Below are 57,424 nucleotides of genomic sequence, written 5' to 3'. Positions count from 1 at the left end.
GCGCGGTAAAAAACGTGCTGGCCATTGCCACCGGCCTGTGCGATGGGCTGAACCTGGGGTTGAACGCCCGGGCGGCCCTCATCACGCGGGGCCTGGCCGAGATGACACGCCTGGGGGTGGCGCTGGGCGCGCGGCCGGACACCTTCATGGGGCTGTCGGGCATGGGCGATCTGGTGCTGACGGCCACCGGCGACCTGTCGCGCAACCGCCGCGTGGGCTTGCTGCTGGCGCAAGGCCAGAGCCTGCAACAGGCGGTCGATTCTTTGGGCCATGTGGCCGAAGGCGTCTACTGTGCCCGCACCGTGGCCCAGCGTGCGGCGGGGCTGGGTGTGGACATGCCGATCACCGAGGCGGTGGTGGCACTGCTCGATGGCCGTCTGGCCCCGGCCGATGCCGTGGGGCGGTTGATGGGGCGCGACCCCGGCTCCGAGCTTCGCTAGCCCGGCGGGCAGGGCGCTTCGGCGCGGAGCCCCTGTGCGGGGTCAGAAAACCCCGAACAGAAAGAGCAGCAGCACCACCGACAACGGAACTCCGAGCAACCACAAGATAACGGGCATGGCAATCTCCTTGAAAAAGTGATGCCTTGACCTTATCGCCGCGTGCCCGCGCTGCCTGTGCGCATGTGCTGCGCGGTGGCGTAGGCCAGTGCCTACCCGAAGGCTGCCCAGCGATGCCCGCGCGGACTGATTTACAGACCCAGTTCCAGCGCCAGCAGTTCTTCCACCGTCTGGCGGCGGCGGATCAGGTGGGCGTGGCCGTCATCGACCAGCACCTCGGCAATCAGGGGCCGGGTGTTGTAGTTGGAGGACATCGAGGCGCCATAGGCGCCCGCGTCGTGGATGACCAGCAGGTCGCCCACCTGCGCATCCGGCAGGTTGCGCGGCAGCACCACACCGCCGTCGCCCTGCGTGAACACGTCGCCCGATTCGCACAGCGGCCCCGCCACCACGCTGGGCCGGTCGGCCGCGGTGCTGCCGTCGCGGCGCAGCACGCTCATGGTGTGGTAACTGCCGTACATGGAGGGGCGCATCAGCTCGTTGAAGCCGGTGTCGAGCAGCATGAAATGGTTGTTGCCCGCATCCTTGGTGGCGCGCACCTCGCCCAGCAGCACGCCCGATTCGGCCACCAGATAGCGGCCGGGCTCGATCTCCAGGCCCAGCGGGTGCCGCACGATGGCCTCGGCCTGCTGGCGCGCGGCATCCCACAGGCCGTGGTAGTGCTGCGTGTCGATGATGGGCTCGCCATCGCGGTAGGGGATGGACAGGCCGCCGCCAGCCGAGATGGCGTGCAGGTCGTGCCCTGCCGCATGCGTGGTGCGCACCAACTCCACCATGGCGCCGCACACCTGCTCGAGGTGGCGGTAGTCCACGCCCGAGCCGATGTGCATGTGCAGCCCCACCAGCTTCAGCCCGCGCTGGCGGATGGCGGCCAGTGCGGCAGGCAGGTCGGTGTGCCAGATGCCGTGCTTGCTGTGCTCGCCGCCGGTGTTGGTCTTGTTGCTGTGGCCATGGCCAAAGCCGGGGTTGATGCGCAGCCACACTGCATGCCCTGGCGATGCCGCGCCCAGCTGGTGCAGCATGTCGATGGAGCCAGCATTCACCGGCACGCCATGCTCGACCACACAGGCCAGCGTGGCGGCGTCGAACAGATCGGCCGTGAACACGATCTCGGAGCGCCCGTCGCCTTGCTGGCCCGCCTGGTAACCGGCAGCCAGCGCGCGCAGGATCTCGCCGCGCGACACTGCATCCACCATCACGCCCTGCGCGCGCATCAGCGCAAGGATGTGGATGTTGGAGCAGGCTTTTTGTGCAAAGCGGATGGTTTCAAAGTTGGACAGCTGCGCAATGCGCTGGCGGATGGTGGCGGCGTCATACACCCACAGCGGGGTGCCAAACTGGTCGGCCAGGGACCACAGTTGCGCGGGCGAGAAGGGGTTGGACATGGGGCGATCCGGGTGCAGGAAAAAAGCGCAATGGTGCGGCGGATCAACCATTTGATCCGAGGCTTTGAAGTTTACCGGGCATTCATTCTGGAGAGCGCGCTGTGCCCCCGCTTGCCCATGGCGCCAGCGCAGCCTGCGCACCACCCTGGCAGGCGCTGGGGTTGATGGATTTGAATGAAATAGGGTTCTAGCCCTTGTGCAATAAGCGCTATCAGCTACAAAAACAATAGCTTTCGATGCCTGGTGCGCCAGCGCCAACGCCCCGATTCGACTGGGTTCAACGCCAAGGCCTGAGCGGCGGCGCTCAGAACTCCCGGTTGTCAATCAGCCGCGTGGCCCCCAGGCGCGCGGCGCCCAGGGCCACCAGCGTTCCGGGCGCATCCAGTGCGGTGGCGGGCTGCAGGTCGGCGCGGCGGCGCACCGTCAGGTAGTCGGGCAGCCAGCCGCGTGCACGCAGCTGGTCCAGTGCCTGCTGCTCCAGGTTGGCTGCCTGCAGCGTTCCAGCGGCGTGGGATGCGGCCCAGCGGTCAGACAGTTGCTGCAGCGCTTGCGACAGCGCCACGGCCTCTGCGCGCTCTTGCAGGCTCAGGTAGCCGTTGCGCGAGCTCAAGGCCAGGCCGTCGGGGGCGCGGCTGGTGTCGCCCGCCACCACGTCGATGGGCAGCGCAAACTGCCGCACCATCTGGCGGATCACCATGAGCTGCTGGTAGTCCTTGCGGCCAAACACCGCTGTGCCACCACCCGTGGCGCCAAACACGCAGCTGAACAGCTTCATCACCACCGTGGCCACCCCGGTGAAGAAGCCGGGGCGGAACTGGCCTTCGAGCAGGTCGGCCAATTGCGGGTCGGGGTGCACCTTGAAGGTCTGTGGCTCGGGGTAGAGGTCGTTTTCGCGCGGGGCAAACAGCACGTCGCACCCGGCTGCCTGCAGCTTGGCGCAGTCGGCATCCCAGGTGCGGGGGTAGCTGTCAAAGTCTTCGTGGGGCAGAAACTGCAGGCGGTTCACAAAGATGCTGACCACGGTGGTGTCGCCCAGCGGCCGGGCCTGGTGCACCAGCGACAGGTGCCCCTCGTGCAGGTTGCCCATGGTGGGCACAAAGGCGGGGCGGCGGGCGGCCAGGGCGGCGCGCAGTTCGGGAATGGAGTGGGCGATGAGCATGGTTCTTGGTGGAAAAGGCCTGGCCTTACCAGGCGTGCAATGCGTTGTCGGGGAAGCGGCCCTGCTTGACGGCCTGTACATAGGCCTCCATGGCGCCGCGCACGCTGCCGGCGTCCTGCATGAAGTTGTGCACAAACCTGGCCATCTTGCCCAGGTTCACGCCCAGCATGTCGTGCAACACCAGCACCTGGCCGGCCGTGCCGTTGCCCGCGCCAATACCAATGGTGTGGCAGTGCGGCAGCTCGGCGGTGATTTCGGCGGCCAGCGCGGCGGGCACCATCTCCAGCACCAGCATGGCGGCGCCAGCGTTTTGCAGCTCCAGGGCTTCTTTGCGCAGCGTGCGGGCAGCGTCTTCTGTTTTGCCCTGCACGCGGTAGCCGCCCAGGGCATGCACGGTTTGTGGCGTCAGGCCCAGGTGCGCGCACACGGGTACGCCGCGCTGCACCAAAAACTCCACCGTGGGCGCCGTCCAGCCGCCGCCCTCCAGCTTGACCATGTGCGCGCCCGCCTGCATCAGCGTGCAGGCGCTGCGCAGGGCCTGTTCGCGGCTTTCGGCATAGGTGCCATAGGGCAGGTCGGCCACCAGCCAGGCCGTGCCCTGCACGCGGTGCAGGCCGCGCGCCACGCTGGCCGTGTGGTAGGCCATGGTGTCCAGCGATACCCCCACGGTGCTGGGCAGGCCCTGGCACACCATGCCCAGCGAGTCGCCCACCAAAATGCACTCGACGCCCGCTGCATCGGCCACGGCGGCAAAAGTGGCGTCGTAGGCGGTCAGCATGGTGATTTTTTCACCGGCCTCGCGCATCTGCGCCAGGCGCGGCAGGCTGACGGGCCGGCGCTGGGGCAGGGGCGACGCAGGCGGCAGCGTGCCATAGGGAGTGGTGGGCGTGGCCTGCGTAGGTGTTTGGGGCGATGTCTGGGTCGGCTCGGTCATGGCGTCACTCCTTGCAAAGTCGACAAAAGCGCGCAGTCTAAGTCACAGCGGGGCCGTGGGTGGCGCACTGCAGGTCTGTAACAACATGTGGCCTTGCGCTACATTCTTTGTTCAGCGGGCCTCACAAGGGGAAGGGGGCCGCCAATGCAACACAAGGACTCCCGTGGAACCACAGCCCGTGCAAGTGCAAGCCCAAGCGCCTGATGCCAGCAAGATTTTTGTCTTCGAAGAGGTGTATCCGTTCCGCGCGGCGCAGGAGCAGGCCGAAAAGAAAAAACTCAGCGCCTTCGGCATGATGGCCAAGTTCAACCCCCTGAACCGTCCGCGCGAGGACACGGTGCAACTGTCGCGCCAGGAAATGCGCCTGGAGCCGTTCTGGCACGTTGTGGCGCAGCGCTCGGTGGACTACACCTGCCAGATCACCTACCAGGTGCCGGTGCACAACCTCTATGCCCAGACCCTGCAACTCGACGACAAAGTGTTTGAGGTGACGCGGCAAAAAGACAAGGCGCGCATCGAGTTCGTCGCCATCGAGCACTGCCATCGCAAGATCCATTTCGACCAGATGATCGATGGCATGCAGCGTGACATCAAGCCTGCGGTGCTCAAGGCCTACATCGAAAAATACAAGTTCACCGAGACCGAGCGCGTGGAGCGGCCTGACGAGCTGCTCAAACCCTTGATCTCCATGGCTGCCGCCAAACAGTTGGCCACCGCCAGCCTGACCTCGGAGGCGGTGAATGCCTACGAAATCCAGGCCGACCTCACGCACTTCGAGCGCACGCACCTGTATCTGCGGCCCGTGTTTGCCTTCGAATTCCGCTGGAGCAGCGCGGACAAGGTCGGGGTCATCGAGGTCGATGGGCTGACGGGGGAAGTGGTGGAGAACGGGCGCTGGTTCAAGGACAAGGTCAGCCAGGTGCTCACCCGCGACATGCTGGTCGATGTTGGCGCCGAGATGGCGGGCACCCTGGTGCCCGGTGGCGGTGCCGCCGTCAAGCTGCTCAGCAAGCTGGTGGCACCCGGCGCGCCCGGTCACTGACCACTCGCTCCACCAGCGCAGGCCCTCACCACCGGGGGCAGATGGGCAAGGCGAAGCCGCTATGCTTCACGGCCATGACCTATCCAGAAGACGAAACCCGCCAGTCCCTGCACACCCAGGTGCTGCTGGACGTGGCCCGTGCCCTTGAAGAAGACGTGGGCAGCGGCGACCTCACCGCTGGCCTGATCGACCCCCAGCGCCGCACCCGCGCGCGCATCCTGGCGCGCGAGGCCGCCGTGATCTGTGGCGCCCCCTGGGCCGAGGCCGCCCTGCGTGCACTCGACCCTTCCGTGCAACTGACCTGGCATGTGGCCGAAGGCGCCCGCTGCGCTGCCGACCAGGTGGTGCTGGAGATCGAGGGCAATGCCCGCGCGCTGCTCAGCGCCGAGCGCACGGCGCTCAACTTTCTGCAACTGCTCAGTGCCGTGGCCACCAAAACCCGCACCTACGTGGACGTGGTGGCTGGCACCCGCGCGCACATCGTGGACACCCGCAAGACTCTGCCCGGCCTGCGCCTGGCGCAAAAATACGCCGTGCGCGTGGGTGGCGGCACCAACCACCGCATCGGCCTGCACGACGCCGTGCTCATCAAAGAAAACCACATCGCCGCTGCCGGTGGCGTCACGGCCGTGCTGCGCGCTGCCCAGCAGGTGGCGGCGCAAGCCAAGTTCATCGAGATCGAAGTCGAGACGCTTGAGCAGTTGCAGGAGGCTCTGGACGCTGGCGCCAAGATGGTGCTGCTCGACAACATGCCGCTGCCCACGCTGCGCGAGGCCGTGCGCATCAATGCTGGTCGCGCCATCCTCGAAATCTCGGGCGGCGTGACGCTCGATGGCCTGCGCGCCCTTGCAGAAACCGGTGTGGACCGCATCTCGATTGGCACCCTCACCAAAGACGTCAAGGCCACCGACTTCTCGATGCGCCTGCAGGAGTTAGAGTGACCAACCCCCTGTGGCGCTGCGCGCCTTCCCCCTTCTCTCGCGCGGAGCGCGGGAAGGGGGACGCCACCAGCGCGGCGGGGCGGCCCTTGCGCGGTGGCCGCTGGCCTGGGCCGTGCCTGTTGTACGTGCCGAGACTGGCGCAACGCACACTGAATGACTGATATGAACACTGTGATTACCCTCAAGGAAGTCGATTACGAGCAGCCCGAAGGCGGCGGCGTGTGCGCGACCAAGCACGCCTGGGCGCGTGTGCCTCCCGAGCCGTCGCAGGACGAGCGCGCCGCGCTCAAGGACAAAATCCGCCGTTTGCTGAAGGAAAAGAACGCGGTCATGGTGTCGCACTACTACGTGCACCCCGACCTGCAGGACTTGGCCGAAGAAACCGGCGGCATCGTCAGCGATTCGCTGGAGATGGCGCGCTTTGGCCGCGACCATGCCGCGCAGACGCTGGTGGTGAGCGGAGTGCGCTTCATGGGTGAGACGGCCAAAATCCTCTCGCCCGAGAAGACCATCCTCATGCCCGACTTGGACGCCACCTGTTCGCTCGACCTGGGCTGCCCCATCGACGAATTCAGCGCGTTCTGCGATGCGCACCCCGACCGCACCGTGGTGGTCTACGCCAACACCAGTGCGGCCGTGAAGGCGCGGGCCGACTGGCTGGTCACGTCGAGCTGCGCGCTCGACATCGTGCGTGCACTCAAGGACCAGGGCCACAAAATCCTGTGGGCGCCCGACCGCCACCTGGGCGACTACATCCGCCGCGAGACCGGTGCCGACATGCTGATGTGGAACGGCGCCTGCATCGTGCACGACGAGTTCAAGGCCTTTGAGCTGGAATCGCTGAAAAAAGAGCACCCGAACGCCAAGGTGCTGGTGCACCCCGAAAGCCCGGCCGACGTGATTGCCCTGGCCGACGCAGTAGGCTCCACCTCGGCCATCCTCAAGGCCGCGCAGACGATGGACGCCCAGGAGTTCATCGTCGCCACCGACAACGGCATGATGCACAAGCTGCGCACGCTCAACCCCGGCAAGGTGTTTTACGAAGCCCCCACCGCCGGCAACAGCGCCACCTGCAAAAGCTGCGCCCACTGCCCCTGGATGGCGATGAACGGCCTGGCCGGCGTGGCCCATGTGCTGGAGACCGGCAGCAACGCCATCGACGTGGACCCGCAGATCATCCCGCGCGCGCGCCTGCCGATTGACCGCATGCTGGCCTTCACCGCCGCGCTCAAAAACGGCCTGCCCACCAGCGGCCTCGTGCCGAACATCGGTGCGGCCTGAGGTACCCCACGCCTCTGCGCCACGGCCGGGGCGTGCATCGGTAGGGGCACGCTGTACACGGCGGCGTTTGCTTTGTTTTTAATAGCTGTTAGCGCATATTCCATAAGCGCTGGAGGCCAATTTGACCCTTACTGCGCACATTGACTTTGCCGACCCGCACGACCGCAGCGCGCCGCGCCTGCGCCAAGCCTTTGGCGCCCCGCGCGAGGTGCTGCAAGCCCACCAGCTGCAGGACGTGCGCGCGGTGCTCGACGCCGTGCATGCCGCCGCACAGCGCGGCCACTGGTGCGTCGGCCATGTGCGCTACGAAGCCGCAGCGGCCTTTGACGCCGCCCTGCAAACCCACGCCGCCGACGGCCCGCTGGCGTGGTTTGCCGTGTACGACGCACCGCTGCCCTGGCCTGCCGATGGAGCTGTTGACTCCGATCCCGCCGCGCAGGTCGAGTGGACCGGCGGCCCCGACCGCGCTGGTTTTGACGCAGCCATTGCCCACATCCAGCAGGCCATCAGTGCGGGCGAGCTTTACCAGGTCAACTACACCGCCCCACTCACCGGCAGCTTGCGCCAGGGCAGCGCCGCCGCGCTGTTTGCCGCGCTGCAGCGCGCCCAGCCCGGCGGCTATGCCGCGCACATGGCAGCGGGCTCCGAGCAGGTGCTGTCGGTCTCGCCCGAGCTGTTTTTTGACTGGCACGATGCGCCCGGCGGCGGCCGCATCCTGGCCCGTCCCATGAAAGGCACCGCCGCGCGCGGCGCCACCCCCGCAGACGACGCCGCCCAGGCCGCCCACCTGCGCGCATCGCCCAAAGAGCGCGCCGAAAACGTCATGATCGTGGACCTGCTGCGCAACGACCTCTCGCGCATCGCCCAGCCGCACAGCGTGCGCGTGCCCGCGCTGTTCCACACCGAGGCCCTGCCCACCGTGTGGCAGATGACGTCGGACGTGCAGGCCCGCACGCGCGCTGGCATTCGGCTTTCCGACGTGTTTGCTGCGCTGTTCCCCTGCGGCTCGGTCACCGGCGCGCCCAAGGTGCGCGCCATGCAGATGATTCGTGCGCTCGAATCCGCGCCGCGCGGCGTGTATTGCGGCGCTGTCGGCGTGGTGCGGCCGGCGGGCGTGGCCGGGCCCGATGGCCTGTGCAGCGTGGCCGCCACCTTCAACGTGCCCATCCGCACCGTGGTGCTGCGCGCCGGGGCCGACGGCGCCACCACCGCCACCTGCGGCATCGGCAGCGGCATCACCTCGGGCGCCACAGCCGACGCCGAATGGAGCGAGTGGCGCCACAAACGCGCCTTTGTCGAACGCGCCAGCGCGCCGTTTGACCTGCTCGAAACCCTGGCGCTGGTGGATGGCCAGTTCCGCCACTTGGCCGAGCACCTGGCGCGCCTGCAGGGCGCGGCGGCGCATTTCAATGTGCCGTTCGACGCCGCTGCCGTGCAGGCTTGCCTGCAGGCGCTGGCAGGCAACCACCCCGCCGGTGCCTGGCGCGTGCGCCTGCTGCTGCGCGCCAGCGGCCAGCCCCACGCCGAGGCCTTTGCCCTGCACCCCACGCCCGTGCCCGTGCGCCTGCAATTGGCGGGCCGCCCGCTGCCAGAGGCCCATGGCGAATTCGTGCGCTACAAGACCACGCGCCGCGCGCACTACACCGCGTTGGCGCCCACCACGCCCGGTGTGTTCGACACCGTGCTGTGGAACGAAGCGGGCGAGATCACCGAAACCACGTTTGGCAACATTGCCATGCTGCTGGACGGCCGCTGGGTTACCCCCCCGCTGGCCTGCGGCCTGCTGCCCGGCGTGGGCCGCGCCGTGGCCCTGCGCGAAGGGCGCCTGACCGAGGCCGTGGTGCGCCTGCAAGACCTGCCGCGCGTGCAGGCCTGGGCGTTCATCAACAGCCTGCGCGGCTGGCTGGCCGCCGAACTGGTGCCATGATGTTTGGGTGTTTTTGGCCTCTAGCGCTTATCTGGTAAGCGCTAGTAGCTATCATTGTTATAGTGTGTAAACCGCCCAAAACCTTGTCCTGATAATGGGCGAGTTCCCCGCCCCACCCACTCCCCCTGAAGGACGCCCATGACGCCCGAGGCACTGGCCCGCGAATCCATCGACCGCAAGCTCGCCCAGGCCGGCTGGGTGGTGCAAGACATGAAGGCGCTCAACCTGGGCGCAGCCACCGGAGTGGCCGTGCGCGAACACCCCACCGACACCGGCCCCGCCGACTACGTGCTGTTTATCCACCGGCAGCCCGTGGGCGTGATCGAAGCCAAAAAAGACAGCGCTGGCGAAAAACTCACCGCGACGGAGGCCCAGACCGAGCGCTACGCCAGCGCCAACCTCAAATGGCGCAAAGACAGCACGCCGCTGCGCTTTTTGTTCGAGGCCACCGGCCAGATCATCCGCTTTACCGACGGCGCCGACCCCGCGCCGCGCTCGCGCGAAATCTTTCATTTCTTCAAGCCCGAAACGCTGGCAGCGTGGCTGGCACAACCAGACACCCTGCGCCGCCGCCTGGCCGAGCAAATGCCCGCGCTGCCCGAGCAAAACCTGCGCCACTGCCAAATCAGCGCCGTCACCGGGCTGGAAAAGTCGCTGGCGCTCAATAAACCCCGCGCCCTGGTGCACATGGCCACCGGCGCGGGCAAAACGTTTACCGCCATCACGTCGGTGTACCGCCTGCTCAAGTTTGGCGGTGCCAAGCGCATCCTGTTTCTGGTCGATACCCGCAACCTGGGCAAACAGGCGCACCAGGAGTTCATGGCCTACACGCCGCCCGACGATGGCCGCAAGTTCACCGAGCTCTACAACGTGCAGCGCCTGGCCTCGCCCAACATCGACCCCAACGCGCAGGTGTGCATCAGCACCATCCAGCGCATGTATTCCATTTTGAGTGGCGAGCCCATCGACGAATCGGCCGAAGACCTGTCGCTGAACGAGGTGCAGCAAACCGCCAGCCAGGCAAAGCTTGTGCGCTACAACCCGGCCGTGCCGGTGGAAACGTTTGACTTCATCGTCATCGACGAATGCCACCGCAGCATCTACAACCTGTGGAAGCAGGTGCTCGACTACTTTGACGCCAGCCTGATCGGCCTGACCGCCACGCCCGACAAGCGCACTTTCGGCTTCTTCAACGAAAACATCGTGGCCGAATACACCTACGAGCAGTCCGTGGCCGATGGCGTCAATGTGGGCTACGACGTGTACACCATCGAAACCGAGGTCACGCAAAAAGGCGCCGAGCTCAAGGCCAAAGAATGGGTGGACCACCGCGACCGGCAAACCCGCAAAAAGCGCTGGAGCGAAACCGAAGAAGACACCGCCTACACCGGCAAAGAGCTGGACCGCTCCGTGGTCAACGTGAGCCAGATCCGGCAGGTCATCCAGGCCATGAAAACCGCCGTGGAAACGCAAATCTTCCCCGCCCGCAAAGAAACGCCCAAAACCCTCATCTTTGCCAAGACCGACAGCCACGCCGACGACATCATCCGCATCCTGCGCGAGGTGTATGGCCAAGGCAACGCGTTCTGCAAAAAGGTCACCTACCGCGCCGAAGAAGACGCCGACAGCATCCTCAGCAGCTTTCGCAACGACTACAACCCGCGCATTGCCGTCACCGTGGACATGATCGCCACCGGCACCGACGTCAAGCCGCTGGAAGTGTTGCTCTTCATGCGCGACGTGCGCAGCAAGGGCTATTACGAGCAAATGAAAGGCCGGGGCGTGCGCAGCCTCGATGGCGACAGCTTGAAGCGCGTCAGCAACAGTGCCGACGGCGCCAAAACCCGCTTTGTGCTGATCGACGCCGTGGGCGTGGAAAAGTCGCTCAAAACCGAAAGCCGCCCGCTGGAGAAAAAGCCCGGCGTTCCGCTCAAAGACCTGCTGCAAGGCGTGGCCATGGGCAGCCGCGACGACGACACCGTGCTCAGCCTGGCCAACCGCCTGGTGCGACTGGCCAAGCAACTGGGCGAAAAAGCGCAGGCGCGCATTGAAAAAGCCAGCGGCGGCATCCCCGTGGCCGAGTTGGGCAAGGGCCTGATTACCGCGCTCAACCCCGACGCCATCGTGCAAACCGCGCTGGCCAGCGCGCAGGCCCAGGGCATCACCCGCAGCGAAGACACCCTGTTGCCACAAGAGCTGGAAGCCGCCCGCGCCACCCGCGTGGCCGCCGCCTGCGCCCCGTTCGACCAACCCGCGCTGCGCGACGAAATCGAAAACGCCCGCCGCGAACGCGAGCAGCTCATCGACCACATCAACCTCGATACCGTCACCTTCGCGGGCTTTTCCGAGCAGGCCGAGGCGCAGGCCAAGGCGGTGGTACAGACCTTTGCCGACTACCTGCAACAGCACAAAGACGAAATTGCGGCGCTGGATTTTTTCTACCAGCAGCCCTACCAGCGCCGCGCGCTCACCTTCGACCTCATCGAAGAGCTGCACGAACAGTTGGCCAAACCACCGCTGATGCTGACCACCGAACGCCTGTGGAGCGCCTATGCCCGCGTGCAGGCAACGCAGGTGAAAGGCACGGACAAGAAGCGCCAGTTGACCGATCTGGTGTCACTGGTGCGCTTTGCGCTGGGGCTGGACGGCGAAGGCGCCGAACTCAAGCCCTTTGCCGACGAAGTGGACAAGCGCTTTCAGGCCTGGATTTTTCGGCACAACGCCCAGCGCGGCACCGCCTTTACGCCGGAGCAGACCGAGTGGCTGCGGCTGATGAAAGAGCACATTGCCAGCAGCTGCGCCATCCACCGCGACGATTTTGATTACGCGGAACTGGCGGACAAAGGCGGGCTGCAGAAAGCGTGGGGGCTGTTTGGCAAGGAGCTGGATGGGCTGATGGATGAAATGAATTGGGAGTTGGTGGCGTGAGTGAATTTGTTGAGTTGCCCAACACATGGGCATTCGCGCCGCTTTCAAGTATTGCGGACGTCAATCCTCGCTCGTTCTGCCCACTCCCGAGTGCCGTCAGCCAGCCGGTTCACTTTGTGCCAATGAGTGCTGTGACCGAAGAGTTCGGTGGCATTGACATTTCCGCAAGGCGCCCGCTCGGCGACGTGCAGAAGGGCTACACCTCGTTTCTGACCAATGACGTGCTGCTTGCGAAGATCACGCCATGCATGGAGAACGGCAAGCTGGCTTTGGTACCGCCATTGCAAGATCACCTCGCTTTTGGCTCCACCGAGTTTCATGTCTTACGTGCCAAGGATCAGGTCCAACCAAGCTGGCTGGCTTACTTCCTGTCTCAGTCAGCTTTTAGAAGGCTTGCACGGCAAAACATGACGGGTAGCGCGGGCCAGTTGCGTGTCGCAACTACCTGGTTATCTGACGCCTTAATCCCTGTTGCTCCTGCCACCGAACAAACCCGCATCGTCGCCAAACTCGAAGAACTGCTCTCCGACCTCGATGCCGGGGTGGCCGAGCTCAAGGCCGCGCAGAAGAAGCTGGCGCAATACCGCCAGTCGCTGCTGAAAGCCGCCGTGGAAGGCGCACTCACGGCAGAGTGGCGCACGCAGCACCAGCCCACCGAGACCGGCGCGCAACTGCTGCAACGCATCCTGCAAGAGCGCCGCGCCCGCTGGGAGGCCAGGCAACGCGCCAAGTTTGCGGAGCAAGGCAAAACCCCGCCCAAGGATTGGCAGAAGAAATACCCCGAGCCGGTGCAGCCGGATACCACCGACTTGCCGGAATTGCCGCAGGGGTGGGTGTGGGCGAGTCTGGATCAACTTGCCCTAGATTCTTCGTATGGAACCTCGGTGAAATGCGGCTATGAAAGCCAAGGTGCTTCCGTATTGCGCATACCCAACGTGATTGCTAGAAAGCTAGTACTTGATGATTTGAAGTTTGCTAGTCAGCCGCTAGATTTGCATAAGTCTGAATACCTCGCGCCAGGCGACATTCTTGTTGTTCGCACTAATGGGAGCGTCAGCTTAGTAGGGCGCGCTGCAGAGGTGACTGAGCCCTTGCCAGGCGATTTTTACTTTGCCTCCTACTTGTTGAGAGTGCGGTGCCTTGAGACCAGCGTGGTTCATCGCTGGGTTTCCGCACTGTTGGCTTCAAGGCAGGGACGCTCGTGGATTGAGTCGCGCGCTGCATCTTCTGCCGGGCAACACAACCTCAGTCTCAGCACTTTGCTGACGATTCCTATCCCGCTGCCACCAATCGTTGAGCAGGCAGAAGCCATGAATGCCCTGGAAGCAGTTCTTCTGAGTGTTTCTGAGCAAGAGCAATTTCTTGATAAATCCCTCCAACAATCCACCGCCCAACGCCAAAACATCCTGCGCGCCGCCTTCTCCGGCCAACTGGTGGCGCAAGACCCCCACGACGAACCGGCCAGCGCACTGCTGGAGCGCATCCGCGCCGAGCGGGCCGCGCGCGATGCCGTTAAAAAGCCGCGTGGCCGCAAGGCCCAGGAGGCCGCATGAGCAAACCCAAACCATTGACCACCAAAGCGACTGCCGCAGCAGCAGTGGCTGAAACGCCCGGCCTGCTGGCCGATCTGCGGCAGTTGATCGAGCAGTCCCGCCAGGCAGCGGCGGCGGCAGTGAATGCCAGCCTGACCCTGATGTACTGGCACATTGGCCAGCGTATCGGCACCGAGGTGCTGGCTGGCCAGCGGGCTGGCTACGGCGAAGGCATTGTCGTGACGCTGTCGCGCCAATTGGTGGCCGACTACGGGCGGGGCTTCGATGAGAAAAACCTTCGTCGCATGGTGCAATTTGCCGAGCTGTTCCCTGGGCAGGACATTGTCGTGACGCTGTCACGACAATTGAGCTGGTCCCATTTCCTGGCCTTGTTGCCAGTGAAAGACCCGCTGGCGCGCGACTTCTACGCCCAGATGTGCAGCATCGAGCGCTGGAGCGTACGCACCCTGCGCGAGCGGGTGGATTCGATGCTGTTCGAGCGCACGGCCCTGTCCAAAAAACCCGACGAGCTGATCCGGCTGGAGCTGGATGCCTTGCAGGCCCGAGGCGACGTGACGGCGCCGCTGCTGCTCAAAGATCCCTACGTGCTGGATTTTCTGGCGCTGGACGACCGCTACCTAGAAAAGGGCCTGGAAGACGCCATCCTGCGCGAGCTGGAGCATTTTTTGCTGGAGCTGGGCGCGGGCTTCAGCTTTGTGGCGCGGCAGCGGCGCATCCAGCTCGACAGCGACGATTTCTACATCGACCTGCTGTTCTACAACCGCAAGCTGCGCCGGCTGGTGGCCATCGAGCTGAAACTGGGCGAGTTCAAGGCCGAATACAAGGGCCAGATGGAGCTGTACCTTCGCTGGCTTGCCAGGCATGACCAAGAGCCGGGTGATTTGCCACCGCTGGGCATCATTTTGTGCACGGGCAAAAAGCACGAGCAGATCGAGTTGCTGGAGTTGGACAAGTCGGGCATCCACGTAGCCGAGTACCTGACGGTGCTGCCCCCGCGCGAGGTGTTCGAGCAAAAAATCCACGAGGCGATGGTGCAGGCGCGCCTGCGCGTGGCGCAGAAAGCAGCAGATCAAGAATGACGCTGTCCAAGCGCAGAAAGTGCAACCGCCGGTTGCAGAAATGCTCGGCAATCTCCCCGGACCCCACATGAACACATCCTCCCTCGTCCAGAAAGTCTGGAACTTCTGCCACACCCTCAAAGACGATGGCGTGGGCTATGGCGACTATCTGGAGCAGCTCACTTACCTGCTGTTTTTGAAGCTGGCGCACGAATACGCGCAAGAGCCCTACAACCGCGACACGCACATCCCCAACGGCTATGGCTGGGCCAGCCTGACCAGCAAAGTGGGCGAGCCGCTGGAGGCACATTACCTGGCCACGCTGCACCGGCTGGGGCAGGAGCCGGGCATGCTGGGCGCCATCTTTTTCAAGGCGCAGAACAAAATTCAAGACCCGGCCAAGCTCTCGCGCCTGGTGCAGCTGATTGATGCCGAAAGCTGGATCAGCCTGGATGCCGACACCAAGGGCGACTTGTACGAAGGCCTGCTGCAAAAAAACGCCGAAGACACCAAAAGCGGCGCGGGCCAGTATTTCACGCCGCGCGCGCTGATCGAAGCCATGGTGGCCTGTGTGCGGCCCGAGCCCATGAAGACCATCGCCGACCCGGCCTGCGGCACGGGAGGCTTCTTCCTGGGGGCCTACAGCTGGTTAACGCGCCCCGGCGCCGCGCTGGACAAACGGCAAAAGGCGTTTCTGCGTGACCAGACCTTCTACGGCAACGAGATCGTGCCCAACACGCGTCGCATGTGCCTGATGAACCTGTTCCTGCACAGCATCGGCGAACTCGACGGCGAGCCGTTGGTGGAGCGCTCGGACGCCCTGATTACCGAGCCCAAACGCAAAGTGGACTATGTGCTGGCCAACCCGCCCTTCGGCAAGAAAAGCAGTATGACGTTCACCAACGAAGAAGGTGAAGACGACAAGGATGCATTGATTTACGAGCGGCAAGACTTTTGGACGACCACGTCGAACAAGCAGCTTAACTTTTTGCAGCACATCGTCAGCATGCTGAAGGTGGACGGCAAAGCGGCGGTGGTGCTGCCAGACAACGTGTTGTTTGAAGGCGGGGCGGGCGAGAAGATTCGCAAGAAACTGCTGGAAAACTGCGATGTGCACACCGTGCTGCGCCTGCCCACGGGCATTTTCTATGCGCAGGGCGTGAAGGCGAATGTGGTGTTCTTTGACAACGCCCCAAAAGATGGGCGCGTGCATACCAAGGGCGTGTGGTTTTACGACCTGCGCACCAACAAGCATTTCACGCTGAAGACGCGCACCTTGAAGCTCGATGACTTGCAGGATTTCATCACCTGCTATCACCCGGAAAACCGCCACGAGCGCATCGCCACAGATCGCTTCAAGTTCTTCAGCTACGACGAGCTGATGGCCCGCGACAAGGCCAGCCTGGACATCTTCTGGCTGAAAGACGACAGCCTGGACAACCTGGATGATTTGCCGCCGCCCGAGGTGCTGCAGCAAGAAATCATCGAGCACTTGGAGGCTGCGTTGGCGGCCTTCAGGGACGTGGCGGTAGGGCTGCCAAGGCAGGGCGCTGCAACGCCGTAGCAATGCTCCACCCGCTGTAGTGCGGTGCGGCCCCTGTCGCACCTACCGCCGCACCTACCGCCGCACCTACCGCCGCACCTACCGCCGCACCTGCCAGGCCGCTTGCTGCGCCACAAACCCGTCAAACGCCGCCAGCAGGGGCGCCAGGCTTTCGGCGCCTTCCAGTTGTGCCAGTGCCGCGCAGGTGGCCTCCAGGGTCGAGAGCTGGTGCGGCTGGCGCGCCGTGCGGATGCGGTAGCGCGATGCTGGTAGCTCGCGCAGCGGCAGGCGCGGCAGTTGTTGCAGCAAAGGGTTCTGGTGCAGCATCTTGCGGCTTTTGCGCCAGGTGCCGTCCAGCACCACCAGGCGCAGGCGCTCTGGCGTTTGCAGCCAGGCGGGGTTCAGTGGCGGGGGGGTGGCAATGCCCAGGGTGGTGTCTTGCGGGGCTTCGGGGTAGAGCAGCAGGGTGTGGCGCGGGGCGGTGGCTGCATCTGTTGCGCCAAATGGCGCGGTCAGCAGGGGCTGCAGTGCGCTGGCGTCAAACCGCTCGCCCGTCACCATGCGGCTGTGCGGCAGGCTCAGGTGCAGCAGCCGGGCTGTGCCTTTGGCCTCGTGCACTTCCAGCGGGTGCTGCAGGATCAGCACCTCGGTGCGGTGCGCCACCGGGGTGGCCCAGCGGCAGATGCAGGCGCTGTGCGGGCGCAGGCAGGCAGGGCAGCGCGGGCGGCTGGTGCTGAGTGGAGTCACTATAAAAAAAAGAGCTGCTAGCGCTTGATGGATAAGCGCTACAGCCCTGTTTGGCTAAAAAATGGCGGCGAGGCCGGTGGCTTACAGCCGCTCTTTGACGTAAGAGCCCCGGTCCATATCGACGATTTCCACGCTGAGCTGCACCATCACGCCCGCTGGCTTGGGCGACAGGCGGCGCAGCACCTCGGCCACGCGCTCGGACAGGTCTTTTTTGGCCTCGGGCGTGCGGCCCGACAGCAGGCGCAGCTGGGCGTGCACAAACGCGCGGTTGGCGGGGGCGGTGCCAATTTCAAAGCTGTCCACCAGCACGAAGCGGCTTTTGAGGTCGGCCTCGTCCAGCACTTCGGGGCTGCTGGTGACGGCCTGGTTCAGCTCGGTGAGGGCTTGCGCCTCGGGAAAACCGGCAAGGTTTTGCGAGTATTCGACGATCAGGTGGGGCATGGTCTGCTTTCGGCGGGGGTGGAAAAAGCGGGCGTTACAGCGCCTGGGTAGGCACGTGGTGGCGCAGTTCGGTCTGGCGGTTGTGGCCGTCGACAAACACCAGTTGGGGTTCGTGCGTGGCCACCTTGTCTTCGGGCACCTGGGCAAACGCCGCAATGATGAGCAGGTCGCCCACGGCAGCGCGGCGCGCGGCCGAGCCGTTGACCGAGATCATGCCGCTGCCGCGCTGGCCCTTGATGGCGTAGGTGATGAAGCGCTCGCCGTTGTTGATGTTCCAGATGTGGACCTGTTCGTTCTCGCACAGGTTGGCGGCGTCGAGCAGGTGTTCGTCGATGGCGCACGAGCCTTCGTAGTGCAGCTCGCAGTGCGTGGTGGTGGCGCGGTGGATCTTGGATTTGAGCAGGGTGCGGTACATGGCGGTGCAGGTGTGTTGACGGTGGTGTTCCATGCCGCGCTCAGTGGCGCGCAATGGGCGGAACCAGGATGGTGGGCGCGGCGGGCGCCGCAAGCGCAGGGTAGTCGCGGCTGTAGTGCAGGCCGCGGCTTTCGCGGCGCATTTGCGCGCTCTTGATGATGAGGTCGGCCACCTGCACCAGGTTGCGCAGCTCCAGCAGGTCGCGCGTGATGTGAAAGTGGGCGTAGAACTCCTGGATCTCGGCTTGCAGCAGGGCGATGCGGTGGGCCGCGCGCTCCAGGCGCTTGTTGGTGCGCACGATGCCCACGTAATCCCACATGAAGCGGCGCAGCTCGTCCCAGTTGTGCGAGATGACCACCGACTCGTCGGCGTCCTGCACGCGGCTGTCGTCCCAGCCCGGCAGCTCGGGCACGGGCGTGCACGGCGTGGCCGCAATGGCGTGCGCGGCGGCGCGGGCAAACACCATGCATTCAAGCAGCGAGTTGCTGGCCAGGCGGTTGGCGCCGTGCAGGCCGGTGCAGGCCACCTCGCCCACGGCAAACAGGCCGGGCAGGTCGGTGCGGCCGGCCAGGTCGGTCAGCACGCCGCCGCAGGTGAAGTGCGCCGTGGGCACCACGGGGATGGGCTCTTTGGTGATGTCGATGCCCAGCGACGCGCAGTGCGCCAGGATGTTGGGAAAGTGCTCGTGCAGAAATTCGGGGCTCTGGTGCGAGATGTCCAAGTGCACGCAGTCCAGGCCGTGGCGCTTCATTTCGTAGTCGATGGCGCGGGCCACCACGTCGCGCGGCGCCAGTTCGGCGCGCTCGTCGTGCTGCGGCATGAAGCGCGTGCCACCTGCCGATGCCGGCAGCAGCAGCTTGCCACCCTCGCCGCGCACCGCCTCACTGATGAGGAACGACTTGGCATGCGGGTGGTACAGCCCCGTGGGGTGAAACTGGATGAACTCCATGTTGCCCACGCGGCAACCGGCGCGCCAGGCGGCGGCAATGCCGTCGCCGGTGGCGGTGTCGGGGTTGGTGGTGTAGAGGTACACCTTGCCCGCGCCGCCCGTGGCCAGAATGGTTTGCGGCGCGCGGAAGGTGACCACCTCATCGGTGGCGCCATCCAGCGCATACAGGCCCAGGCATTGCTGCGGGCCCGCCAGGCCCAGCTTGTGGCTGATGATCACGTCCACCAGCGTGTGTTGCTCGAACACCGTGATGCCTGGCGTGGCGCGCACCACGTCGATCAGCGTGCGCTGCACGGCGGCACCGGTGGCGTCGGTCACATGGGCGATGCGGCGTGCGCTGTGGCCGCCTTCGCGCGTGAGGTGCAGCTGGTCGCCCTCCATCGAAAAAGGCACACCCAGCTGGCGCAGCCACGCGATGGCCTCGGGCGCGTTTTCCACCACGAAGCGCGTGGCGGCCAGGTCGCACAGGCCGGCACCGGCCACCAGGGTGTCTTCGATGTGCGCGGCAAAGCTGTCGTCGTCGGCCAGCACGGCGGCAATGCCGCCCTGCGCCCAGGCGCTTGCACCGTCCTGCAGCTGGCGTTTGGTGATGACAGCCACGCGGTGCGTGGGCGCCAGGTGCAGGGCGGCCGAGAGACCGGCGAGGCCGCTGCCTACGATGAGTACGTCAAAGTCGTGGGATTGCATGGTGGTTTCTCGTGGCGTGCGAAACGGGCGCTGCACTACGCCAGTGCCACCTTGGAACTGGCTTTGCCAGGCCACGGGTGACGTCCCCCTCCCGCGCAGCGAGTGAGGGGGAAGCGGCGCGGCCGCTCAGGGGTGTCATTCCTTTTCCAAATCATTCGTGTCTAGGCGCGAAGCCGCAGGCAGTGCTGTAGCACGACAAGGCGAAGCAATAACGACACGGGTGATTTAGAAATGGAATCATGCCGGTACATAGGCCAGCCGGACGTAAATGGGGGCGAAGGCCTCGGCCTGGGTGATCTCGATCAGGGTCTCTTTGGCCAGCTCGAGCAGCGCGATGAAGGTCACCACCAGCACGGTGCTGCCGTTGGCGGGATCGAACAGTTCTTCAAACTCGACAAAGCGGCGCCCCTGCAGCGTTTTGAGCACCATGCTCATGTATTCGCGCACGCTCAGTTCCTCGCGGGTGATCTTGTGGTGCTGCACCAGCCGGGCGCGCTTCAGGATGTCGCGCCAGGCGTCTTGCAGATCGACCACATGCACATCCGGAAACCGCGGCTGCAGGCTTTGCTCGATGTACACCTGCGCCTTTACAAAGTCGCGCCCATATTGCGGCAGTTGCCCGAGGCGCATGGCGGCCATCTTCATCTGCTCGTATTCGAGCAGGCGGCGCACCAGCTCGGCGCGCGGGTCTTCGGCCTCGTCGGCTCCCTCCTGCTTTTTGGGGGGCAGCAACATGCGCGACTTGATCTCGATGAGCATCGCCGCCATCAGCAGGTATTCGGCGGCCAGCTCCAGGTTGCGGCTGCGGATCTCTTCCACGTACACCAGATACTGGCGCGTGAGGCCGGCCATGGGGATGTCGAGGATGTTGAAGTTCTGCTTGCGGATCAGGTACAGCAGCAGATCGAGCGGGCCTTCAAAGGCTTCCAGAAAGACTTCGAGCGCGTCGGGCGGGATGTAAAGGTCTTGCGGCAGCGCAAACAGCGGCTCGCCATACAGGCGGGCCAGCGCCACCTGGTCCACCACGTCGGGCATGGTGCCCGGGGTAGCCGCAGTGGCCTCGGCAGGGCTTGCGCTGCGCATTGTGCTATTGAATTAATAGCTGCTAGCGCTTTGTGGTAAAGCGCCAGAGGCTATTTTGATGTTCAATCAGCGTTGGTCTGATAGGGGTAGGGCTTTTGCGCGACCTGGGCATCGCGGTAGTCGCCCCAGATCTTGCGGTCTACCTGCTTGTCCCACAGCAGGGCGCGGCCTGCGCGCTGCTGTTCATCCAGCTCGGGCCTTTGCGCCTTGAGCTGGTCGATGAACTGGGTGGCATCGGATTTGTAGTCGGGGCGGCGAAAAATGGACATGGACTGATAACCTCTCTGGCTTGATTTTACCGGGAGCCTTCCATGCCCTTTCTTTTTCGTGCCCTGGCGCTTGCCGCGGCGGCTTTCAGCCTGGTCGCCCTGGCCGGATGCGACGCGCAGCGCATCAGCGAACTGCAGCCTGGCATTTCCACCGAGGCCGACGTGCGTGACCGCTTTGGCGTCCCCGAAACCATCTGGGACGAGGCCGATGGCGCGCGCACCCTGGAATACAACCGCCAGCCCGCCGGGCAGATCAATTACATGATCACCGTGGGTGCCGATGGCCGGCTGGTGGCCGTGCGCCAGGTGCTCACGCCCGAGAACTTTGCCCGCATCACACCCGGCACCGACATGGCGCAGGTGCGCCGCAATCTGGGCAAGCCTGCCAAGGTCACGCCCTACCGCCTCAGCGGCGAAACGCACCACGACTGGCGCTTTGCCGAGGCGCCCAACATCCCCAAGGTGTTTACCGTGGTGACCAAAGACGGCGCCACGGTGCTGCGTACGCAGATCGGCCCCGACATGGACGCGCCAGAGAACAAGGGCGGGCGCTGATTTCAGAAATCCGGTGCGCTGCCTTGTGGGCATTCACGGCGCAATCTTGCGCTTGAGTGCCCGCGCCACCCCCGGAGGCAAGCTGGGCAGCGAGCGCAGCAGCCAGGGCAGCAGCTTGCGCTTGAGGCCGCTGAGCGACTGCGGCACCATCGCCTCGATCAGGTGTGGCCCGGGCGTGGCCAGGGCGTACTCCAGTGCCCGCACAAACTCCTCCGCCGTAGTGGTGCGCACGCCGTGCACGCCCATGCCATCGGCGAGCTGGGCGAAGTTCAGCACCGGGCCGTTCAGGTCCAGCTGCGACCGGGCCTTGGCGCCCACTTTTTCGGCGCCAACGCGTTCCAGCTCCACGTTGAGCACCGAGTACGAGGCGTTGTTGAAGATGACCGATACCACGTTGAGCTTCTCGCGCGCCATGGTCCACAGCGCCTGGATGGTGTACATCGCCGTGCCGTCGCCGATGAGCGCCAGCACCGGGCGTGTCGGGCAGGCGATGGCCGCGCCGACGGCATTGGGCAGGCCCTGGCCGATGGCGCCGCCCGTGAGCGTGATGAGGTCGTGGCGCGGAGCCCCAGCGGTGAAGGGCGCGAGCATCAGCCCCGAGGTGATGGCCTCGTCGATGACGATCGCGTTCTCGGGCAGCAGGTGGCCCACGGCCTTGCACACTTTTTCGGCGGTGAGCTTGCCGCGCGGGCGCCCGGGGCGTGCGGGGGCCCGCAGCGCGGGCTGGGCCTGCGCGGCGCCCAGCGCCTGGGCGAGTTTTTCGAGGCTGGCGGCGGCGTTTTGTGCGGGCGTGGAGAGCTGGTGCACGGTGCAGCCGTCGGGCACCAGGTCGCTCTTCTTGCCCGGGTAGGCAAAGAACGATACCGGCGCCTTGGCGTCCACCAGAATCAGGTGTTCGATGCCTGCAAGCTGTACCCCGGCCAGCTCGGCCAGGTAGGCGATGCGCTCCACGGTGGGTAGGCCTGCGCCGCGCTCCAGCCGGGTGGGGAAGACTTCGGCGAACACCTTCACGCCGCTGTGCGCGGCGATGCGCGCGGCGGCCCGCAGGCCGGGCTCGCGCAGCGCCTGTCCGCCCAGGAGCAAGGCGGCCTTGCCGCCCGCCCGTCCTGCCTGTGTCATTGCCTGGGCAATGGTTTGGGCAATGGCCTGTACGGTGGCGTCGTCCGCCGCTTCGGGGCTTGGCGGCGGCGGGGGAGGGCAGGGCACGCCGCCTTCGCCCCACGATACGTCGGCGGGCAATATCAGCGTGGCCACCTGGCCCGGCAGGCCGCGTGCGGCGGTGATGGCGTCTGCTGCGTCCTGGCACAGCGCAGCAGTGCTCTGCGATGTGCGCACAAAACCGGGCGACACATTGCGCGCCACGGTTTCGATGTCGCTTTGCAGTTGCGCGTCGTATTGCGTGTGGTGTGTGGCGTGGTCGCCCACGATGTTGACCACGGGCACTTTGCCCTTGCGCGCGTTGTGCAGGTTGGCCAGGCCGTTGCCCAGGCCGCAGCCCAGGTGCAAGAGCGTGGCGGCGGGTTTGCCGGCCATGCGGGCATAACCATCCGCCGCGCCCGTGGCCACACCCTCGAACAGGGCCAGCACGGCACGCATCTTCGGCTCGCTGTCGAGCGCGGCCACAAAGTGCATTTCGCTCGTGCCGGGGTTGGTGAAGCAGACCTCGATGCCGGCATCGACCAGGGTTTTCATCAGCGCCTGGGCGCCGTTCAGGGAGGCAGTGGACATGGGGTGTTCCTCTTTGAAAGGGTCAAGCGCCGGTTGTGGCAACCGTGGCGGTGGTTGGGGCGGCGGGCAGCAGGCGGCGCATGGCCAGGGCAAACAGCAGGCCCCCGGCGTACATGAGCACGCCATAAAGCGCGCCGGGAATGGCCATGGCGTCGTCTTGGAGCACGGTGCTGGCAATCACCAGCGCCAAGGCGGCGTTCTGCACGGCGGTTTCAATGCCCAGGGTGACCGACTGGCTGCGCGACAGGCGCGCGGCCCACGCCACGCCAAAGCCCACGCACAGCATGCTGATGTTGAGCAGCAGCGCAAACGGCGCCAGGGTGCTGAAGTTGTCGCGCAGGAGCGCCCAGTTTTTCGCCACGGCCAGCACCACGATGAGCACGAACAGCACCGTGGCCACGCGCGTGGCGCGCGGTTCGAAGCGCTGCGCCCAGGCGCTCCAGCGCTGGCGCGCGAACATGCCCAGGCTCACCGGCACGCCCAGCACCAGCGCCACCTGGCCCATCATCAACCCCACGGGCACGTCAACCGCCCGGGCTGCGCCCAGGTAGTGGCCCAGTGCCCAGGTCACCACCAGCGGCAGGGTGAAGATGGTGGCCACACTGGCCACGGCGGTGAAGCTCAGCGCCAGGGCCACGTCGCCGCGTGCCAGGTAGGTGAGCAGGTTCGAGGTGCTGCCTGTGGGGCAGGCCGCCAGCACCATGAAGCCCACGGCAAACACGCCGGTCATGCCCCAGGCACTGAGGAGCAGAAAGCACGCCAGCGGCAGCAGCACGAAGTGGCACACCACCCCCACCAGCAGCGCGCGCGGCTGGGTGAGGATGCGCCGGAAGTCGCCCACCGTCAGCCCCAGGCCGAGCGAAAACATGATGAACGCCAGGATGAGCGGCAGCAGCACGCCCGAAACAATGTCGCCTTGCATGGTGGCTCCTCAGAAGGTGTGAATGAATCCGGAATGGGCGGGCATGGTGGGTTTGTTCATACCTTCTCAGCGTCCGGTGGTGATGTGCCGCGCCGCAGCGCGCGCCGTGAGAATGCAGCCAGGTAAAAAGGTGCCTTCCAGCGAGCGTTTGCCACTGGCGCCGCCGCCGCCAAAGCCCGCCGCCTCGCCCACGCAGTACAGGCCGGGGATGGGCTGGTCGGCGCCGTCGAGCACGCGGCTTGCCAGGTCGGTGCGCAGGCCGCCCAAGCTCTTGCGCGTGATGAGCTGCATCTGGATGGCGATGTACGGCCCGCTGCCTGCCTTTTGCAGCGGCGCGGGCGCGCAGGTGCGCAGCTTGTCGGGCCCCCACTGGCGCGCGTGCAGGATGCGGCGGATCTGGTCGTCGTTGTGCAGCTTGGCGCCGTTCGCAAAATTGGCGTCAAAGGTGTCGGCCGTGGCCTGCAGCACGGCGGGCTGCACGTCGTTGGTGCCAGCCAGCGCGTTCATCTTCGCGGCCAGCCCCGCCAGCGTGTCGTCCACCAAAAAGTGTTTGCTCTCGGCGGCCATCTGCTTCACCAACCGGTGGTTGCCCAGCAACGTCTCTTTGAGGAAAGCGGGGAACTGCATGTCGCGGATGCGCTGGTTGTGCTCGGCGCCGGAAATGGCGAACTCCTTGGCCGCGATGCGCCAGTTCAGCAGGTGCCAGGTCCAGGGCTTCTCTTGCGCGGCCACTTGCTGGCACAGCCAGTGGGTGTCGAAACCGGTGACCAGCGGTTCCGGTCCGATGCGTTCGCCCCGGTGGTTGAGCCACAGCGCCGATTTGCACGGAATGGTGGACAGGCCATGCCCCTCGAAATGCGGAAAAGGGTGCGGAAAACCGGCTGCGTAGTTCCACATCTCGCCTGCGTGGGTGATCTGCGCGCCCCAGCGATCGGCGGCGTGGTGGTGCATCGCTCCGTCGGCAAAGGGGTGTGCGCCATTGAGCAGGGTGGCGGGCAGGGGGCGGTTGGTGGGCCAGTTGGCGCGGGTTTGCGCGTGGCCGCCGTTGATGCCGCCCATGGCCAGCACCACCACAGCAGCCGTCAGCCGCACCTCGGCACCGGTGTCCTCGTTCACCGCCAGCACGCCGGACGTGCGGCCTTGCTGCAAATCCAGCGCACTGGCGCGGTGGCGGTGCAGCACGGTGAGCCGCCCGCCCGTGTCGGCCTGGCGCATCGCGGCGATCATGCGGCGCGTGAGCTCGCGTGCCGTGCCCCAGATGATGTGGTAGCGCGGCACGCTGTTGCCCTCGCCATGCCGCCCGCGCTCGATCCAGTTGACCGCAGGCATGAATTTGACGCCCTCGCCCAGCAGCCAGTCGTACACCTCGGCGCGTGAATGCTCGACGTAGTAGCGCGCCCACTGCTGCGGATAGGTGTCGGCCGGGTCCATCTCGCCAAATCGCACCCAGTCGCGCAGCGCGGCCTCGGGCGAGTCGGGGATCTTCATGCGTGCCTGCAGCGCCGTGCCCACCAGCGCCATGCCGCCAAACGCCCACAGGGCGAGGCCTCCCAGGCGCTCGGGGGCATCGCGGTCCACCAGCGCCACGGACTGGCCCGCGCGCAGGGCTTCGAGCGCGGTGACGATGCCGGCCAGCCCGCCGCCAACGATCACCACATCATGGTGCTGTGCTGCCATGGTTTGTCTCCTGTTTGTGGAACCTGTGCGGTTCTCTGTAAGGTTCTTTGTGCGCCAGACGATAGCGTTTTATGATCGCTCCAGCCTTGACCTTGGAGACCATGCATGTTGACTTTGGAGACCGATCGTGACCTTTCCTCAGGGCGACGACGGGCATGACGGTGTTGAAGCCATGTGTTCCCCATGAACAGGGCGTGAACCATTTACTGGCGCCCAGCGTTGCGATGAGCTGGGTCAATACCGTCGTGGCGGCTGCCGAGCGCCAGGGCCTGGCGCGCGGGCGGCTGCTGGCACGCGCGGGTCTGGCAAGCGGTTGCCTGGACGCACCGCGCTGGCCCATCGACGACATCACACGCCTGTGGCGTGCGGCCGCCGAGCTGACGTGCGACCCGGCTTTCGGCCTGAACGCCGGGCGCACGGTGGGGCCAGGCAGCTTCAATGTGGTCGGTTTCATCTTGCTGTCGTCGTCCACGCTGCGCAATGCCATCGGCCTGCTGCAGCAGTACCAGCGGCTCATCAGCGATGGCGGGCGCTTCCAGATCCTGGCCGGCGAGCACCAGAGCTGGGTGGTGTACCACCCGCAGCAGGGCGAGCTGGCTTTCAGTGCGCACCAGGTTGAGGCCGTGCTGGCGGCCACGGTGAGCTTCAGCCACTGGGTTTCGGGTCACGCCGTGCAGCCGCTGCGAGTGCAGTTCACCCACCGGCAACTGGGGCCGCTGCCCGGCTACGCCGCGGTGTTCGAGACCGAGGTGGAGTTCGAGCAGGCTTTCAACGGCCTGCTGCTGGCCAATGCCGTGCTGGATGCGCCCTTGCCGCAGGCCGATGCGGCGCTCTCCGGCCTGCACCGCGCCCACGCCTCGGCCCAGCTGGCGGCGTTGTCGGTGCCCCAGGGCCTGAGCTCGCGCGTGGAGCAATGGCTGGCGGGTGCCATCGACAGGGGCGTGACCGAGCGTGCGCAGGCTGCGCGCCAGTTCGGCCTGACCGAGCGGGCGTTTGCCCGGCGGCTCACGGCCGAGGGCGTGCACTATTCGGATTTGCTGGACAGTGCGCGCCGGGCGCTGGCGTGCCGGGCCGTGGCAGACGGTGCGCAACCGTTCGTCGTCATCGCGCGCAGGCTGGGGTTTTCGGAGGCCAGCGCATTCAACCGGGCGTTTCGGCGCTGGACAGGGTGTGCGCCCGGGGACTGGCAGGCGCGAGCCATGCAAGGCAGTGGGGACGCTGCGCCCTGTGCCAACGATTGATAGTAAAAAACGGCTGAAACGCTTGCTGCATAAGCGCAAGCAGCTCTCTTTTTAGGAGCTTTTGCGGTGCTGGGCTGCGTTCTGCGCTGCCAGCCGGGCGTTGAAGCCCGAACGCTCCATCAGCGAGCGCGGCTGCTCTTGGGCATCCTGCACGCACAGCACGCCGCCGCGTTGGCCCACGGCTTTCAGAATCTGCTCCAGACCTTCCAGGCCCGTGGTGTCCAGGGCAAACAGGTCGCGCGCGTTCAGTACCACTTCGGGGCCTTCGGGGCCAGCCTCCACGGCCTGCACAATGGGGTCGATCTTGGCGGCAGCCCCAAAAAACAGCGCACCGTGCAGGCGCCAGGCCAAGCGGGGGCGGGGGCCTGCCGCTAGGAGCCTGTCGGACGTGGAAATCGTCGGCTGCAAATCGGCCGCAGCGGTCCATTTTTCACCGTCTTTTTGCCCCATAGCCCCGCTATGGGGCTGCAAATCCGGCGAAAACTGTCCTCGCTGGGTCCGATTTTCGCTTTCGACGCTCCAAGTCCGACAGGCTCCTGGTGCCAATTCCCCCTGGTCAGCGGCCGGGGCCGTGGCCGTGGTGGCGCGGGGCAACTCGGGCTCGGCGCGGAACAGTGCGCTCATGCGCCGCACAAACAGCACGCAGGCCAGCCCCAGCCCCACCTCCACCGCCACCGTGAGGTCAAACACCACGGTCAGGAAGAACGTGCCCAGCATGAGCAGCCGGTAGTGGTTGCTGAAATGCTTGAGGCGCACAAACTCGTGCCACTCGCCCATGTTCCAGGCCACATAAAGCAGGATGCCCGCCAGCACCGCCAGCGGGATGTGCAGGGCCAGCGGCGCGGCCAGCAGCACGATGAGCGCCAGCGTGGCAGCGTGCACGATGCCGGCGATGGGGCTGGTGGCGCCCGCGCGCAGGTTGGTCACGGTGCGCGCAATGGTGCCGGTAGCGGGCATGCCCCCAAAGAACGGCACGATGAAATTGGCAACGCCCTGGGCCATGAGCTCCTGGTTGGGGTCGTGCTTCTTGTGGTGCGGGTTGGTGGCCAGCTGGTCGGCTACGCGCGCGCACAGCAGCGACTCGATGGCGCCCAGTAGCGCAATGGTGACGGTGGGCGTGACCAGCAGGCGCACGGTGTCCCACGAAAAATCGGGCAACGCAAACGCTGGCGCCTGCTGCGGAATGCCGCCAAAGCGCGAGCCAATCGTCTCCACTGGGTAGTCCATCACATAGGCCAGCGCGGTCAGGGTGATCAGGGCCACCACGGGCGCAGGCACGCGTGCAAAAGAGCGCACGGTGTGGCCCTCGGCAATGCGCAGCACCGGCGAGCCGTGCATGAACAGGCGCGGCCACAGGAACAGGCCGCCCAGGCACAGCCCGCCCAGCCCCAGCGCATAGGGGTTCAGCGTGCCGATGTGCTGGCCCAGCACATGAACCTGCGAGAAAAAGTTGCCCGGCATCTTGTCGATGGACAGCCCCAGCCAGTCCTTCACCTGCGACAGCGCGATCAGCACCGCAATGCCGTTGGTGAAGCCGATGACGATGCTCACCGGCACGAAGCGCACCAGGCTGCCCAGCTTGAACATCCCGAGCAGGAACAGCAGCACCCCCGCACAGGCCGTAGAAATCAGCAGGTTGGCCACGCCATAGCGCTCGACGATGCCGTAGACGATGACGATGAACGCCCCGGCCGGCCCGCCAATCTGCACATTGGTGCCGCCCAGCAGCGCAATGAGGAAGCCGCCGATGATGGCCGTCCACAACCCCGCCTCGGGCTTGAGGCCGCTGGCGATGGCAAACGCCATGGCCAGCGGCAGCGCGACGATGCCCACCGTGACACCTGCGCCCACATCGGCGAGCCAGCGGTTGCGGCTGTAGCCGCGCAGGGCATCCAGCAGACGGGGGCGGAAGGCAAACGAGAAACGCATGGATGGAGAGGGAGTGGGTAAAGAACGAAGGCCCAAGCCGGTGCGCCAGTGTAGTGAGCCGGTGACAAAGTGCAACCGTAGCGGCCGCACCCCGATCGCCTGCCGTCGATCCTGTCGCTATTTTTTTAATAGCTTATAGCGCTTGATTGGTAAGCACTGCAGGCCGATATGATCGAAAATCGTGCGGCGGGCTCGGTTGGCGCAGCGGTCAGCCGCCCCGCCGTCTGGCGCGTTGCTTGCTTGCCTCCATCCCATGAATCCACCCATGTCTGACGCCTCCGCCCCGCCATCCTCCCTGCGCCACGGCACGTTTGAAGATGCGCAGGCACTGTTTGCCGGCACCCTGTTTGTGGCCATGGCACTCATGCTGTTCAACCAGGCGGGGTTGCTGGTGGGGGGCACGGCGGGTGTGGCGTTTTTGCTGCACTACGTCACGGGCATCTCGTTTGGCAAACTCTTCTTTGTTGTCAACCTGCCGTTCTACTGGTTTGCATGGACGCGCATGGGCCGCGAGTTCACCATCAAGACTTTTGTCTGCGTGGCCCTGCTGTCACTGCTGACGGAGCTCTTCCCGCACGTCATGCATGTGGACTACCTGAACCCGCTGTTCGCCTCGCTGCTGGGCGGGTTGCTGCTGGGCACGGGCTGCCTGTTTTTGGCGCGCCACCGCTCCAGCCTGGGGGGTGCCACGGTGATATCGCTGTACCTGCAAGCCCGTTACGGCATGCGTGCAGGCAAGGTGCAGATGATGATCGACGGCACTGTGGTGCTGTTGGCACTTTTCATCGTGCCGGTGGAGCGCGTGGCGTATTCGGTGCTGGCGGTGCTGGTGATGAGCGGCTTTTTGTGGATCAGCCACCGGCCGGGGCGCTATACCGGAGAGTGAGCGGGGGGCGGGTTGGACTGGGGCAGTGTGCCCGGCAGAGCGGGCGGTGCGGATTGCTCTGCGGGCGCCGGGCGGATGGACTCCCTGATCTGGATGCCGCTGCTGTCCGCCGCTGTCCCGTCACTGGACAGGGCATCGACGGCCATTCCCACGCCCTTGCCCACCACCTTGGCAGTGCCCACGGCAGCATCCGCCGCCAAGCCCACGGCGGTGGCCGTGACGCTAACGGCCGTGGCGGTCACCGCCACCACCGTGCAGCCGGCCAGCAATTGCGGCAGCAGCAAGGCGCCCGCCAGAGCACAGGCCAGACAGCGCATGGGCCGGGTCGCTTTTAGCGCACCCGCATGCCTGGCGTTGCACCCGGCCAGGGGTTCAGCACAAAAATCCCTGGGTTCGCCTTCTCGTCACCATGGCTCGCCGCCAGTACCATGCCCTCGCTCACGCCAAACTTCATCTTGCGCGGCGCGAGGTTGGCCACCATCACGGTGTGCTTGCCAATCAGGTCTGCGGGTTGGTAGGCGCTGGCGATGCCGCTGAACACGTTGCGGGTTTTGCCCTCGCCCACATCCAGCGTCAGGCGCAGCAGCTTGGTCGAGCCTTCCACGGCTTCGCAGTTCACGATCAGCGCGATGCGCAGGTCGATCTTGGTGAAGTCGTCGATGGTGATGGCGGGGGCCAGTTCTTCGCCGCCGGGTGCTACTGTTTCAGTAGCTGCCTGCGATTGATCTGCCTGTGCTGGAGGCTCAAACAATGCTTCAAGCTGCTTGATGTCCACGCGCTGCATCAGGTGCTTGTATTCGCCGATCACATGGCCCTGGCCCAGCATCACCTGCGCGCTGGCGAAGGTGAAGGGCTCGACCTTCAAAAAGGCCTCGACCTGCGCGGCCAGCGCTGGCAGCACGGGCTTGAGCAGGATGGTGAGCAGGCGGAAGGCCTCGATGCAGGTCGTGCATACGTCCTGCAGGCGGGCTTCCATGCCTTCCTGTTTGGCCAGCTCCCAGGGCTTGTTCTGGTCCACGTAGGCGTTCACGCGGTCGGTCAGCAGCATGGTTTCGCGCAGGGCCTTGCCGTATTCGCGCTCGGCCAGCAGCTCGATGATGGAGGGCGCCACGGTGCGCAGGTGCTCCAGCAGCGCGTCGCCGTCGGCCGAGACTTCGCCGAGCTGGCCGCCAAAGCGCTTGCTGATGAAGCCCGCCGCGCGGCTGGCGATGTTGACGTACTTGCCGATCAGGTCGCTGTTGACGCGCAGCATGAAGTCTTCGGCGTTGAAGTCGATGTCCTCGTTGCGGCTGCTCAGCTTGGTGGCCAGGTAGTAGCGCAGCCACTCGGCATTCATGCCCAGGCCCAGGTACTTGAGCGGGTCCAGGCCGGTGCCCCGGCTCTTGCTCATCTTCTCGCCGTTGTTCACGGTGAGGAAGCCGTGCACGAACACCGAGTCGGGCACCTTGCGGCCGCTGAACTTGAGCGTGGCGGGCCAGAACAGGGTGTGGAAGGTGACGATGTCCTTGCCGATGAAGTGGTACTGCTCCAGCGCCGGGTCGGCCATGTAGGCCTCGTAGTCCTGGCCGCGCTTGGTGAGCAGGTTCTTCAGCGAGGCCAGGTAGCCGATGGGCGCGTCCAGCCAGACATAGAAGTACTTACCCGGCGCGTCGGGGATCTCGATGCCGAAGTAGGGCGCGTCGCGCGAGATGTCCCAGTCGCCCAGGCCTTCGCTGGTGCTGCCGTCGGGGTTGGTGCGCACGGTGAACCATTCGCGCACCTTGTTGGCCACTTCGGTTTGCAGGCGGCCGCTTTGCGTCCAGTCTTCCAAAAATGCCACGCAACGCGGGTCCGACAGCTTGAAGAAGAAATGCTCCGAGCTTTTGAGCAGCGGCTTGGCGCCCGAGAGTGCGGAGTAAGGGTTGATGAGGTCGGTGGGCGCGTAGACGGCGCCGCAGACCTCGCAGTTGTCGCCGTACTGGTCCTTGGCGTGGCACTTGGGGCACTCGCCCTTGATGAAGCGGTCGGGCAGGAACATGTTCTTCTCGGGGTCGAAGAACTGCTCGATGGTGCGGGTTTCGATCAGGCCGTTGGCCTTGAGGCCGCGGTAGATGTCCTGGGCCAGCTCGTGGTTCTCGGGCGCGTCGGTGCTGTGCCAGTTGTCGAACTCGATGTGAAAGCCATCGAGGTACTGCTTGCGCCCGGCGGCGATGTCGGCCACGAACTGCTGCGGCGTCTTGCCGGCCTTCTCGGCCGCGATCATGATGGGCGCGCCGTGGGTGTCGTCGGCGCCGACGAAGTTCACCGCGTTGCCCAGCAGCCGCTGCGTGCGCACCCAGATGTCGGCCTGGATGTATTCCATGATGTGGCCGATGTGGAAGTTGCCGTTGGCGTAGGGCAGGGCGGTGGTGACGAAGAGTTTGCGTGCGGATGACGTCATGAAAGCGGCTTTCTCAGGCGGAACCCGCGATTTTAGGCGTTTAAAGAGCCATGGTTGTGGCGGGTTCTTTTACGCCATGTCAGGCCGGAAGGCGGGTGCGCAACGCGGCGCCGGTGTCTTTCCAGCCAAAGAAGCGGCATACGTCGGCGCGCCGGGCCAGGGTGTCAGCCCGGCCCAGGGCCATCAGTTCCCGCGTGTAACCCTGTTCGAACAGCAGGTAGCTGGCCAGAGCAGCGCCGCGCACGTCGGCCATGTTCGAGGTGACGCCCAGGGCACCCAGCATGGTGCGCACGGGGCCGGGCAGGTCGCCCACATGGCGGGCGGCGATGGCATCGAGCCGCTGCGAGGGGGCGATGACGAGCAGCTCGACAGGCCGCAGCGCGCTGTGGGTGCGCTTTTCTTCAGGAATCAGCGACAGCGTCTGGTTGATGCGCTGCACGCGCTCCACATCGACCGACAGCGCATCCAGAAAGATGTTGGACAGCGCGTGCCCGGCAATCTGCGCCAGCGAGGGGTAACTGGGGGAGGGCGGGGCGGTGCTGTCGCCCCGGGGCTCGTGCATGCGGCCCGCGCCGATCACCAGCACGCGCTCGGCCCCCAGGTGAATGGCCGCCGCGATGGGTGCCGACTGGCGCATGGAGCCGTCGCCAAAGTATTCGGTGTGGCCGTCGATGGTGATGCCCTTGGCCGGAAACACAAAGGGAATGGCCGAAGAGGCCAGCAGGTGCTCGTGCGTGATGCGGTCGCGCGCCGCCTTGCGCTGCGAGCGCACCCAGGGCTGCACAGCCTGGGCCGATTCATAAAAGGTGACATGCTCGCCCGAGCTGTAGCTCGACGCCGTCACCGCCAGGGCCGTGAGATGGCACTTTTGCATCAGCCGGGGCAGGCGCATGAGCGGCACCATTTTGGCCAGCAGTTTTTCGAGCGGCGCGTTGTCCAGCAGCGAGCGCGGGCGCAGGCGGCGCCAGCGGGCCAGCGCCCAGCCCAGCGACACCAGCGTGAGCCAGCGCGCACCGCTGCGCATCACCGAGAGCGAGTCGGCGCCATACACCTGGTGCGCATGGAACTGGCGCCATACGCGGGCGATGCGGCGCACGGTGCGGTCGAAATCATCAGCGCCGCAGGCCAGCGCGGCGGCGTTGATGGCCCCCGCCGACGTGCCCGTGATGATGGGGAACGGGTTGGGCTCGCGACCCGCGCCGCACGCCTGGCGCAGGTCGGCAATGGCCTCCAGCACGCCCATCTGGTAGGCGGCCCGCGCCCCGCCTCCGGTAAGCAGCAGGCCCGTGCGGGGTGATGGGGATTTGGGAGCCTTGGGCGCTGGGGTGCGTGCTGGGGTGGGCGGTGGCATGGCGCGGGGAGGCGGTTTTTGGGGTGGGCGTTGTCGCCGCGTCAGGACTTGGCCAGCAGCAGGGCAGCCAGTGCGTTGTCCTGCACGATGGTGATGCTGTTGTCGCGCGCATACAGCCGGGCGTTGTCACTGAGGCTGCCCTGGGCCAGCACATACAGCCCCGCAGTGGCGCCGCGTTGCTCCATGGCGGCGCGCAGCTCGCGCAGCGGCTCCACGCCATGGGTGGCGGCTTTCCAGCGGCGCGCGCTGGCCAGCGTGGTGCTGCCGCTCTTGGTCAGGCAGAAATCGGCGGCACCGCCGTCGAGTTGCTGCACCTCAAAACCGCCCTGGCGCCACGCGGCGTCCAGGGTGTCGGCAAAGCCGCGCCAGGGCATGGTCTGCGCCGCCTGCAGGGCTTGTGCCACACGCGCCGGGCTGGGCGCGTGCAGCTGCCGCCACGCCGCCATGCAGCCCACCACAAAGATCGGCAGGCCGCCCAGCGCCCCCACCACCGCATATTGCGCGGGCAGCAGGGCAAAGGCCACCAGCGCGATCAGGCCCACCAGCGCAAAGCTGATCCACCAGGGCGAGCGCAGCAGCACGGCAAACAGGGAGTTGGGCGGCATCTTGAATTTCACGGAAGTCCTTTTGTTGTCGGGGTGGTGGGCGGCTGGCGGGCGCAGGCATTGTCCTGCAACGCATGGGGTTGAGTCGCTTGGATAGACTACCCGCCCCACAGGAGTTATTTGAATGGCAGTCACCGAACAAGGCCTTTTGGCCGCGCTCACCAGCGTGCAGGACCCCCACACGGGCCAGGATTTCGTCAGCACCCGCGCCTTGCGCAATGTGCAGATTCATGGCGGCGATGTAGCCTTTGATGTCGAGCTGGGTTACCCGGCCAAGAGCCTGCTGCCCGAGCTGCGCCGCAGCCTGGTGGCCGCCGCCAAGGGAGTGGCGGGCGTGGAGAACGTCTCGGTCAACATCACCACCAAGGTAGTGGCCCACGCCGTGCAGCGCGGCGTGCAACTGCTTCCGCAGGTCAAGAACATCATTGCCGTGGCATCGGGCAAGGGCGGTGTTGGCAAAAGCACCACCGCAGCCAACCTGGCGCTGGCCCTGGCGGCCGAAGGCGCCAGCGTGGGTGTGCTGGACGCCGACATCTATGGCCCCAGCCAGCCCATGATGATGGGCATCAACCGCCGCCCCGAAAGCGATGACGGCAAGACCATGGAGCCGCTCGAGAACTACGGCGTGCAGGTCATGTCCATCGGTTTCCTGGTGGACCAGGACGAAGCGATGATCTGGCGCGGCCCCATGGCCACGCAGGCGCTGGAGCAACTGCTGCGCCAGACCAACTGGAAAGACCTCGATTACCTCATCATCGACATGCCGCCCGGCACGGGTGACATCCAGCTCACGCTGAGCCAGCGCGTGCCCATGACGGGCGCCGTGATCGTCACCACGCCGCAGGACATCGCCCTGCTCGACGCCAAGAAGGGCATCAAGATGTTCGAGAAGGTGGGCGTCCCCATCCTGGGCATCGTCGAGAACATGGCGGCCCACGTGTGCAGCAACTGCGGCCATGTGGAGCACATCTTCGGCGCCGATGGCGGCAAGAAGATGGCGGCCGACTACGGCATGGACTACCTGGGCGCGCTGCCGCTGGACATGAGCATCCGCCTGCAGGCCGACAGCGGCAAACCCACCGTGGTGGCCGACCCGGATGGCGAGGTGGCGCAGATCTACAAGAAGGTGGCGCGCGAGGTGGCGGTGAAGATCGCCCGGCAGGCGAAAGACTTTTCGAGCAAGTTCCCCACCATCTCGATCAGCAAGAACACCTGAGCGCCGGGCGGATCGGGCGGTGGCCGTGGCGGCTCCGTGCGGTGGGGACGCGGCATTGACGCGGCTGCAAGCGGCCGCCACACTGCCTGCGGTTGACGCTTTTCGCTTGATGGCCCCATGAAATCCACCCCCGAAGCCCCCACCGTGGCCGCCGTGTCCGTTGATGACATGCGCGAGCGCATTCGCCGCAAAAGCCACCTCAAGGGCCGCCAGCCCGAAGACGCCGCCATGGCCGAGGTGGCGCAGTTGCTGGGCCCGCGCCCGGCCACAGGCTTGCGGCGCGACCTGCTCATTGAGTATCTGCACCGCCTGAACGACCACTTTGGCGTGCTGCACGACCGGCACCTGGTGGCGCTGGCCCGGCAGATGAATCTGCCCATGGCCGAGGTATACGAGGTGGCCAGCTTCTATCACCACTTCGACATCGTGCGTGGCGACGACGCTGTGGCCCCGCGCCTGGTGCTGCGCGTGTGCGACAGCCTCAGCTGCAGCCTGGCCGGTGCACGCGAACTGTTGGCTGCGTTGCCCGAGCGCCTGCGTGCGATGAACCTGGGTGGAGGGCTGGGCGATGTGCAGGTACAGGCTGTGCCCTGCGTGGGCCGCTGCGAGCAGGCGCCGGTGGCTGTGGTGCACCAGTGCCCGGTGCCGCGCGCCACGGTCGATGCGGTGCTGGACGCCGTCAATTTGAAGCCAAATCGGGCTCTGGCGCTTCATCCACAAGCTCAAGCAGCTATTAATTTTGACGTTGCGACGCTGGCCGGGCAAAGTGTGCCGGTGCAGCCGGACGGGGTCAGCCCCGCCCACACCGACCTCGCCACCTACCGCGCCCACGGCGGTTATCAGACGGCCGCAGCGTTGGTCAATGGCGAGATGGATGCTGAGGCCGTGCTGACCGCCATGGAGAACTCGGGCCTGCGCGGCCTGGGCGGCGCGGGATTTCCGGCAGGGCGCAAGTGGCGCATTGTTCGGGATCAGCCCGCGCCGCGCCTGATGGCGGTGAACATTGACGAAGGCGAGCCCGGCACCTTCAAGGACCGCACCTACCTCGAACGCGACCCACACCGTTTTCTGGAGGGCGTGCTCATCGCGGCCCAGGTGGTGGGCACCGAGTCCGTCTACATCTACCTGCGCGACGAATACCACGGCTGCCGCGCGCAGCTGCAAGCGGCGCTGGATGACCTGCGCACCGAGCCACCATGCCCGCTGCCGCACATCGAACTGCGGCGCGGCGCGGGTGCCTACATCTGCGGCGAAGAGTCGGCCATGATCGAGAGCATTGAAGGTAAGCGTGGCGAACCCCGCATGCGCCCGCCCTACATCGCGCAGGTGGGCCTGTTCGGCCGCCCCACGCTGGAGCACAACTTTGAAACCCTGTACTGGGTGCGCGACATTGTCGAGCGCGGCCCGCAGTGGTTTGCCAGCTTTGGCCGCCACGGCCGCAAAGGGCTGCGCAGTTTCAGCGTGAGCGGGCGCGTGAAGCACCCTGGCGTCAAGCTGGCGCCTGCGGGCATCACCGTGCAGGAACTCATCGACGAATTCTGCGGCGGCATGGCGGACGGCCACCAGCTCTACGCCTACCTGCCGGGCGGTGCCTCGGGCGGCATCCTGCCTGCCAGCCTGGCCAACATCCCGCTCGACTTTGACACCCTGCAGCCCTATGGTTGCTTCATCGGCTCGGCCGCCGTCATCGTGCTCAGCCAGCACGATCGGGCGCGGGATGCGGCGCTGAACGTGATGCGGTTTTTTGAACACGAAAGCTGCGGCCAATGCACGCCCTGCCGCGTGGGCACGGCCAAGGCGGCCACGCTGATGCAGGCACCGCAGTGGGATGCTGACTTGCTGGACGACCTGGCGCAGGTGATGGCCGATGCATCCATTTGCGGGTTGGGGCAGGCGGCGCCCAACCCCATCCGCTGCATCCACAAATACTTTGCGCACGAAGTGGGTGCCGGGCCCTGGCCGGGCGACCTGCCCAAGCCGCGCAACAGCCCGCTGGCCGAGCAACTGCCTGGAGGGGCGAAGCCATGAGCGCGGTGTTGACCTCTTGCGCCACACCCGTCGAGCCCGGCGTGGCTTTTGAGCTGGATGGCCAGCCCGTCACAGCCCACCCCGGCGAAACCATTTTGAAAGCCGCGCAGCGCCACGGCGTGGAGATCCCGCACTTGTGCTACAGCGACGGCCTGCGCCCCGATGGCAACTGCCGCGCCTGCGTGGTCGAGATCGCGGGCGAGCGCACGCTGGCACCCAGCTGCTGCCGTGCCCCGACGCCGGGCATGAAGGTGCAGGCGGCCAGCCCGCGCGCCCGCAAGAGCCAGCAAATGGTGGTGGAGATGCTGCTGTCGGACATGCCCGATATGGGTTACCGGTGGAACGACGAACAGAAAAATACTCCTGAATTAATAGCTGTTAGCGTTTATCCAGAAAGCGCTAGAGGCCAATTTGACTCTAAAACTCCAGAATCGACAGGTCAACACGGCGAGCTGAGCGAATGGGCCACCCGCCTGGGCGTGGCAGCGCGGCCCGCGCTGAAAGCCCTGCGCCGCCAGCAGCCCGCGCCCGATCTGAGCCACCCCGCCATGGCGGTGAACCTGGACGCCTGCATCCAGTGCAACCGCTGCGTGCGCGCCTGCCGTGAAGAGCAGGTCAACGACGTGATCGGCTACGCGCTGCGTGGTGCCGACAGCAAGATCGTCTTCGACCTCGACGACCCCATGGCAGAGAGCATCTGCGTGGCCTGCGGCGAATGCGTGAAGGCCTGCCCCACGGGCGCGCTCAGCCCCAAGACGCACATTGGCTCCCAAAAGGTGGACCGCAAGGTCGATTCGGTCTGCCCGTTCTGCGGCGTGGGCTGCCTCATCACCTACAACGTGCGCGACGAAAAAATCATCAGCGTCGAAGGCCGCGACGGCCCGGCCAACCATGGCCGCCTGTGCGTGAAGGGGCGCTTTGGTTTCGACTACGCCCACCACCCCGACCGCCTGACGGTGCCGCTGATCCGCAAGCCCGGCGTGCCGAAAGAGGTGCAGCCCTACGGTGCCGACTGGCGGGCGGTGTTCCGCGAGGCCAGCTGGGACGAGGCGCTCGATCTGGCCGCCGGCACGCTGAAGTCACTGCGCGACACGCACGGCCCCAAGGCGCTGGCGGGCTTTGGCTCGGCCAAGGGCAGCAACGAAGAGGCCTACTTGTTCCAGAAACTCGTGCGCACCGGCTTTGGCAGCAACAACGTGGACCACTGCACGCGGCTGTGCCACGCCTCCAGCGTGGCCGCGCTGCTCGAAGGTGTGGGCTCGGGCGCAGTGAGCAACCCGGTGAACGACGTGGAGCATGCCGAGCTGATCTTCGTGATCGGCTCCAACCCCACAGCCAACCACCCCGTGGCCGCCACCTGGATGAAGAACGCCGCAAAACGTGGCGCCAAGATCGTGCTGGCCGACCCCCGCATCACCGACTTGCGAACCCACGCCTGGCGCACGCTGCAGTTCAAGGCCGACACCGACGTGGCCCTGCTCAACGCACTGATCCACACGGTGATCGACGAAGGCCTGGTGGATGAGGCATTTATCCGCGATCGCACCAACAATTTCGAGGCGCTCAAGGCCAACGTGATGGGCTGCAGCCCCGAGGCCATGGCGCCGGTGTGCGGCATCCCGGCCGAGACACTGCGCGAGGTGGCGCGTGCGTTTGCGCAGGCCAAGGCCTCAATGATCCTCTGGGGCATGGGCGTGAGCCAGCACATCCACGGCACCGACAACGCGCGCTGCCTGATCGCGCTGTGCGCCGTCACCGGCCAGATCGGCAAGCCCGGCTCGGGCCTGCACCCGCTGCGTGGCCAGAACAACGTGCAGGGCGCAAGTGACGCGGGGCTCATCCCCATGATGTTCCCCAACTACCAGCGCGTGGACAACGCCGGGGCGCATGCGTGGTTTGAAGGCTTCTGGGGCACCCAACTCGATGACGCGCCCGGCTACACGGTGGTCGAAATCATGCACAAGGCGCTGGCGCCTGACAGCGACCCGCACAAGGTGCGCGGCATGTACATCATGGGTGAGAACCCTGCGATGAGCGACCCCGACCTGAACCATGCGCGCCACGCGCTGGCCAGCCTGCAGCACCTGGTGGTGCAGGACATTTTTTTGACCGAAACCGCCTGGCTGGCCGACGTGGTGCTGCCCGCGAGCGCCTGGCCCGAAAAGACCGGCACGGCCAGCAACACCGACCGCATGGTGCAGATGGGCCGCCGCGCGTTGAACCCGCCCGGTGATGCTCAGCCTGATCTGTGGATCATCCAGCAACTTGCTCGACGGATGGGCTTGGACTGGAACTACGAAGGCGAGGAATCTGGCGTAGCCGCCGTGTACGACGAAATGCGCCAGGCCATGCACGCGAGCATCGAGGGCATCACCTGGAACCGGCTGGAGCGCGATTCGAGCGTGACTTACCCCTGCCTCACCGAAGACGACCCGGGCCAGCCCATCGTCTTTACCGAGAAATTTCCTACGCCCACGGGCCGCCTCACGCTGGTGCCTGCCAGTGGGACGCCGGCGGCAGAGAAGCCCGATGCCGAGTTTCCGCTGGTGCTCATCACCGGCCGCCAGCTGGAGCACTGGCACACCGGCAGCATGACGCGGCGCAGCACGGTGCTGGACGCGATCGAGCCCATGGCCACGGCCTCCGTGCACGGCGACGAGCTTGCACGGCTGGGCGTGGCGCCGGGCGCGTTGGTGGGCATCCGATCGCGGCGCGGCATGGTGAAGGTGCGGCTGCGGCGCGACGACGGCACGCCGCGCGGCACGGTCTTCATGCCCTTCGCGTATGTGGAGGCTGCGGCCAATCTGCTGACCAACGCGGCGCTCGATCCGTTTGGCAAGATCCCCGAGTTCAAATATTGCGCCGTGGCCATCACCGTGCTGCCACCATCAGCGCAATGACGCAGACGAGGGCTTTGCCCGCGGGTGGCCCATGGGGCATTGCGCCGGGGTAAAGTCAGGCCATGTCCACCCCCCGTCCTACTTCTGAAGTCGCCGTTCTGATGCGCCGCGAACGCATTGACAACCGCTGGCAGCCCTGGCGCTGGTCACTGGCCGATGTGGTGCCCCATGAGCCTGCATTTGGCACCGAGCCCCGGCGGCTGCGGCAGGATGAGCGTGAAGAGCTGTGGCTGTTCCCCGGTTTTGCCGTAGAGTTGTTTCGCGACGATGCCGAGGGCTATCACCTGAACCTGGCGTCGCCCGCGCCCTGCTGGTTTGTGATGTGGCGCATGGATGAGGACACCGGCACCAACACACCGCTGGCGCGCCCCGTGGCGGTGAGCCTGAGCTACCACGACGCCGGCCGCTGGCTCGATGCGCAGGAGTCCGTGGAACAGGTGCCCGCCGCCCCCGAAGTGCTGGAAGGCCTGCGCGCCTTTGTAGACGCCCATTACCAGCCCGAGCCCAAACGCCGCAAGCGGCCCGACAGTTTTAGGTCGCTGCAGGACCGTTTTGGCAACCCCGCGTCGGTGTCTACCGAAAAAATGCGGGGTGGCGGCGGCGGTGGTGGTAGCGCAGGAGGAAGCCATGGCTGACGGGTTCCTGGGCCGCTGGTCGCAGCGCAAGCGGGACGTGCGCGAGGGCAAACCGCTGCAGGAACCCGCGCCCGCTCCTGTGCCGCTGGAACCGGCTGCGGCACCGGGCAGCCGCCCGCAGGCAGTGAACGCGCAGGCTGCACCGGTGCCCGCAACCTCTGCAGCGGCAGCGGCCGAGCCGCCGCCCCCCACGCTGGCCGACGCCCAGGCGCTCACCTCCGATTCCGATTTCAAGCCCTTCGTGGCCCGTGGTGTGGCCCCCGAAGTGCGCAACGCGGCCATGAAGAAGTTGTTTGCCGACCCGCATTACAACGTGATGGATGGGCTCGACATCTATATCGGGGACTATTCCATTCCCGACCCCTTGCCCGCATCCATGCTGCGCCAGATGGCCAGCGCCCAGTTTCTGGGCTTTTTTGACGACGAGAAAAAAACGCAAGAGTCCGCGCCCGTGGCCCAGGTGCCGGCAATGGCCCCTGGAGACGGTCAGACTGGGGATGATGCTGACGCCAGCGTCAGCGAAGGCGTGGCACAGTCGGGGGACTGCACTGAATTACCCAGCACGCCGGTGACGGCCATGCGTTCGCACCCCGGCGAACCGGCCCTGCCTGCCAGCCAAGAACCACATGACCACGCTGATCTGCGACTGCAACCAGACGATGCCCCTCAACGCGAAAGCGCTGGGCGAGGCACTTCATGAGAACCTGACCCTCCATTCCACCCTGTGCCGGCGTGATGCCGGCGCATTCCAGCGTGCGATCCAGAGCGGTGAACCCGTTGTGGTGGCCTGCACGCAGGAACAACGGCTGTTTGCCGACCTGGGGCAGCAGACCGAAGGCGCGCTCTCGCCCATCCGTTTCGTGAACATCCGCGAAACGGGTGGCTGGAGCCGCGACGCCGGCAAGGCCAGCCCCAAGATAGCGGCGTTGCTGGCCGCCGCCCATCTGCCTGAACCCGCCCCGGTGCCTACCGTCACGTTCAAGAGCGCTGGGCGGCTGCTCATCATCGGCGCGCTGGACGCAGCGGAGCAGGCGGCCGCTCTGGTGTCCGATGTGCTGGATGTCACGCTGTTCACCCAGGGCCCCGGCAACGCGGGCGGGGCGCAGGCACGGCGTTTTCCGGTGCTGGGCGGGCGCATCACGGGCCTCACGGGCTGGCTGGGGGCCTTTGAGCTGCAGTGGGCGGCCGACAACCCGATTGACCTGGACCTGTGCACACGCTGCAACGCCTGCGTGGCCGCCTGCCCCGAAAACGCCATCGGGCTCGACTACCAGGTCGACCTGTCCGCCTGCCAGTCGCACCGCGCCTGCGTCAAGGTGTGCCAGGTGGCGGGTGCCATCGATTTCACCCGCGAGGCCGCGGCGCACCAGGAGCGCTTCGATCTGGTGCTCGATCTGCGCCCGGCAGACGCCACCCCCACCTTTTTGCAGCACGCGCTGCCCCAAGGCTATTTCCGCTGGGACGGGCGTGAAATGGGCACGCTGCTGCGCCTGCGCGAGCTGGTGGGCGAGTTCGAAAAGCCCAAGTTCTTTGCCTACAAGCAAAAGCTCTGTGCGCACAGCCGCAACGAAACCGTGGGTTGCAATGCCTGCGTGGACATCTGCTCGGCCGAAGCCATCACCAGCGACAAGAGCCGTCAACAGATCAAGGTGAACCCCAACCTGTGCGTGGGTTGCGGCGCCTGCACCACCGTGTGCCCCACGGGCGCGCTGACCTATGCCTACCCCGGTGCCACCGATCAGGGCCTGAAGCTCAAGACCCTGTTGTCCACTTACACGGCGGCCGGTGGCAAGGATGCCGTGTTGCTGCTGCACAGCCAGGAGTGTGGCCAGGCTTTGGTGGAAGAGCTGGGCCGGGCGGCGCAGCTCAAGATTGCCCACGGGGTTCCGGCGCATGTGCTGCCGGTGGCGTTGTGGCACACGGCCAGCACGGGGGTCGACCTGTGGCTCAGTGCCGTGGCCTTTGGCGCCTCGCAGATCGTGGTGCTGGTCACCAGCGAAGAGGCACCCCAATACCTGGACGGCCTGGAGGCGCAGATGGCAGTGGCCCAGGCCATCCTCAATGGTCTGGGCTATGCAGGCACGCACCTGAAACTTCTGCGCGCGCGCAATCCCACCGATCTGGATGCGGGTCTGCAGGCCCTGTCGCACACCCGCCAGACGGTGCCGTCGGCGGCTGCGCGATTTGCCGTGGCGCAAGAAAAGCGCAGCACGCTGGAGCTGGCACTCGACCACCTGATTGCCCAAGCCCCAATGCCCGCGGACCAGCGGCCCGAAGCCATTGCGCTGCCTGCGGCGGGTGCACCGCTGGGCACCATCACGGTCAACAAAGACCGCTGCACGCTGTGCCTGAGCTGCGTGAGCGCTTGCCCGGCCAGTGCATTGCAAGATAACCCGCAGTTGCCCCAGTTGCGTTTCATCGAGCAAAACTGCGTGCAGTGCGGCCTGTGCGCCACCACCTGTCCCGAAGACGCCATTGCGCTGCAGCCGCGGCTGCTGCTCACGCCCGAGCGCAGCCAGTTGCGCGTGCTCAACGAAGCCAAGCCCTGGGCCTGTGTGCGTTGCAGCAAACCCTTCGGCACCGTGAAGGCCATTGAGGCCATGTTGGGCAAGCTGTCGGGCCACGCCATGTTCCAGGGCGAGGCACTGGAACGGCTCAAGATGTGCAGCGATTGCCGCGTCATCGACCTGTATTCCTCCCAAAGCGAAACGAAAGTGACCGACCTGTGAGCGATTCCCTCTCCCTGAATCTGGCCGGCAGTTCGGCGCTGGACGAAGAAACCGCGCGCGCCGAGCTGTATGGGCTGCTGGCGCAGCTGTACTACGCCAAGCCTACCCCTGACACCCTGGCGGCACTGCGAGTGGCGGTCACCGAAGCCCCCGCGGCAGGCGGTTTTTTGCAGGAACCCTGGCAGCAACTGGTGGGGGCTGCGCGGGCCCAGGACGACGAGGCCATTGCCGCAGAATTTGACCGCCTGTTCGGTGGCGTGGGCAAGCCAGAAGTGTTTCTGTATGGCTCGCATTACCTGAGCGGATTTTTGAACGAAAAGCCGCTGGTGCGATTGCGCAGCGACCTTGCGGCGCTGGGCCTGGCGCGTGGCGAAGCGATGCCGGAAACCGAAGACCATGTGGCCTATCTGTGCGAAGTGATGCGTTACCTGATTGCGGGTGACGACGTGGCTGTCTGCAACCTGACGGCGCAACGCAACTTTTTTGCGACACATCTGCAGCCATGGATTTTGCAGTTGTGCGATGCCCTGCAGGGGCAGCCCGCAGCCCACTTTTATGCCGCGCTGGCCCAATTCACGCGGGCTTTCGTGGCGGTGGAAGCGCAGGGCTTCGACATGCTCGACTGATGGTGGGTATCCCTCCAGGTGTTGTTTGCCTCGCGGCTCCATCGGTCGCAGGCGTTTCACCCAATTGCAGGGATTTACACACTGACATAGACTGTATGCAAATACGTTCATAACTGCCAGCCACTGGAGACATGCATGCCGGATCGCCAGCCTTCTTCTTCCCGTCGTAAGTTCTTTGCCGGCGCCGCCACGGTGGGCGCCGCTGCAGCAGCTGTGGCCACGTTGCCCCGCATGGCCCCGGCCGATGCCGTAGTGGCCGAGGTCGCTCGTGTGGCCCCTGAAAAAGGCGGTGGCTACTACGTGTCGGACCACGTCAAGCAGTACTACAAAACCACCCAACTCTGACAGCGGGGCACGCCATGTTGCTAACCAAGAAGTCTTCGCACGCCCACCAGGGCACCTCCGCACCCGTTTCGCCGTTTGTGCACAGCCTGCGCCGGGGCCTTTCGCAGGCGCTGCCCACGATGGACCGCCGTTCTTTCCTGCGCCGCTCCGGCCTGGGGGTCGGGGTAGGGATTGCGGCGTCGCAGCTCGCACTGGTCAAGAAATCCAACGCCGCCGAAGGTGCCAAGGTGGGCCTGGGCGACAGCAAGATCGAAGTGCGCCGCACCGTGTGCACCCATTGCTCGGTGGGCTGTGCTGTGGATGCCGTGGTCGAGAACGGCATCTGGGTGCGCCAGGAACCGGTGTTTGACTCGCCCATCAACCTGGGCGCCCACTGCGCCAAGGGGGCGTCAGTGCGCGAGCACGGCCACGGCGAGTACCGCCTGCGGTACCCGATGAAGCTGGTCAACGGCAAGTACGAGCGCATCAGCTGGGATACGGCCCTGACCGAAATCTCCGCCAAGATGCTGGAACTGCGCAAGGCCAGTGGCCCTGACAGCGTGTACTTCATCGGCTCTTCCAAGCACAGCAATGAACAGGCCTACCTGCTGCGCAAGTTCGTGAGCTTCTGGGGTACCAACAACTGCGATCACCAGGCGCGCATTTGCCACTCGACCACCGTGGCCGGCGTTGCCAACACCTGGGGCTACGGTGCCATGACCAATTCGTACAACGACATGCAAAACAGCAAGGTCGCTCTGTACATCGGCTCCAACGCCGCCGAGGCCCACCCGGTGAGCATGCTGCACATGCTGCATGCCAAGGAAACCGGCTGCAAGATGATCGTGGTGGACCCACGTTTCACCCGCACCGCTGCCAAGGCCGACGAGTACGTGCGCATCCGCTCGGGCACCGACATTCCATTCCTCTTTGGTCTGCTGTACCACATCTTCAAGAACGGCTGGGAAGACAAGAAGTACATCCACGACCGCGTCTATGGCATGGACAAGGTGCGTGAGGATGTGCTTGCCAAGTGGTCGCCCGACAAGGTGGAAGAGGCTTGCGGCGTCAAGGAAGACCAGATGTTCAAGGTCGCCAAGATGCTGCACGACAACAACCCCGGCACGATCGTCTGGTGTATGGGGCAGACGCAGCACTCCATTGGCAATGCCATGGTGCGCGCCTCCTGCATCCTCCAACTCGCTCTGGGCAATGTGGGCAAGAGCGGGGGTGGCACCAACATCTTCCGTGGCCACGACAACGTGCAGGGCGCGACCGACGTTGGCCCCAACCCTGACTCGCTGCCCGGCTACTACGGCCTGGCCGAAGGTGCGTGGAAGCACTTCGCCAACGTGTGGGGTGTGGACTTTGAGTGGATCAAAAAGCAGTACGCCACGCCCGCGATGATGACCAAGAACGGCATCACCGTGTCGCGCTGGATTGACGGCGTGCTGGAGAAGAACGAGCTGATCGACCAGGACAGCAACCTGCGCGGCGTGTTCTATTGGGGCCATGCCCCCAACTCGCAGACCCGTGGCCTCGAAATGAAGCGCGCCATGGACAAGCTGGACTTGCTGGTGGTGGTGGACCCTTACCCATCCGCCACTGCCGCCATGGCTGCCATGCCGGGCAAGGCCGAAGACCTGAACCCCAACCGCGCGGTGTACCTGCTGCCTGCAGCCACGCAGTTTGAAACCAGCGGTTCGTGCACGGCATCCAACCGCTCGCTGCAGTGGCGCGAAAAGGTGATCGAGCCGTTGTGGGAGAGCCGCAGCGATCACATGATCATGCACCAGTTCGCAGAGAAACTCGGCTTTGCCAACGAGTTGTCCAAGAACTACAAGATGCAGAAGGTCAAGGGCATGGACGAGCCTGTGCCAGAGGACATCCTGCGTGAAATCAACCGCAGTGTCTGGACCATCGGTTACACCGGCCAGAGCCCCGAGCGCCTGAAGGCCCACATGAAGAACATGCACTTGTTCGACGTGAAAACCCTCAAGGCCAAGGGCGGCAAGGACAAGGAAACCGGGTACGACTTCACCGGAGATTATTTCGGACTGCCCTGGCCTTGCTATGGCACGCCCGACCTCAAGCACCCGGGCTCTGCCAATCTGTACGATACCTCGCGCCACGTCATGGACGGTGGTGGTAATTTCCGCGCCAACTTTGGCGTGGAAAAGGATGGCATGAATCTGCTGGCCGAAGATGGATCGCACTCACTGGGCGCAGACATCACCACCGGCTACCCCGAGTTTGACCATGTGCTGGTCAAGAAGCTGGGTTGGTGGGACGAGCTGACCGACGCCGAGAAGACGGCGGCCGAAGGCAAGAACTGGAAGACCGATTCCTCGGGCGGCATCATCCGCGTGGTCATGAAGAACCATGGTTGCCATCCCTTTGGCAACGCCAAGGCGCGGGCCGTGGTGTGGAACTTCCCCGATGCGATTCCCCAGCACCGCGAGCCCATCTATGGCACGCGTCCCGATCTGGTGGCCAAGTACCCCACGCACGACGACAAGAAGGCTTTCTGGCGCCTGCCCACGCTCTACAAGAGCCTGCAGGACAAGAATGTGGCCGACAAGGTCTACGAAAAATTCCCGCTCATCCTCAGCTCCGGCCGTCTGGTCGAATACGAAGGTGGCGGCGAAGAAACCCGCTCCAACCCCTGGCTGGCCGAGTTGCAGCAAGAGGCGTTTGTGGAAATCAACCCCAAGACGGCTGCCGACCGGGGCATTCGCAACGGCGAGCGCGTGTGGCTGAGCTCTCCCACGGGCGCCCGCCTGAATGTGCAGGCGCTGGTCACCGAACGGGTCGCACCGGACACGGTCTGGATGCCTTTCCACTTCTCTGGCCGCTGGCAGGGTGCCGACATGCTGGCGCACTACCCGAAGGGGGCCGCCCCCATCGTGCGGGGCGAGGCTGTGAACACCGCCACTACCTATGGATACGACAGCGTGACCATGATGCAGGAAACCAAGACCACGATCTGCAACGTGGAACGGGCTTGAGCGCACCGCGCTGACCAGGAGACAGAACAATGGCACGAATGAAATTCATCTGCGATGCAGAGCGCTGCATCGAATGCAACGGCTGCGTTACCGCCTGCAAGAACGAGCACGAGGTGCCATGGGGCGTGAACCGCCGCCGCGTGGTCACGCTCAACGACGGTGTGCCGGGCGAGAAGTCCATCTCGGTGGCCTGCATGCACTGCAGCGATGCACCCTGCATGGCGGTCTGCCCCGTCAACTGCTTTTATCGCACCGAAGAGGGTGTGGTGTTGCATGACAAGGACGTGTGCATTGGCTGCGGCTATTGCAGCTACGCTTGCCCGTTTGGCGCACCCCAGTTCCCGTCGCAAGGCACGTTCGGCGTGCGCGGCAAGATGGACAAGTGCACCTTCTGCGCCGGTGGCCCCGAGGCCAATGGCAGCCAGGCAGAGTTTGAAAAGTACGGGCGCAACCGGTTGGCTGAAGGCAAGTTGCCTGCCTGCGCCGAGATGTGCTCGACCAAGGCCCTGCTGGCGGGTGATGGTGATGTGGTTGCCGACATTTTTCGCAACCGTGTCGTTCAGCGCGGCAAAGGGGCCGAAGTGTGGGGCTGGGGCACCGCCTATGGCACACAACAGGGTGCCCAGCCACCTGCAGGAGCCAAGCCATGAAACGTATTTCCATCACCCTGACGGCGGTATTGGCCCTTGCCGGCCTGAGCGCCTGCACCGAAAAACCGCAGACCGGTGGTGGCGTCAAGCAAGACGCTGCACCCTTCGCGGGCACGGGTAGCAATTTCACCCAGCCGGGCTGGAAAGCAGGCGACAAGGCGGGCTGGGAGCAGCATCTGAAGGCGCGCCAGCAATACGGCCAGAACGAATACACCCGCACCCAATAAAGCGAGGCCCGTTATGAAACACATCGTGTGTGCCTTGTTGTTGGGAATGGCATCGGCGTTGGGCACCGTGAACGCTCAGACGCCTGCGGCCCCTGACGTGGCTCCCGCACCTTCCGCTGCGCCTGCAGTGGCAGGGATTCAGAGCCAGAACATCTTTCAGGTGAAGCCCGACGCCAGCGCCGACCCCCAATATGCTGAGCAGACCAACGGCGAGCGCGGTAAGGTGCAGCCGGGCAACAACGCGCCGATGTGGCGCCAGGTGGGGCAGGGCGTTACCGGCTACAGCAGCCTGCCCTTGAGCCAGGCGCCCGAGGCCGGCAACCTGATTCAGCCGATGGTGCAGTACCCAGGCGCGCGTTTCACCAACGCTGGCGAGGGTTGGCGCCAGGTGCGCAATCAGTGGATCATTCCTTATGGCGCGGCCTTGCTGGGCATTGTGCTGCTTGCCTTGGCGATTTTCTATTTCACCAAGGGTTCCCTGGGGCATGAGCACCCTGAATCGGGCCGCAAGATCGAGCGTTTCACACCGTTTGAGCGCGCCGCGCACTGGGCGAACGCCGGTGCATTCATTGCCCTGGCTATTTCGGGCATCGTGATGGCGTTTGGCAAGTTCTTTTTGCTGCCTGTCATGGGCAGCACGCTGTTTGGCTGGCTGGCCTACGCGCTCAAGAACGTGCACAACTTCATGGGCCCCTTGTTTGCCGTCTCGCTGCTGGTCATCATTGTCACTTTTGTGAAGGACAACATTGCCAACCGCGCCGATTTTGTCTGGCTGAGCAAAGGCGGCGGCCTGCTCGGCAGTGGCGATCATCAGGTGCCGTCGCACCGTTTCAACGCGGGCGAAAAGGGATTGTTCTGGTGGGGCATCACCATTCCCGGCATCGTCGTGGTGGCCACGGGCCTGGTGCTGGACAAGCTGATTCCCGGCTTTGGCGATGTGCGTGGCGACATGCAGGTTGCCCACATGATCCATGCCGTGCTGGCGATCTGGATGATGGCCTTGATCTGCGGTCACATCTACATGGGAACCGTCGGCATGCGTGGTGCCTACAAGGCCATGAAAACCGGCTACGTCAGCGAAGGCTGGGCCCGTGAGCACCATGAACTTTGGTATGACGATGTCCAGGCGGGCAAGATTCCACGGCAACGCAGCGCCAGCCACCCGGCGGCCGATGCTGCCGCAACACCATCTGCGGGTCGTCCCGCGCAGGTATGAGGTTTCGCACCATGACGCATTTTTCCCGTTCCTCGTTGCTGGCGCTGTGCGCAGCCAGTGTTTGCACGTTGGCATCTGCCAAGCTGCCTGCACCTTCGCCAGAGGCAGCTGCCAAGGCTGCCGAAGCAGCCGCCAAGGCCGCCTGGGCTGGCAAGGTGGGCAACTACAAGCTGTGTCTGTCGCAAGATCGCGTGGCCGCCCACTACCGCAACACGGCACCATCGGCCAAGCCAGCCGCTGCGGTGGGTTCGGGTTGCACCGATCCCGGCCCCTTTGCCTACACGCCCCCAGCAGCCAAGCCCGCTGAGGCAGCGGGCGCGCATTCGCCGCCAGGCACCGCCAGCAGCCCGCCCAGCACGCTGGTGCCTGCTGCGGCAGCCGCGTCTGCGCCCAAGTCCTGAAGGCAGCCATTGCCTGGATGAAAGCCGTGTCCACTTTGTGGGCGCGGCTTTTTTGTAGCAGGACCGGGCCGACGCCCTGCGGACAGTGCGCAGATCGTCGCAGCACCAGTGCAGCCCGTCATCGACAGTCCCCGCGCCATGCCGCATGAGCGGTTGCCGCGTATATTGGCACCATGAAACGTTCCTCGCACCCTGCTTCTGTTGTGCCAACGCTGCCGCGTCTTACGCAAGCCCAGGCGCCTCTCACCCAGAGTGTGGAGGTTGTCAATGAACGGGGCGAGCGGGAGCAGGTGCAGATTCCCGCAGAGCGGCCGCTCACCATCTACGTGGACAAACGCGAGCTTGTCACCCTGATGACCCTGGGTGCGCAGCCCGAATTGCTGGTGCTGGGCTATCTGCGCAACCAGCGGCTGGTGCAATCGGTACAGGACATCGAATCCATCACCGTCGATTGGGAAGTCCATGCGGCAGCGGTCAAGACGCGCCACGGCATCGCGCGCATCGAAGAACGCACTGCCAGCAAGGTGGTGACCACGGGCTGCGGCCAGGGCAGCGTTTTTGGCGGACTGATGGACGAGGTGGATCGCATCGAGCTGCCCGCGGCACAGCTCACCCAGGCGCAGCTTTATGACATCGTCAATGGCATCCGCATCAAGGAAAGCACTTACAAGTCTGCCGGCTCAGTGCATGGCTGTGCGCTGTTTTGCGGTGAAGAGTTGCTCATCTTTGTAGAAGACGTGGGCCGACACAACGCCATCGACACCATTGCCGGCTGGATGTGGATGCAGGCCGGTGAAATGGCCGGAAGCGACAAAGTCTTCTACACCACGGGGCGGTTGACCAGCGAGATGGTCATCAAATCGGCCCAGATGGGCGTTCCCATCGTGGTGTCGCGCAGCGGCATGACGCAGATGGGGCATGCAGTTGCGCAGCAACTTGGCCTGTGTGCCATTGGCCGTGCAACCAACCGGCGCTTTGTCTGTTACAGCGGTGCCGACCGATTGCTGCTGCAGCCCGAACTGGCGGTGGTTCCGCCTGTCGCACCTGTCGCTGTAGGCTAACGGGCGTCTCGCATTACAACCATGCTGCATGGACCTGGCGGCGCGGCGCGGCCCACCTACGATGGCTTGGGCAAGCCCCTAAACCCGCTTCGGGGGCGCAATTGCGCTAAGGTTCGCACCCATGAATCTGTCCTTTTTTCGCCTGGGGCTGCGCACCCTGGTCCGTGACCTGCGTGCGGGTGAGTTGCGCCTGCTCATGGTGGCTGTCACCCTTGCGGTGGCAGCGCTGACGTCGGTGGGTTTTTTTGCGGACCGGCTGCAGGGTGGGCTTCAACGCGACGCCCTGCAGTTGCTGGGCGGCGACGCCGTGGTGGCCAGCGACAACCCCACGCCCCCCGCCTTTGCCGAGCGTGCGCGGGCGCTCGGCCTGCAGACCGTGACGACCATGGGCTTTCCCACCATGGGCCGGGCCAGCGATGTGCAAGGCGGTGCCACCAAGCTCGTGGCCCTCAAGAGCGTGGAGCCGGGCTACCCCTTACGCGGCAGCCTGCAGGTGGCCGATTCGCCCGATGCCGTGGCGCAGGTCACGCGCGATATTCCTGCGCCGGGCGAGGTGTGGGTGGACGCCCCCTTGCTGGAAGCGCTGGGGCTGTCGATGGGCGACATGTTGCTGCTGGGCGATGCCCAGTTGCGCATTGCACGCATCATCGTGGTGGAGCCCGACCGGGGCGCCGGTTTCATGAGCTTTGCGCCGCGCGCCATGCTCAACCAGGCCGATGTGCCCGCCACCGGCCTGGTGCAACCCGCCAGCCGCCTGACCTACCGCTTTGCCGTGGCCGGTTCGCCTGCAGCCGTCAAGGCTTTCAGCGAATGGGCTGCCATCGAGGCGACAAAGCCCGAAGTGCACGGCGTGCGGGTCGAGTCGCTTGAAAGCGGCCGCCCCGAGATGCGCCAGACGCTGGACCGCGCCCAGAAATTCCTCAATCTGGTGGCCCTGCTGGCGGCATTGCTGTCGGCCGTGGCCGTGGCGCTGGCAGCGCGCGGCTTTGCGGCCGACCACCTGGATGCCTCGGCCATGCTGCGTGTGCTGGGCCAGAGCCAGCGCGCCATCGCGGGCGCCTACACCACCGAGTTCGCGCTGATCGGTTTGTTTGCCAGTGCGATGGGTGTGGCGCTTGGCTACCTGGTGCACAACGTGTTTGTGCTGCTGCTGGCGGGGCTGGTGGAGTCGGCACTGCCCGCGCCCAGCCTGTGGCCCGTGGCATTTGGCCTGGGCATGGGCCTTACGCTGCTGCTGGCCTTTGGGCTGCCGCCGGTGCTGCAACTGGCCCAGGTGCCGCCGCTGCGCGTGATCCGTCGCGACATGGGTGGGCTCAGGCCCGCTTCGCTGGCCGTGCTGGGCGTAGGTGTGGCCGGTTTTGCCGCACTGCTGCTGGCCGTGAGCAGCGACCTGGTGCTGGGCCTGATTGCCGTGGGTGGCTTTGCCGGTGCCGTGGCGCTGTTTGCGCTGCTGAGCTGGGCGGCGGTGAAGCTGCTGCGTAAGAGCGTCAACGAATCCACTGCACCGCGCTGGCTGGTGCTGGCCACGCGGCAGATATCGGCCCGCCCGGCCTATGCCGTGGTGCAGGTCAGCAGCCTGGCCGTGGGGCTGCTGGCGCTGGTGCTGCTGGTGCTGCTGCGCACCGACCTGATTTCCAGCTGGCGCCAGGCCACCCCGCCGGATGCGCCCAACCGCTTTGTCATCAACGTCATGCCCGACCAGGCCGAGGCCTTTCAGCAGGTGCTTCAAGACGCTGGCGTGGCCCGCTACGACTGGTACCCGATGATTCGCGGCCGCCTGCTGGCCGTGAACGGCCAACCCGTGGGGCCGGACAGCTATGCAGAAGACCGCGCCAAGCGCCTGGTGGATCGCGAGTTCAATCTCTCCAACGCGGTCGAAGCGCCCGGCCACAACCAGGTGGTTGCTGGCCAATGGACGCCGGGCGAAGAAGGGGCCATCAGCGTGGAAGAAGGCATTGCGCAAACCCTGGGCCTGCAGCTGGGCGACCGCCTGCAGTTCGACATGGGCGGTGTGCAGAACGAGGCCCGCATCACCAGCCTGCGCAAGGTGGACTGGGGTTCCATGCGCGCCAATTTCTTCGTGATGTATCCCGTGGCCAGCCTCAAGGATGTGCCCGTGACCTACCTGGCCGCTTATCGGGCGCCCGACAAGGCGGGGTTTGACAACGCGCTGGTGCGCCAGTTTCCCAACATCACCAACGTGGACATGGGCGCCACCATTGCCCAGGTGCAGCGCGTGCTGGAGCAGGTGATCCAGGCGGTCGAATTTTTGTTTGCCTTCACGCTGGCCGCCGGGCTGGTGGTGTTGTTCGCGGCCGTCACGGCCACGCGCGAAGAGCGCGCGCGCGAGTTCGCCATCATGCGTGCCATGGGGGCCCGTGCCAGCCTGTTGCGCCAGGTGCAGCGCGCCGAACTGGTAGGCGTGGGGTTGCTCGCGGGCTTTCTGGCCAGCTGCGTGGCCGTGGCTGTGGGCTGGGCCTTGGCGCGCTATGTGTTCGATTTCGCCTGGACCGCCGCACTTTGGGTGCCGCTGGCGGGGGCCCTGGCGGGCGCCGTGCTGGCGCTGGCGGCGGGCTGGTGGGGGCTGCGCGATGTGCTGAACCGCCCCGTGGTGGAAACGCTGCGCCGTGCCGCAGAGTAGGTGATGGCGTGCGACCGTTGCCTTGACAATTTATGATATTGATTTGATAGCTGCTAGCGCTTGATACCATTGGACTAGAGCCTGTTTTTATATGAATTCTTCCGTCCCTGATGCGCACGCAGACCGCTCCGACCCCGCAGCCGCCGAGACGCCCTTTGCGTGGATCGGCGGTGAAAGCCGGGTGCATGCGCTCACCGAGCGCTTTTACGACCTGATGGACCTGGAGCCCGGCTACGCCGAGCTGCGTGCCGCCCACGGCAATGAGCTGGCCGATGCCCGGCAAAAGCTCTTCATGTTTCTGTGCGGCTGGCTGGGCGGGCCGTCGTACTACACCGACCAGTTTGGTCACCCTCGCCTGCGCGCGCGCCACATGCCTTTTGCCATCGGCATCAAAGAGCGCGACCAGTGGGTCGCCTGCATGGACCAGGCCATGGGAGAGACGGGCGTTCCCGACGCGCTGCGCGCGCGCCTGCGCGAAAGCTTCATGGGCACCGCCGACTGGATGCGCAACAAAGGCGTTTGAGGTTGCCAAACCAACACTATTAATTTAATAGCTATTGGCGCTTATCCATAAAGGGTTTTAGCCGTATTTCATGCAAATTTTGCAAAGATGGTGCTGTGGCGCTTGTGCACAGTGAACGTCGGCGCTCAGACCCCGGTCGGACAAGCCATCTTCGGCCGTTAAGATGCTCTCATTCAATCAAATGGGAGGTGGGATATGTCGGCAACTGCATGGATGGTTCTGGCGTTGGTCGCCGTGGTGGTGATTTGGGCCATCGCCGTTTACAACCGTTTGGTGCAACTGCGCAACCGCATTGCCAACGCCTTTGGCCAGATTGATGTGCAGCTCAAGCGCCGCTACGACCTGGTGCCCAACCTGGTGGAAGTGGCGCGCGGCTACCTGGCCCACGAAGCGGCCACGCTGGAGGCGGTGATCAAGGCACGCGGCCAGGCGCAAGGTGCGGCGGCCGCAGCGCGGGCGGCGCCCACCAGTGCCGGCGCCATGGGGGCGCTGGCGGTGGCCGAGCAGGCCCTGGGTGGCAGCCTGGGGCGCCTGATGATGGTGGCCGAAAGCTACCCCGAGCTCAAGGCAGACGCGACCATGCAGTCGCTCAGCGAGGAGCTCACCAGCACCGAAAACCGCCTGGGTTTTGCCCGCCAGGCCTACAACGACCAGGTGCTCGACTTCAACGACCAGGCCGCGCAGTTTCCGGCCATCGTGGTGGGCCGATTGCTGGGGTTTCCCACCGCGCCCATGCTCGAAGCCACACGCAGCGATGAAGAGCGCGTCGCCCCGCGGGTGCAGTTCTGACGGACTGCCGGCGTAAATTTTCCCCATGAAGTTTTGGGACCATCAGCACAGCGCCCGCAGCGAAACGCGCCGGTTGCTGTTTGCCTTCGCGCTGGCCGTGGCTGTGCTAGTGGCGGCCGTGCATGGGGCACTGGTGGTGGCATGGTTGCTGATGGTGGCGGTGCTGCCGGTGCATTTGCCGTTTCCGGCCGGTTTTCTGGCGGTGAACGTGGGGGTGTCGCTGATGCTGGTGCTGGGCGGCTGGTGGGTCGAAACCTCCAACCTGCGTGCGGGTGGCGTCAAGCTGGCCCAGCGCATTGGCGCGCGCGAGGCCCGGCCCTCCGTGTCGCATGCCGAGCAGCGCCTGTGCAACATCGTTCAAGAGCTGAGCATCGCCGCCCACATGCCGCAGCCGCAGGTCATGGTGGTGCCGCGCACCGATGCCATCAACGCCTTCGCCGCCGGGTGGGACGCGAGCGACGCCGTGGTGGCGGTCACCCAGGGCGCGCTCGACCACCTCAAGCGCGAAGAGTTGCAGGGCATGGTGGCCCACGAACTGAGCCATCTGCACGAGGGCGACACGCGCCTGAAGATGCGGCTGGCGGGCATGGTGTTTGGGCTGGAGCTGGTCTACAACTTTGGCGACGAAGTGCGCGAACGCCGTGGCCTGGCATGGCTGTTTGGCTCGGCCATCATGCTGGCGGGTTTTGCCGGCTGGCTGGCGGGCCGCATGCTCAAGGCCGCTGTGTCGCGGCAGCGCGAATACCTGGCCGATGCCCGCGCCGTGCAATGGACGCGCAGCCGCGACGGCCTGGGCGGTGTGCTGCGCAAGGTGATGGCGCAGCGCCGTGACACCCCCGCAGGCTACGAACGCGCCACCCACCAGGGCCTGGCACACCCCGCCGTGCAGCACATGCTGCTGGTGGACCTGCCGGGCGCGGGCGCCATGGAGCGCTGGCTCGACTCGCACCCCACGCTGGTAGACCGTGTGCAGCGCATCTATGGCCGCAGCATGCAGCCGCTTGCGCTCACATCGGTCAACGAGCCGCCCGAGGCCGCCCGCCGCGCGGGCACCGTGGCGCCGGGCGCCGTGACGCTGGCGTCACTGGTCGATCCCTTCGCCCGCCTGTAAATCTCGCTTGCCAGGGCGCCCCACCGGAGCGCCTTGCGCCGGATGACTATCGCGGCGCCGGGCCCGCAGCGGGCGTAGATTTTTGCAGCATGCCCCGGGTCTCGATGAACTTCACCACTTCGGCCACGCCCGCCTGCGTTTTGAGGTTGGTCATCACAAAGGGCTTGAGGCCCTGCGCGTTGGTGCGCATGCGCACGGTGTCGGCGCGCATCACCTCCAGGTTGGCGCCTACGTGCGGGGCCAGGTCGGTCTTGTTGATGATGAACAGGTCGCTCTTGGTGATGCCGGGGCCGCCCTTGCGGGGGATTTTTTCGCCAGCGGCCACGTCGATGACGTAGATGGTGAGGTCGCTCAGTTCGGGGCTGAAGGTGGCGGCCAGGTTGTCGCCGCCGCTTTCCACAAACACGATGTCGGCGTTGGGGAACTCGCCCAGCATGCGGTCGATGGCCTCCAGGTTGATGGAGCAGTCTTCGCGGATGGCGGTGTGCGGGCAGCCGCCGGTTTCCACGCCCAGGATGCGTTCGGCGGGCAGGGCGCCGCTCACGGTGAGCAGGCGCTGGTCTTCCTTGGTGTAGATGTCGTTGGTGATGGCGATGAGGTCGTAGTCATTGCGCATAGTCTTGCACAGCATCTCCAGCAGGGTGGTTTTGCCGGAGCCCACAGGGCCGCCGATGCCGACGCGCAGTGGGGGCAGGTTCTTGGTGCGGTTGGGGATGTGGTGCAGTGTGGACATGGTTCTACTATTAAAAATATAGCTGCTTGCGCAGTATCTATAAGGGCTACGACCGAAAAAGCCTTGAATATTGGACTTCGTGCTGGGCCGAAAGGATGGCCAGCATGGGCGAGAAAGCCTGGCGCTCACTGTCCATCAGGCCGATGGCGTGGTCTGCGGCAGGGGGAATAGCGTCGGCCAAGCGCGCCAGGATGCGCTGGCCTGCGCTTTGGCCCAGCTGCATGGATTTGAGGGCGGCCTGCACCATGTTCTCGGCCCAGCCGAAAGCGTAGGCCAGCAGCACCTCGCGTACGCTGGCCTGCGTGGCGGATGCGGCCAGCGCGAAGGCGACGGGGTAGGTGGGTGGCAGCGCGGCCAGGTGGCGCACGGCGGGCATCAGGGCCTCGTCGCCCTG

49 protein-coding genes (2 of these 49 only partly in view) are annotated in these 57,424 nt (G+C 65.5%); 30 read left to right on the top strand and 19 right to left on the bottom strand.

Features of this window, described 5'->3' with window-relative positions; genetic code table 11:
- A protein-coding gene (locus tag B7Y64_RS03015) for an NAD(P)H-dependent glycerol-3-phosphate dehydrogenase (RefSeq protein WP_291324912.1) crosses the window boundary here: on the top strand, positions 1-440 show its 3' end. 574 nt of this gene lie to the left of the window's left edge; 440 of the gene's 1,014 nt are visible here — the last part of the coding sequence; the start codon falls outside the window, past its left edge; it ends in the stop codon at positions 438-440.
- A gap of 248 nt (positions 441-688) precedes the next feature.
- Here the strand turns inward: B7Y64_RS03015 and lysA are convergent, their stop codons facing one another.
- The 3 genes from lysA to panB all read right to left on the bottom strand — a co-directional run bounded on the left by lysA (position 689) and on the right by panB (position 4,035).
- Positions 689-1,942, bottom strand: coding sequence for a diaminopimelate decarboxylase (gene lysA / locus B7Y64_RS03010; RefSeq protein WP_291324913.1), 1,254 nt, complete (start codon positions 1,940-1,942; stop codon positions 689-691).
- A gap of 304 nt (positions 1,943-2,246) precedes the next feature.
- Entirely contained in the window at positions 2,247-3,101 is an 855-nt protein-coding gene (gene panC, locus B7Y64_RS03005) for a pantoate--beta-alanine ligase (protein ID WP_291324914.1), read from the bottom strand.
- A gap of 25 nt (positions 3,102-3,126) precedes the next feature.
- On the bottom strand, positions 3,127-4,035 hold the full coding sequence (gene panB / locus B7Y64_RS03000) for a 3-methyl-2-oxobutanoate hydroxymethyltransferase (RefSeq protein WP_291324915.1): 909 nt from the start codon (positions 4,033-4,035) through the stop codon (positions 3,127-3,129).
- Between the two features lie 163 nt (positions 4,036-4,198).
- Between panB and B7Y64_RS02995 the strand changes: the two genes are divergently transcribed.
- From B7Y64_RS02995 to B7Y64_RS02960, 8 genes are all read left to right on the top strand, one after another.
- On the top strand, positions 4,199-5,077 hold the full coding sequence (locus tag B7Y64_RS02995) for a hypothetical protein (protein WP_291324916.1): 879 nt from the start codon (positions 4,199-4,201) through the stop codon (positions 5,075-5,077).
- 74 nt (positions 5,078-5,151) lie between these two features.
- Positions 5,152-6,018: a carboxylating nicotinate-nucleotide diphosphorylase gene (nadC, locus tag B7Y64_RS02990; protein WP_111865760.1), complete on the top strand. Its 867-nt coding sequence runs from the start codon at positions 5,152-5,154 to the stop codon at positions 6,016-6,018.
- 162 nt (positions 6,019-6,180) lie between these two features.
- Entirely contained in the window at positions 6,181-7,299 is a 1,119-nt protein-coding gene (gene nadA / locus B7Y64_RS02985; protein ID WP_111865762.1) for a quinolinate synthase NadA, read from the top strand.
- 121 nt (positions 7,300-7,420) lie between these two features.
- Positions 7,421-9,226: a chorismate-binding protein gene (locus B7Y64_RS02980; RefSeq protein ID WP_291324917.1), complete on the top strand. Its 1,806-nt coding sequence runs from the start codon at positions 7,421-7,423 to the stop codon at positions 9,224-9,226.
- Positions 9,227-9,364: 138 nt separating this feature from the next.
- On the top strand, positions 9,365-12,154 hold the full coding sequence (locus B7Y64_RS02975) for a type I restriction-modification enzyme R subunit C-terminal domain-containing protein (RefSeq protein WP_291324918.1): 2,790 nt from the start codon (positions 9,365-9,367) through the stop codon (positions 12,152-12,154).
- Complete coding sequence (locus tag B7Y64_RS02970; protein WP_291324919.1) at positions 12,151-13,707, top strand: restriction endonuclease; 1,557 nt, start codon at positions 12,151-12,153, stop codon at positions 13,705-13,707. Before B7Y64_RS02975 ends, B7Y64_RS02970 begins: the two co-directional genes overlap by 4 nt.
- A complete protein-coding gene (locus B7Y64_RS02965; protein ID WP_291325534.1) occupies positions 13,704-14,786 on the top strand; it encodes a PDDEXK nuclease domain-containing protein in 1,083 nt (360 codons plus the stop codon). The genes B7Y64_RS02970 and B7Y64_RS02965 overlap by 4 nt, the downstream gene beginning before the upstream one ends.
- A 67-nt stretch (positions 14,787-14,853) precedes the next feature.
- Positions 14,854-16,329, top strand: a complete 1,476-nt coding sequence (locus B7Y64_RS02960) for a class I SAM-dependent DNA methyltransferase (protein ID WP_291328344.1) — start codon at positions 14,854-14,856, stop codon at positions 16,327-16,329.
- 78 nt (positions 16,330-16,407) lie between these two features.
- Here the strand turns inward: B7Y64_RS02960 and B7Y64_RS02955 are convergent, their stop codons facing one another.
- The 6 genes from B7Y64_RS02955 to B7Y64_RS02930 form a co-directional block, all read right to left on the bottom strand.
- On the bottom strand, positions 16,408-17,055 hold the full coding sequence (locus B7Y64_RS02955) for a tRNA-uridine aminocarboxypropyltransferase (protein WP_291325537.1): 648 nt from the start codon (positions 17,053-17,055) through the stop codon (positions 16,408-16,410).
- An 81-nt stretch (positions 17,056-17,136) separates the two neighbouring features.
- Complete coding sequence (locus B7Y64_RS02950; protein ID WP_024816108.1) at positions 17,137-17,496, bottom strand: 5-carboxymethyl-2-hydroxymuconate Delta-isomerase; 360 nt, start codon at positions 17,494-17,496, stop codon at positions 17,137-17,139.
- 34 nt (positions 17,497-17,530) lie between these two features.
- On the bottom strand, positions 17,531-17,911 hold the full coding sequence (gene panD / locus B7Y64_RS02945) for an aspartate 1-decarboxylase (RefSeq protein WP_291325541.1): 381 nt from the start codon (positions 17,909-17,911) through the stop codon (positions 17,531-17,533).
- A 40-nt stretch (positions 17,912-17,951) separates the two neighbouring features.
- On the bottom strand, positions 17,952-19,547 hold the full coding sequence (gene nadB, locus B7Y64_RS02940) for an L-aspartate oxidase (protein ID WP_291328342.1): 1,596 nt from the start codon (positions 19,545-19,547) through the stop codon (positions 17,952-17,954).
- 237 nt (positions 19,548-19,784) lie between these two features.
- Positions 19,785-20,630, bottom strand: a complete 846-nt coding sequence (locus B7Y64_RS02935; protein WP_114655786.1) for a ScpA family protein — start codon at positions 20,628-20,630, stop codon at positions 19,785-19,787.
- A gap of 62 nt (positions 20,631-20,692) precedes the next feature.
- Positions 20,693-20,899: a DUF3460 family protein gene (locus B7Y64_RS02930; protein ID WP_024816104.1), complete on the bottom strand. Its 207-nt coding sequence runs from the start codon at positions 20,897-20,899 to the stop codon at positions 20,693-20,695.
- Between the two features lie 42 nt (positions 20,900-20,941).
- On the opposite strand from B7Y64_RS02930, the gene B7Y64_RS02925 reads away from it, so the two are divergent.
- Positions 20,942-21,454: a hypothetical protein gene (locus B7Y64_RS02925; RefSeq protein WP_024816103.1), complete on the top strand. Its 513-nt coding sequence runs from the start codon at positions 20,942-20,944 to the stop codon at positions 21,452-21,454.
- Positions 21,455-21,487: 33 nt separating this feature from the next.
- Here B7Y64_RS02925 and B7Y64_RS02920 read toward each other — a convergent pair whose 3' ends face one another.
- The 3 genes from B7Y64_RS02920 to B7Y64_RS02910 all read right to left on the bottom strand — a co-directional run bounded on the left by B7Y64_RS02920 (position 21,488) and on the right by B7Y64_RS02910 (position 25,781).
- Entirely contained in the window at positions 21,488-23,167 is a 1,680-nt protein-coding gene (locus B7Y64_RS02920) for an acetolactate synthase large subunit (RefSeq protein ID WP_291328374.1), read from the bottom strand.
- 37 nt (positions 23,168-23,204) lie between these two features.
- Positions 23,205-24,104: a bile acid:sodium symporter family protein gene (locus B7Y64_RS02915; protein ID WP_291325705.1), complete on the bottom strand. Its 900-nt coding sequence runs from the start codon at positions 24,102-24,104 to the stop codon at positions 23,205-23,207.
- Between the two features lie 66 nt (positions 24,105-24,170).
- A complete protein-coding gene (locus tag B7Y64_RS02910; RefSeq protein WP_291325704.1) occupies positions 24,171-25,781 on the bottom strand; it encodes an FAD-binding protein in 1,611 nt (536 codons plus the stop codon).
- 194 nt (positions 25,782-25,975) lie between these two features.
- Between B7Y64_RS02910 and B7Y64_RS02905 the strand changes: the two genes are divergently transcribed.
- Complete coding sequence (locus tag B7Y64_RS02905) at positions 25,976-27,022, top strand: AraC family transcriptional regulator (RefSeq protein WP_291325702.1); 1,047 nt, start codon at positions 25,976-25,978, stop codon at positions 27,020-27,022.
- 51 nt (positions 27,023-27,073) lie between these two features.
- Here B7Y64_RS02905 and B7Y64_RS02900 read toward each other — a convergent pair whose 3' ends face one another.
- Positions 27,074-28,951 (bottom strand): SulP family inorganic anion transporter, encoded by a 1,878-nt coding sequence (locus B7Y64_RS02900; RefSeq protein WP_024816098.1) that lies wholly within the window; start codon positions 28,949-28,951, stop codon positions 27,074-27,076.
- A 253-nt stretch (positions 28,952-29,204) separates the two neighbouring features.
- Between B7Y64_RS02900 and B7Y64_RS02895 the strand changes: the two genes are divergently transcribed.
- Complete coding sequence (locus tag B7Y64_RS02895) at positions 29,205-29,837, top strand: YitT family protein (protein WP_035242170.1); 633 nt, start codon at positions 29,205-29,207, stop codon at positions 29,835-29,837.
- Here the strand turns inward: B7Y64_RS02895 and B7Y64_RS02890 are convergent.
- The 4 genes from B7Y64_RS02890 to B7Y64_RS02875 form a co-directional block, all read right to left on the bottom strand.
- Positions 29,822-30,154 (bottom strand): hypothetical protein, encoded by a 333-nt coding sequence (locus B7Y64_RS02890; protein WP_291325700.1) that lies wholly within the window; start codon positions 30,152-30,154, stop codon positions 29,822-29,824. The two genes, B7Y64_RS02895 and B7Y64_RS02890, sit on opposite strands and share 16 nt — an antisense overlap.
- A gap of 14 nt (positions 30,155-30,168) precedes the next feature.
- Positions 30,169-32,256 carry a methionine--tRNA ligase gene (gene metG / locus B7Y64_RS02885; RefSeq protein WP_291328337.1) on the bottom strand — a complete coding sequence of 696 codons (2,088 nt, stop codon included), beginning with the start codon at positions 32,254-32,256 and terminating at the stop codon, positions 30,169-30,171.
- Positions 32,257-32,335: 79 nt separating this feature from the next.
- Positions 32,336-33,607 carry a patatin-like phospholipase family protein gene (locus tag B7Y64_RS02880; RefSeq protein ID WP_291325698.1) on the bottom strand — a complete coding sequence of 424 codons (1,272 nt, stop codon included), beginning with the start codon at positions 33,605-33,607 and terminating at the stop codon, positions 32,336-32,338.
- A gap of 41 nt (positions 33,608-33,648) precedes the next feature.
- Positions 33,649-34,212, bottom strand: a complete 564-nt coding sequence (locus B7Y64_RS02875; protein WP_024816093.1) for a restriction endonuclease — start codon at positions 34,210-34,212, stop codon at positions 33,649-33,651.
- Between the two features lie 124 nt (positions 34,213-34,336).
- Here B7Y64_RS02875 and apbC point away from each other — a divergent pair, with 124 nt between their 5' ends.
- From apbC to B7Y64_RS02785, 18 genes are all read left to right on the top strand, one after another.
- Complete coding sequence (gene apbC, locus B7Y64_RS02870; RefSeq protein WP_291325697.1) at positions 34,337-35,428, top strand: iron-sulfur cluster carrier protein ApbC; 1,092 nt, start codon at positions 34,337-34,339, stop codon at positions 35,426-35,428.
- Between the two features lie 117 nt (positions 35,429-35,545).
- Positions 35,546-37,456: an NADH-ubiquinone oxidoreductase-F iron-sulfur binding region domain-containing protein gene (locus tag B7Y64_RS02865; protein ID WP_291325695.1), complete on the top strand. Its 1,911-nt coding sequence runs from the start codon at positions 35,546-35,548 to the stop codon at positions 37,454-37,456.
- Positions 37,453-40,356 carry a formate dehydrogenase subunit alpha gene (gene fdhF, locus B7Y64_RS02860; protein WP_291325693.1) on the top strand — a complete coding sequence of 968 codons (2,904 nt, stop codon included), beginning with the start codon at positions 37,453-37,455 and terminating at the stop codon, positions 40,354-40,356. The genes B7Y64_RS02865 and fdhF overlap by 4 nt, the downstream gene beginning before the upstream one ends.
- Positions 40,357-40,418: 62 nt before the next feature.
- Complete coding sequence (locus B7Y64_RS02855) at positions 40,419-40,991, top strand: DUF3305 domain-containing protein (protein WP_291325691.1); 573 nt, start codon at positions 40,419-40,421, stop codon at positions 40,989-40,991.
- Entirely contained in the window at positions 40,984-41,691 is a 708-nt protein-coding gene (locus B7Y64_RS02850) for a DUF3306 domain-containing protein (protein WP_291325689.1), read from the top strand. Before B7Y64_RS02855 ends, B7Y64_RS02850 begins: the two co-directional genes overlap by 8 nt.
- Entirely contained in the window at positions 41,651-43,720 is a 2,070-nt protein-coding gene (locus tag B7Y64_RS02845) for a 4Fe-4S binding protein (RefSeq protein WP_291325707.1), read from the top strand. The genes B7Y64_RS02850 and B7Y64_RS02845 overlap by 41 nt, the downstream gene beginning before the upstream one ends.
- Positions 43,717-44,346, top strand: coding sequence for a molecular chaperone TorD family protein (locus B7Y64_RS02840; RefSeq protein ID WP_024816086.1), 630 nt, complete (start codon positions 43,717-43,719; stop codon positions 44,344-44,346). The genes B7Y64_RS02845 and B7Y64_RS02840 overlap by 4 nt, the downstream gene beginning before the upstream one ends.
- 135 nt (positions 44,347-44,481) lie before the next feature.
- Entirely contained in the window at positions 44,482-44,691 is a 210-nt protein-coding gene (locus tag B7Y64_RS02835) for a hypothetical protein (RefSeq protein ID WP_024816085.1), read from the top strand.
- A 14-nt stretch (positions 44,692-44,705) separates the two neighbouring features.
- Positions 44,706-47,678 carry a formate dehydrogenase subunit alpha gene (locus B7Y64_RS02830; protein WP_291328334.1) on the top strand — a complete coding sequence of 991 codons (2,973 nt, stop codon included), beginning with the start codon at positions 44,706-44,708 and terminating at the stop codon, positions 47,676-47,678.
- 29 nt (positions 47,679-47,707) lie between these two features.
- Positions 47,708-48,328: a formate dehydrogenase FDH3 subunit beta gene (gene fdh3B / locus B7Y64_RS02825; RefSeq protein WP_291328332.1), complete on the top strand. Its 621-nt coding sequence runs from the start codon at positions 47,708-47,710 to the stop codon at positions 48,326-48,328.
- Positions 48,325-48,555, top strand: a complete 231-nt coding sequence (locus B7Y64_RS02820) for a hypothetical protein (RefSeq protein WP_024816082.1) — start codon at positions 48,325-48,327, stop codon at positions 48,553-48,555. Before fdh3B ends, B7Y64_RS02820 begins: the two co-directional genes overlap by 4 nt.
- Positions 48,556-48,568: 13 nt before the next feature.
- On the top strand, positions 48,569-49,771 hold the full coding sequence (locus B7Y64_RS02815) for a formate dehydrogenase subunit gamma (RefSeq protein ID WP_024816081.1): 1,203 nt from the start codon (positions 48,569-48,571) through the stop codon (positions 49,769-49,771).
- An 11-nt stretch (positions 49,772-49,782) separates the two neighbouring features.
- Positions 49,783-50,172 carry a hypothetical protein gene (locus B7Y64_RS02810; RefSeq protein WP_024816080.1) on the top strand — a complete coding sequence of 130 codons (390 nt, stop codon included), beginning with the start codon at positions 49,783-49,785 and terminating at the stop codon, positions 50,170-50,172.
- 173 nt (positions 50,173-50,345) lie between these two features.
- Positions 50,346-51,233 carry a formate dehydrogenase accessory sulfurtransferase FdhD gene (locus B7Y64_RS02805; protein ID WP_291326490.1) on the top strand — a complete coding sequence of 296 codons (888 nt, stop codon included), beginning with the start codon at positions 50,346-50,348 and terminating at the stop codon, positions 51,231-51,233.
- Between the two features lie 121 nt (positions 51,234-51,354).
- Complete coding sequence (locus B7Y64_RS02800; RefSeq protein ID WP_291328330.1) at positions 51,355-53,874, top strand: FtsX-like permease family protein; 2,520 nt, start codon at positions 51,355-51,357, stop codon at positions 53,872-53,874.
- A 91-nt stretch (positions 53,875-53,965) separates the two neighbouring features.
- Positions 53,966-54,397: a group II truncated hemoglobin gene (locus tag B7Y64_RS02795; RefSeq protein WP_024816077.1), complete on the top strand. Its 432-nt coding sequence runs from the start codon at positions 53,966-53,968 to the stop codon at positions 54,395-54,397.
- Between the two features lie 195 nt (positions 54,398-54,592).
- Entirely contained in the window at positions 54,593-55,186 is a 594-nt protein-coding gene (locus B7Y64_RS02790; protein WP_291326494.1) for a LemA family protein, read from the top strand.
- Between the two features lie 25 nt (positions 55,187-55,211).
- Entirely contained in the window at positions 55,212-56,297 is a 1,086-nt protein-coding gene (locus B7Y64_RS02785) for a M48 family metalloprotease (RefSeq protein ID WP_291328328.1), read from the top strand.
- A gap of 46 nt (positions 56,298-56,343) precedes the next feature.
- Here the strand turns inward: B7Y64_RS02785 and ureG are convergent, their stop codons facing one another.
- Together ureG and B7Y64_RS02775 are read right to left on the bottom strand one after the other, a co-directional pair.
- Positions 56,344-57,030 carry an urease accessory protein UreG gene (gene ureG / locus B7Y64_RS02780; RefSeq protein ID WP_291328326.1) on the bottom strand — a complete coding sequence of 229 codons (687 nt, stop codon included), beginning with the start codon at positions 57,028-57,030 and terminating at the stop codon, positions 56,344-56,346.
- A 46-nt stretch (positions 57,031-57,076) separates the two neighbouring features.
- A protein-coding gene (locus tag B7Y64_RS02775) for an urease accessory UreF family protein (protein WP_291326498.1) crosses the window boundary here: on the bottom strand, positions 57,077-57,424 show its final stretch. Its footprint extends 363 nt past the window's final position; only the last 348 of its 711 coding nucleotides appear in the window; its start codon lies off the right edge, out of view; the stop codon is at positions 57,077-57,079.

The sequence above is a fragment of the Acidovorax sp. 35-64-16 genome, from assembly GCF_002281195.1.
GTDB classification, from domain to species: Bacteria; Pseudomonadota; Gammaproteobacteria; order Burkholderiales; family Burkholderiaceae_C; genus Acidovorax; species Acidovorax defluvii.
This window is presented reverse-complemented; position numbering and strand designations above follow the sequence as displayed.

What these genes read in the sequence shown, in the direction of transcription:
- lysA (WP_291324913.1), bottom strand. Translation starts at nt 1,942, where the DNA reads ATGTCCAACCCCTTCTCGCCCGCGCAACTGTGGTCCCTGGCCGACCAG.
- panC (WP_291324914.1), bottom strand. Translation starts at nt 3,101, where the DNA reads ATGCTCATCGCCCACTCCATTCCCGAACTGCGCGCCGCCCTGGCCGCC.
- panB (WP_291324915.1), bottom strand. Translation starts at nt 4,035, where the DNA reads ATGACCGAGCCGACCCAGACATCGCCCCAAACACCTACGCAGGCCACG.
- nadC (WP_111865760.1), top strand. Translation starts at nt 5,152, where the DNA reads ATGACCTATCCAGAAGACGAAACCCGCCAGTCCCTGCACACCCAGGTG.
- nadA (WP_111865762.1), top strand. Translation starts at nt 6,181, where the DNA reads ATGAACACTGTGATTACCCTCAAGGAAGTCGATTACGAGCAGCCCGAA.
- B7Y64_RS02975 (WP_291324918.1), top strand. Translation starts at nt 9,365, where the DNA reads ATGACGCCCGAGGCACTGGCCCGCGAATCCATCGACCGCAAGCTCGCC.
- B7Y64_RS02965 (WP_291325534.1), top strand. Translation starts at nt 13,704, where the DNA reads ATGAGCAAACCCAAACCATTGACCACCAAAGCGACTGCCGCAGCAGCA.
- B7Y64_RS02960 (WP_291328344.1), top strand. Translation starts at nt 14,854, where the DNA reads ATGAACACATCCTCCCTCGTCCAGAAAGTCTGGAACTTCTGCCACACC.
- B7Y64_RS02950 (WP_024816108.1), bottom strand. Translation starts at nt 17,496, where the DNA reads ATGCCCCACCTGATCGTCGAATACTCGCAAAACCTTGCCGGTTTTCCC.
- panD (WP_291325541.1), bottom strand. Translation starts at nt 17,911, where the DNA reads ATGTACCGCACCCTGCTCAAATCCAAGATCCACCGCGCCACCACCACG.
- nadB (WP_291328342.1), bottom strand. Translation starts at nt 19,547, where the DNA reads ATGCAATCCCACGACTTTGACGTACTCATCGTAGGCAGCGGCCTCGCC.
- B7Y64_RS02935 (WP_114655786.1), bottom strand. Translation starts at nt 20,630, where the DNA reads ATGCGCAGCGCAAGCCCTGCCGAGGCCACTGCGGCTACCCCGGGCACC.
- B7Y64_RS02930 (WP_024816104.1), bottom strand. Translation starts at nt 20,899, where the DNA reads ATGTCCATTTTTCGCCGCCCCGACTACAAATCCGATGCCACCCAGTTC.
- B7Y64_RS02925 (WP_024816103.1), top strand. Translation starts at nt 20,942, where the DNA reads ATGCCCTTTCTTTTTCGTGCCCTGGCGCTTGCCGCGGCGGCTTTCAGC.
- B7Y64_RS02915 (WP_291325705.1), bottom strand. Translation starts at nt 24,104, where the DNA reads ATGCAAGGCGACATTGTTTCGGGCGTGCTGCTGCCGCTCATCCTGGCG.
- B7Y64_RS02910 (WP_291325704.1), bottom strand. Translation starts at nt 25,781, where the DNA reads ATGGCAGCACAGCACCATGATGTGGTGATCGTTGGCGGCGGGCTGGCC.
- B7Y64_RS02900 (WP_024816098.1), bottom strand. Translation starts at nt 28,951, where the DNA reads ATGCGTTTCTCGTTTGCCTTCCGCCCCCGTCTGCTGGATGCCCTGCGC.
- B7Y64_RS02895 (WP_035242170.1), top strand. Translation starts at nt 29,205, where the DNA reads ATGAATCCACCCATGTCTGACGCCTCCGCCCCGCCATCCTCCCTGCGC.
- B7Y64_RS02890 (WP_291325700.1), bottom strand. Translation starts at nt 30,154, where the DNA reads ATGCGCTGTCTGGCCTGTGCTCTGGCGGGCGCCTTGCTGCTGCCGCAA.
- metG (WP_291328337.1), bottom strand. Translation starts at nt 32,256, where the DNA reads ATGACGTCATCCGCACGCAAACTCTTCGTCACCACCGCCCTGCCCTAC.
- B7Y64_RS02880 (WP_291325698.1), bottom strand. Translation starts at nt 33,607, where the DNA reads ATGCCACCGCCCACCCCAGCACGCACCCCAGCGCCCAAGGCTCCCAAA.
- B7Y64_RS02875 (WP_024816093.1), bottom strand. Translation starts at nt 34,212, where the DNA reads ATGCCGCCCAACTCCCTGTTTGCCGTGCTGCTGCGCTCGCCCTGGTGG.
- apbC (WP_291325697.1), top strand. Translation starts at nt 34,337, where the DNA reads ATGGCAGTCACCGAACAAGGCCTTTTGGCCGCGCTCACCAGCGTGCAG.
- B7Y64_RS02865 (WP_291325695.1), top strand. Translation starts at nt 35,546, where the DNA reads ATGAAATCCACCCCCGAAGCCCCCACCGTGGCCGCCGTGTCCGTTGAT.
- fdhF (WP_291325693.1), top strand. Translation starts at nt 37,453, where the DNA reads ATGAGCGCGGTGTTGACCTCTTGCGCCACACCCGTCGAGCCCGGCGTG.
- B7Y64_RS02855 (WP_291325691.1), top strand. Translation starts at nt 40,419, where the DNA reads ATGTCCACCCCCCGTCCTACTTCTGAAGTCGCCGTTCTGATGCGCCGC.
- B7Y64_RS02850 (WP_291325689.1), top strand. Translation starts at nt 40,984, where the DNA reads ATGGCTGACGGGTTCCTGGGCCGCTGGTCGCAGCGCAAGCGGGACGTG.
- B7Y64_RS02845 (WP_291325707.1), top strand. Translation starts at nt 41,651, where the DNA reads ATGCCCCTCAACGCGAAAGCGCTGGGCGAGGCACTTCATGAGAACCTG.
- B7Y64_RS02835 (WP_024816085.1), top strand. Translation starts at nt 44,482, where the DNA reads ATGCCGGATCGCCAGCCTTCTTCTTCCCGTCGTAAGTTCTTTGCCGGC.
- B7Y64_RS02830 (WP_291328334.1), top strand. Translation starts at nt 44,706, where the DNA reads ATGTTGCTAACCAAGAAGTCTTCGCACGCCCACCAGGGCACCTCCGCA.
- fdh3B (WP_291328332.1), top strand. Translation starts at nt 47,708, where the DNA reads ATGGCACGAATGAAATTCATCTGCGATGCAGAGCGCTGCATCGAATGC.
- B7Y64_RS02820 (WP_024816082.1), top strand. Translation starts at nt 48,325, where the DNA reads ATGAAACGTATTTCCATCACCCTGACGGCGGTATTGGCCCTTGCCGGC.
- B7Y64_RS02815 (WP_024816081.1), top strand. Translation starts at nt 48,569, where the DNA reads ATGAAACACATCGTGTGTGCCTTGTTGTTGGGAATGGCATCGGCGTTG.
- B7Y64_RS02810 (WP_024816080.1), top strand. Translation starts at nt 49,783, where the DNA reads ATGACGCATTTTTCCCGTTCCTCGTTGCTGGCGCTGTGCGCAGCCAGT.
- B7Y64_RS02805 (WP_291326490.1), top strand. Translation starts at nt 50,346, where the DNA reads ATGAAACGTTCCTCGCACCCTGCTTCTGTTGTGCCAACGCTGCCGCGT.
- B7Y64_RS02800 (WP_291328330.1), top strand. Translation starts at nt 51,355, where the DNA reads ATGAATCTGTCCTTTTTTCGCCTGGGGCTGCGCACCCTGGTCCGTGAC.
- B7Y64_RS02795 (WP_024816077.1), top strand. Translation starts at nt 53,966, where the DNA reads ATGAATTCTTCCGTCCCTGATGCGCACGCAGACCGCTCCGACCCCGCA.
- B7Y64_RS02790 (WP_291326494.1), top strand. Translation starts at nt 54,593, where the DNA reads ATGTCGGCAACTGCATGGATGGTTCTGGCGTTGGTCGCCGTGGTGGTG.
- B7Y64_RS02785 (WP_291328328.1), top strand. Translation starts at nt 55,212, where the DNA reads ATGAAGTTTTGGGACCATCAGCACAGCGCCCGCAGCGAAACGCGCCGG.
- ureG (WP_291328326.1), bottom strand. Translation starts at nt 57,030, where the DNA reads ATGTCCACACTGCACCACATCCCCAACCGCACCAAGAACCTGCCCCCA.